The 57671-nt window shown below is 55.4% G+C and carries 48 protein-coding genes, 3 tRNA genes, 1 other RNA gene and 7 pseudogenes (2 of these 59 running past the window's edge); 32 read left to right on the top strand and 27 right to left on the bottom strand.

The window, feature by feature from the left end; all coding sequences use genetic code 11:
- Positions 1–1022, top strand: the 3' portion of a protein-coding gene (gene dnaG, locus CBE74_RS21075) for a DNA primase (RefSeq protein WP_167552598.1). 895 nt of this gene lie to the left of the window's left edge; the window shows 1022 of its 1917 coding nt (coding positions 896–1917); its start codon lies off the left edge, out of view; its stop codon occupies positions 1020–1022.
- A gap of 60 nt (positions 1023–1082) precedes the next feature.
- Here dnaG and CBE74_RS21070 read toward each other — a convergent pair.
- The 3 genes and pseudogenes from CBE74_RS21070 to CBE74_RS21060 form a co-directional block, all read right to left on the bottom strand.
- Positions 1083–1669 (bottom strand): annotated as a pseudogene (locus CBE74_RS21070) (thiamine biosynthesis protein).
- 91 nt (positions 1670–1760) lie between these two features.
- Entirely contained in the window at positions 1761–2003 is a 243-nt protein-coding gene (locus CBE74_RS21065) for a hypothetical protein (protein ID WP_013911960.1), read from the bottom strand.
- A gap of 275 nt (positions 2004–2278) precedes the next feature.
- A tRNA-Asn gene (locus tag CBE74_RS21060) sits at positions 2279–2351 on the bottom strand.
- Positions 2352–2577: 226 nt separating this feature from the next.
- On the opposite strand from CBE74_RS21060, the gene CBE74_RS21055 reads away from it, so the two are divergent.
- From CBE74_RS21055 to CBE74_RS21040, 4 genes and pseudogenes are all read left to right on the top strand, one after another.
- Positions 2578–2651: transfer RNA gene (locus CBE74_RS21055), tRNA-Ile, on the top strand.
- A gap of 168 nt (positions 2652–2819) precedes the next feature.
- Positions 2820–3581: a trimeric intracellular cation channel family protein gene (locus CBE74_RS21050; RefSeq protein ID WP_087454920.1), complete on the top strand. Its 762-nt coding sequence runs from the start codon at positions 2820–2822 to the stop codon at positions 3579–3581.
- A gap of 5 nt (positions 3582–3586) precedes the next feature.
- Positions 3587–4396, top strand: coding sequence for a serine hydrolase domain-containing protein (locus CBE74_RS21045; RefSeq protein ID WP_087454335.1), 810 nt, complete (start codon positions 3587–3589; stop codon positions 4394–4396).
- A 179-nt stretch (positions 4397–4575) separates the two neighbouring features.
- Positions 4576–4937: pseudogene (locus tag CBE74_RS21040) on the top strand (hypothetical protein).
- A 1-nt stretch (position 4938) separates the two neighbouring features.
- On the opposite strand, the gene CBE74_RS21035 reads toward CBE74_RS21040, so the two are convergent.
- Together CBE74_RS21035 and CBE74_RS21030 are read right to left on the bottom strand one after the other, a co-directional pair.
- The gene (locus CBE74_RS21035; protein ID WP_087454333.1) at positions 4939–5760 is read right to left on the bottom strand and encodes an HAD-IIA family hydrolase; all 822 of its coding nucleotides are present in this window, start codon (positions 5758–5760) and stop codon (positions 4939–4941) included.
- On the bottom strand, positions 5757–6065 hold the full coding sequence (locus tag CBE74_RS21030) for an acyl carrier protein (RefSeq protein ID WP_087454332.1): 309 nt from the start codon (positions 6063–6065) through the stop codon (positions 5757–5759). Before CBE74_RS21030 ends, CBE74_RS21035 begins: the two co-directional genes overlap by 4 nt.
- 71 nt (positions 6066–6136) lie before the next feature.
- Between CBE74_RS21030 and CBE74_RS21025 the strand changes: the two genes are divergently transcribed.
- Complete coding sequence (locus CBE74_RS21025; protein ID WP_087454331.1) at positions 6137–7102, top strand: alpha/beta fold hydrolase; 966 nt, start codon at positions 6137–6139, stop codon at positions 7100–7102.
- A gap of 103 nt (positions 7103–7205) precedes the next feature.
- Here CBE74_RS21025 and aceE read toward each other — a convergent pair whose 3' ends face one another.
- Positions 7206–9941, bottom strand: a complete 2736-nt coding sequence (gene aceE, locus CBE74_RS21020) for a pyruvate dehydrogenase (acetyl-transferring), homodimeric type (RefSeq protein ID WP_087454330.1) — start codon at positions 9939–9941, stop codon at positions 7206–7208.
- 172 nt (positions 9942–10113) lie between these two features.
- Here aceE and CBE74_RS21015 point away from each other — a divergent pair, with 172 nt between their 5' ends.
- The 3 genes from CBE74_RS21015 (at position 10114) to cbiB (ending at position 11779) form a co-directional block, all read left to right on the top strand.
- A complete protein-coding gene (locus CBE74_RS21015) occupies positions 10114–10551 on the top strand; it encodes a DUF3052 domain-containing protein (RefSeq protein ID WP_087454329.1) in 438 nt (145 codons plus the stop codon).
- Positions 10552–10624: 73 nt separating this feature from the next.
- Positions 10625–10697, top strand: a tRNA-Val gene (locus tag CBE74_RS21010).
- Positions 10698–10813: 116 nt separating this feature from the next.
- Complete coding sequence (gene cbiB, locus CBE74_RS21005; RefSeq protein ID WP_087454328.1) at positions 10814–11779, top strand: adenosylcobinamide-phosphate synthase CbiB; 966 nt, start codon at positions 10814–10816, stop codon at positions 11777–11779.
- Positions 11780–11796: 17 nt separating this feature from the next.
- Here the strand turns inward: cbiB and CBE74_RS21000 are convergent, their stop codons facing one another.
- From CBE74_RS21000 to CBE74_RS20990, 3 genes are read right to left on the bottom strand one after another with little or no spacing between them, the layout of a single operon-like run.
- Positions 11797–12744, bottom strand: a complete 948-nt coding sequence (locus tag CBE74_RS21000) for an SURF1 family cytochrome oxidase biogenesis protein (protein WP_087454327.1) — start codon at positions 12742–12744, stop codon at positions 11797–11799.
- A gap of 6 nt (positions 12745–12750) precedes the next feature.
- Complete coding sequence (locus tag CBE74_RS20995; protein WP_225870054.1) at positions 12751–13260, bottom strand: low molecular weight protein-tyrosine-phosphatase; 510 nt, start codon at positions 13258–13260, stop codon at positions 12751–12753.
- On the bottom strand, positions 13241–13891 hold the full coding sequence (locus CBE74_RS20990) for an HAD-IA family hydrolase (protein WP_087454326.1): 651 nt from the start codon (positions 13889–13891) through the stop codon (positions 13241–13243). Before CBE74_RS20990 ends, CBE74_RS20995 begins: the two co-directional genes overlap by 20 nt.
- 30 nt (positions 13892–13921) lie before the next feature.
- Between CBE74_RS20990 and cobC the strand changes: the two genes are divergently transcribed.
- The 6 genes from cobC (at position 13922) to CBE74_RS20960 (ending at position 20210) form a co-directional block, all read left to right on the top strand.
- A complete protein-coding gene (cobC, locus tag CBE74_RS20985) occupies positions 13922–15064 on the top strand; it encodes an Rv2231c family histidinol phosphate aminotransferase CobC (protein ID WP_087454325.1) in 1143 nt (380 codons plus the stop codon).
- Entirely contained in the window at positions 15061–16227 is a 1167-nt protein-coding gene (locus CBE74_RS20980; RefSeq protein WP_087454324.1) for a Nif3-like dinuclear metal center hexameric protein, read from the top strand. Before cobC ends, CBE74_RS20980 begins: the two co-directional genes overlap by 4 nt.
- A 155-nt stretch (positions 16228–16382) precedes the next feature.
- On the top strand, positions 16383–17099 hold the full coding sequence (locus CBE74_RS20975) for a zinc ribbon domain-containing protein (RefSeq protein WP_087454323.1): 717 nt from the start codon (positions 16383–16385) through the stop codon (positions 17097–17099).
- Complete coding sequence (locus CBE74_RS20970; RefSeq protein ID WP_087454322.1) at positions 17099–18256, top strand: bifunctional RNase H/acid phosphatase; 1158 nt, start codon at positions 17099–17101, stop codon at positions 18254–18256. The genes CBE74_RS20975 and CBE74_RS20970 overlap by 1 nt, the downstream gene beginning before the upstream one ends.
- 78 nt (positions 18257–18334) lie before the next feature.
- An RNA gene (rnpB, locus tag CBE74_RS20965) (RNase P RNA component class A) lies at positions 18335–18746 on the top strand.
- 78 nt (positions 18747–18824) lie between these two features.
- Positions 18825–20210: an RNB domain-containing ribonuclease gene (locus CBE74_RS20960; protein WP_087454321.1), complete on the top strand. Its 1386-nt coding sequence runs from the start codon at positions 18825–18827 to the stop codon at positions 20208–20210.
- 6 nt (positions 20211–20216) lie between these two features.
- Here CBE74_RS20960 and CBE74_RS20955 read toward each other — a convergent pair whose 3' ends face one another.
- The gene (locus tag CBE74_RS20955; protein WP_134315968.1) at positions 20217–21503 is read right to left on the bottom strand and encodes a galactokinase family protein; all 1287 of its coding nucleotides are present in this window, start codon (positions 21501–21503) and stop codon (positions 20217–20219) included.
- A 222-nt stretch (positions 21504–21725) separates the two neighbouring features.
- Here CBE74_RS20955 and CBE74_RS20950 point away from each other — a divergent pair, with 222 nt between their 5' ends.
- Positions 21726–21911: a hypothetical protein gene (locus tag CBE74_RS20950; protein ID WP_087454319.1), complete on the top strand. Its 186-nt coding sequence runs from the start codon at positions 21726–21728 to the stop codon at positions 21909–21911.
- 66 nt (positions 21912–21977) lie between these two features.
- Here the strand turns inward: CBE74_RS20950 and CBE74_RS20945 are convergent.
- The 3 genes and pseudogenes from CBE74_RS20945 to CBE74_RS20935 form a co-directional block, all read right to left on the bottom strand.
- Positions 21978–23633 (bottom strand): annotated as a pseudogene (locus tag CBE74_RS20945) (CYTH and CHAD domain-containing protein).
- 84 nt (positions 23634–23717) lie between these two features.
- Positions 23718–24008: a hypothetical protein gene (locus tag CBE74_RS20940; RefSeq protein ID WP_225870055.1), complete on the bottom strand. Its 291-nt coding sequence runs from the start codon at positions 24006–24008 to the stop codon at positions 23718–23720.
- 119 nt (positions 24009–24127) lie between these two features.
- Positions 24128–24661 carry a hypothetical protein gene (locus CBE74_RS20935; RefSeq protein WP_225871120.1) on the bottom strand — a complete coding sequence of 178 codons (534 nt, stop codon included), beginning with the start codon at positions 24659–24661 and terminating at the stop codon, positions 24128–24130.
- A gap of 168 nt (positions 24662–24829) precedes the next feature.
- Here CBE74_RS20935 and CBE74_RS20930 point away from each other — a divergent pair, with 168 nt between their 5' ends.
- From CBE74_RS20930 to CBE74_RS20915, 4 genes are all read left to right on the top strand, one after another.
- On the top strand, positions 24830–26170 hold the full coding sequence (locus tag CBE74_RS20930) for a glutamine synthetase family protein (protein WP_087454318.1): 1341 nt from the start codon (positions 24830–24832) through the stop codon (positions 26168–26170).
- Positions 26171–26289: 119 nt separating this feature from the next.
- On the top strand, positions 26290–29439 hold the full coding sequence (locus CBE74_RS20925) for a bifunctional [glutamine synthetase] adenylyltransferase/[glutamine synthetase]-adenylyl-L-tyrosine phosphorylase (RefSeq protein WP_087454317.1): 3150 nt from the start codon (positions 26290–26292) through the stop codon (positions 29437–29439).
- A gap of 150 nt (positions 29440–29589) precedes the next feature.
- On the top strand, positions 29590–30228 hold the full coding sequence (locus CBE74_RS20920; protein WP_087454316.1) for a biliverdin-producing heme oxygenase: 639 nt from the start codon (positions 29590–29592) through the stop codon (positions 30226–30228).
- Positions 30229–30321: 93 nt separating this feature from the next.
- A complete protein-coding gene (locus tag CBE74_RS20915) occupies positions 30322–30582 on the top strand; it encodes a hypothetical protein (protein ID WP_087454315.1) in 261 nt (86 codons plus the stop codon).
- On the opposite strand, the gene CBE74_RS20910 is transcribed toward CBE74_RS20915, so the two are convergent.
- Genes CBE74_RS20910 through CBE74_RS20895 form a run of 4 tightly spaced genes read right to left on the bottom strand, consistent with a single transcriptional unit; the run spans position 30579 to position 32679 of the window.
- Positions 30579–31211 (bottom strand): MFS transporter, encoded by a 633-nt coding sequence (locus tag CBE74_RS20910; protein WP_232251707.1) that lies wholly within the window; start codon positions 31209–31211, stop codon positions 30579–30581. The genes CBE74_RS20915 and CBE74_RS20910 overlap by 4 nt on opposite strands.
- Positions 31208–31687 (bottom strand): MFS transporter, encoded by a 480-nt coding sequence (locus CBE74_RS20905; RefSeq protein WP_225870058.1) that lies wholly within the window; start codon positions 31685–31687, stop codon positions 31208–31210. The genes CBE74_RS20910 and CBE74_RS20905 overlap by 4 nt, the downstream gene beginning before the upstream one ends.
- On the bottom strand, positions 31657–31890 hold the full coding sequence (locus CBE74_RS20900; RefSeq protein WP_225870059.1) for a hypothetical protein: 234 nt from the start codon (positions 31888–31890) through the stop codon (positions 31657–31659). Before CBE74_RS20900 ends, CBE74_RS20905 begins: the two co-directional genes overlap by 31 nt.
- Before the next feature lie 9 nt (positions 31891–31899).
- Positions 31900–32679, bottom strand: a complete 780-nt coding sequence (locus CBE74_RS20895) for a sortase family protein (RefSeq protein ID WP_087454314.1) — start codon at positions 32677–32679, stop codon at positions 31900–31902.
- Positions 32680–32910: 231 nt separating this feature from the next.
- On the opposite strand from CBE74_RS20895, the gene thrC reads away from it, so the two are divergent.
- From thrC to CBE74_RS20865, 6 genes are all read left to right on the top strand, one after another.
- Complete coding sequence (gene thrC / locus CBE74_RS20890; protein ID WP_087454313.1) at positions 32911–34359, top strand: threonine synthase; 1449 nt, start codon at positions 32911–32913, stop codon at positions 34357–34359.
- 229 nt (positions 34360–34588) lie between these two features.
- On the top strand, positions 34589–34729 hold the full coding sequence (locus CBE74_RS20885; protein WP_166740990.1) for a hypothetical protein: 141 nt from the start codon (positions 34589–34591) through the stop codon (positions 34727–34729).
- Between the two features lie 45 nt (positions 34730–34774).
- Positions 34775–35311, top strand: coding sequence for an NUDIX hydrolase (locus CBE74_RS20880; protein ID WP_013911929.1), 537 nt, complete (start codon positions 34775–34777; stop codon positions 35309–35311).
- Positions 35312–35759: 448 nt separating this feature from the next.
- The gene (locus CBE74_RS20875) at positions 35760–37130 is read left to right on the top strand and encodes a Na+/H+ antiporter family protein (protein ID WP_087454312.1); all 1371 of its coding nucleotides are present in this window, start codon (positions 35760–35762) and stop codon (positions 37128–37130) included.
- 375 nt (positions 37131–37505) lie between these two features.
- Positions 37506–37715, top strand: a complete 210-nt coding sequence (locus CBE74_RS20870; protein ID WP_087454311.1) for a CsbD family protein — start codon at positions 37506–37508, stop codon at positions 37713–37715.
- Between the two features lie 356 nt (positions 37716–38071).
- Positions 38072–39505 (top strand): GuaB1 family IMP dehydrogenase-related protein, encoded by a 1434-nt coding sequence (locus tag CBE74_RS20865; protein ID WP_013911926.1) that lies wholly within the window; start codon positions 38072–38074, stop codon positions 39503–39505.
- Positions 39506–39579: 74 nt separating this feature from the next.
- On the opposite strand, the gene CBE74_RS20860 is transcribed toward CBE74_RS20865, so the two are convergent.
- Entirely contained in the window at positions 39580–40602 is a 1023-nt protein-coding gene (locus CBE74_RS20860; protein WP_087454918.1) for a PTS sugar transporter subunit IIC, read from the bottom strand.
- Between the two features lie 395 nt (positions 40603–40997).
- On the bottom strand, positions 40998–42434 hold the full coding sequence (glnA, locus tag CBE74_RS20855; protein ID WP_087454310.1) for a type I glutamate--ammonia ligase: 1437 nt from the start codon (positions 42432–42434) through the stop codon (positions 40998–41000).
- A 204-nt stretch (positions 42435–42638) separates the two neighbouring features.
- Here glnA and CBE74_RS20850 point away from each other — a divergent pair, with 204 nt between their 5' ends.
- Positions 42639–43112, top strand: a complete 474-nt coding sequence (locus CBE74_RS20850; RefSeq protein ID WP_046096131.1) for an RDD family protein — start codon at positions 42639–42641, stop codon at positions 43110–43112.
- A 74-nt stretch (positions 43113–43186) separates the two neighbouring features.
- Here CBE74_RS20850 and CBE74_RS20845 read toward each other — a convergent pair whose 3' ends face one another.
- Positions 43187–43957 carry a DUF4191 domain-containing protein gene (locus CBE74_RS20845; RefSeq protein WP_054468374.1) on the bottom strand — a complete coding sequence of 257 codons (771 nt, stop codon included), beginning with the start codon at positions 43955–43957 and terminating at the stop codon, positions 43187–43189.
- Between the two features lie 182 nt (positions 43958–44139).
- Positions 44140–45075 (bottom strand): siderophore-interacting protein, encoded by a 936-nt coding sequence (locus tag CBE74_RS20840; RefSeq protein WP_087454309.1) that lies wholly within the window; start codon positions 45073–45075, stop codon positions 44140–44142.
- Positions 45076–45250: 175 nt separating this feature from the next.
- Here CBE74_RS20840 and CBE74_RS20835 point away from each other — a divergent pair.
- The 4 pseudogenes from CBE74_RS20835 (at position 45251) to CBE74_RS20820 (ending at position 49217) form a co-directional block, all read left to right on the top strand.
- Positions 45251–46238 (top strand): annotated as a pseudogene (locus CBE74_RS20835) (ABC transporter substrate-binding protein).
- Positions 46238–47268, top strand: a pseudogene (locus CBE74_RS20830) (FecCD family ABC transporter permease). Before CBE74_RS20835 ends, CBE74_RS20830 begins: the two co-directional pseudogenes overlap by 1 nt.
- Positions 47229–48343 (top strand): annotated as a pseudogene (locus CBE74_RS20825) (FecCD family ABC transporter permease). The pseudogenes CBE74_RS20830 and CBE74_RS20825 overlap by 40 nt, the downstream one beginning before the upstream one ends.
- A pseudogene (locus CBE74_RS20820) lies at positions 48301–49217 on the top strand (ABC transporter ATP-binding protein). The pseudogenes CBE74_RS20825 and CBE74_RS20820 overlap by 43 nt, the downstream one beginning before the upstream one ends.
- 184 nt (positions 49218–49401) lie before the next feature.
- On the opposite strand, the gene lipA reads toward CBE74_RS20820, so the two are convergent.
- Together lipA and lipB are read right to left on the bottom strand one after the other, a co-directional pair.
- Entirely contained in the window at positions 49402–50448 is a 1047-nt protein-coding gene (gene lipA, locus CBE74_RS20815) for a lipoyl synthase (protein ID WP_087454308.1), read from the bottom strand.
- 97 nt (positions 50449–50545) lie between these two features.
- Positions 50546–51316: a lipoyl(octanoyl) transferase LipB gene (gene lipB, locus CBE74_RS20810; RefSeq protein ID WP_087454307.1), complete on the bottom strand. Its 771-nt coding sequence runs from the start codon at positions 51314–51316 to the stop codon at positions 50546–50548.
- Between the two features lie 96 nt (positions 51317–51412).
- On the opposite strand from lipB, the gene CBE74_RS20805 reads away from it, so the two are divergent.
- Complete coding sequence (locus CBE74_RS20805; protein ID WP_087454306.1) at positions 51413–51874, top strand: VOC family protein; 462 nt, start codon at positions 51413–51415, stop codon at positions 51872–51874.
- An 85-nt stretch (positions 51875–51959) separates the two neighbouring features.
- On the opposite strand, the gene gcvH is transcribed toward CBE74_RS20805, so the two are convergent.
- The 4 genes from gcvH to sucB all read right to left on the bottom strand — a co-directional run.
- Positions 51960–52346 (bottom strand): glycine cleavage system protein GcvH, encoded by a 387-nt coding sequence (gcvH, locus tag CBE74_RS20800; RefSeq protein WP_014526035.1) that lies wholly within the window; start codon positions 52344–52346, stop codon positions 51960–51962.
- 64 nt (positions 52347–52410) lie between these two features.
- Positions 52411–53544 (bottom strand): glycine cleavage system aminomethyltransferase GcvT, encoded by a 1134-nt coding sequence (gene gcvT / locus CBE74_RS20795; RefSeq protein ID WP_087454305.1) that lies wholly within the window; start codon positions 53542–53544, stop codon positions 52411–52413.
- A 46-nt stretch (positions 53545–53590) separates the two neighbouring features.
- Positions 53591–56503, bottom strand: coding sequence for an aminomethyl-transferring glycine dehydrogenase (gene gcvP / locus CBE74_RS20790; RefSeq protein ID WP_225871122.1), 2913 nt, complete (start codon positions 56501–56503; stop codon positions 53591–53593).
- Positions 56504–56897: 394 nt separating this feature from the next.
- Positions 56898–57671, bottom strand: partial view of a 2-oxoglutarate dehydrogenase, E2 component, dihydrolipoamide succinyltransferase gene (sucB, locus tag CBE74_RS20785; protein ID WP_087454304.1) — the end only. Its footprint extends 879 nt past the window's final position; 774 of the gene's 1653 nt are visible here — the last part of the coding sequence; its start codon lies beyond the right edge, outside the window; the stop codon is at positions 56898–56900.

Here is a 57671-nt window from a genome sequence, read left to right as displayed (position 1 = left end):
AAATCTTGCGGCGCTACATGCTTGACGACTCCTACTTTGCTGGCTCCCTCATCTACACCTTTGACGGCGATGAAGCCGGGCAGAAGGCCGCTATGAGGGCGTTTGAGGGCGATCAGAAGTTCACGGGTCAGTCCTATGTGGCGGTGGCCCCTGATGGCATGGACCCGTGCGATCTGCGCCTGAGCAAAGGTGATGCTGCCGTCCGTGACCTGGTTGCGCAGCGAGTCCCCATGTTCGAGTTCATTATTCGGACGCTCATCGCCGGATACTCCCTCGACTCCGTTGAAGGGCGGCTCCAAGCCTTAAGGCGCGCAGTGCCTATTGTCGCGGACATTAAAGACCAGGCGCTCAAAACCGAATATGCTCGCTTGCTCTCTGGTTGGGTAGGTTGGCCCGACCCCAACGAGGTTATCCAGCAGGTGCGTGTTGCAGAACGTCGCCCAAGGAATGCCCCGAAGCCAAAGCGTGCCACCCGATTTGATGCGAACAACGATCTGGCTGCGGGTGTAGCCACCACACTCATGGTGCTGCCAGACCGTAAAGACCCGCGGCTATGGCCACAGCGAGAAGCCTTGAAACTGGCACTTCAGTATCCGCAGGTGGCCGGTCAGCACTTTGACGACCTCCCAGATGATGCGTTTAGCAATGAGGCGTATGCGGCGCTCAATTCCGCTATTGCTCAAGCCGGTGGATGTGCGCACACAGATGAGGGGCCAGCGTGGCTTGCTGCGGTATCCGATCGCGTTCATGACCTCGTAGGGAAATCGCTGGTGTCGGAGCTGGCCGTGGAACCGGTTCACATAGAAACCGAAGAAGAAGTGGAAAACGGTTTACTCACGCACATAGACAAGACTCTTTCCAGGCTGCAAGAGCAACGCGTAGGAAACCAGATCGCCTTGCTGAAAGGGAAGCTCCAGCGGATGCGCCCCAGCGACGATGAGGTGGCGTATAACTCGATGTTCGCTGAACTGGTGGCTTTAGAACAGTCGCGTCGCGAGTTGCTCAGACGGGTCTTCCAATAAAAGAAAAACCACGACGTAAGCGCTTAACGACGCCTCTGTCGTGGTTTTTACCAGGAGGATTTAGGAAGCAAACGTGACGGGAACCTCGGCCACGTCGCGGAATCCCTCAGTGTGGTCGCCAAAGACCTTCAACACGCATTTATCTGTCTTGCAATCTACGCCTTGGCCAGTAGAAGCTGCGTGGAGAGTCACGGTGGCTGTTCCGTCTGCATTCAGCGGGGTCGTGCCCATTCCGCCGGATTTAATCCATGCCTGTGCGGTTGTATCGGAGTGCTGTCCGGTGCACAGTGGGGCAGGGGCGCCGTGAGGGGTGGCTGTGCTGCAGATGGCGGCATAATAGCCGGATTGCGGATTAAGTCCACTGACATTGAGGGTGATCTCTTGTCCCTCGACGAGGCTCTGGGTAGCAGAAGCCACGATAGTGGCTTCCTTGTCGGAGCCGGTAGCTTGAGCAGACGTAGATGCTGCAGCGCTTTCCGTGGAGGGATCGTGAGCGTGCGACTTCGGGGCAGCCGCTGACGTTGCCGTGTCGACTTTCTTCGCTGAATCGTTCTCGTTTGGTGGCGAGGCGAGCAGGCGGCAAGAGCAGTGCCAAGCACCAAGACGCCGGCTGCTGCGGTGAGGGAACGTCGGAAGTTGCGAGTCATAGGGCTTTTAACCTTTCGGTTTCGATTATGAGCGGGCTTCAAGTACCGCAGTCTATATCAAGGATAGGCTAAACTTCTATGAGTGAGGTGGTTAGTCGCGATCCGGCTCCAGGACGGTTGATCCGTCTGCTTGCTTTAAGTTCTTTACTTCCTTCATACGAGGTTGCGGGTCTAGCTTATTTGCGATGGCCTTGCGGGTTACCTCCACGGCTTTTTGGGTCACGGGCGAGGAAACTGCCGCTTGGTAACCCTTTTTGATTTGCTCATAACGCCTACGACCGGCTTTTGTGCCAAAGACGTATCCGGCAGCAGCGCCAACCACAAATTGGATCATTGATTTTCTTCCTACTCACTTCGTCTTAGTGCGAACACTGATCACCTGTAATGCTTGGTGTCCACCCTACCTAAGAACTCTGAGAGTAAACGCCAACTATCTCCGTGGGGAACGCTGGGGATGGGAAGATGTCGTTTTTGAGAACGCTAGAAATGACGACCTGGGGTTTTGCTGGGCATGCCGGGCCTAGCGTTCTCAAAAACGACAATGAGGTGAGACTGACGGCAAAAAGCCGGATGGAGTAGCTTCTTAGCTACTCCATCCGGCTTATCTTGCTCCTCCAACTGGACTCGAACCAGTAACCCTTCGATTAACAGTCGAATGCTCTGCCAATTGAGCTATGGAGGATTATCTATCCTCAAGGTCTCCCTTGCGACATGAAAAGACTATATAGGGGTTTAAAGATTGGGACAAATCGCCAGGTAGATGCCCGTTAGGGGAGGTGCTAAAAGTCTTAAATAGACGTCGATGGTGTGCCAGAGTTTTGTGGGTGCTGATTGGGGCGGGGGCCGATTCGACTTTTCTATGCATCATCCGCTTATAATGGTCGCGGCCAAGAAAGACGCGGCCGGTTGGGGCTATAGCTCAGTCGGTTAGAGCTACGGACTCATAATCCGTTGGTCCGGGGTTCGAGCCCCCGTGGCCCCACAAAATTGCAGGTCAGATATTGATTTATTCAATGTCTGACCTGTTTTTGTTATGCCCATGTTTAAGGCCCATGTGTCCAAAGCGCAGATGAGGTGAGCTGGCGCCAAAGCAGTTTTCATTAGTGTTTGCCTGCCTGCTTCGCTTTTCTTACTGATGCTTGCGCTCGTTATGATTGTCCGAGTGAATACGGTTGACCCCCACATCTTGACGATGTACGCCACGTTTGACCTGATCGGTGTCGTGCTCAACGGGATTATCGGCGGCACGATTGCTCGCCAGCGCGACTATGATGCTGTTGGTTTTGTCTTTCTAGCGCTATTTTCTGCCCTCGGCGGCGGCATGCTTCGCGACGTCCTCATGCAGCGGGGAACAGCCGCAGCCATCGCGGACTCGCGTTATCTGCTATTGGCCATCGCAGGGGCGCTGCTGGCTTTAGTGATTAATTTCAAGGGGCAGGCTTGGGAAATTTTCAAGGCTAATGGTGATGCAATCGTCCTAGGGGTGTGGTCGGTTACTGGTGCGGTCAAGGCTCTTAATTTTGATATGCCGCTTAGCAGTGCGGTTTTCATGGGTGTTCTGACGGCTGTGGGTGGCGGAATGATTAGGGACATCTGTACGGGGCAGGTGCCGGGGATTTTCGGTGGTGGCCCGCTGTATGCGGTGCCGGCTTTGGTGGCGTCGATAAGCATGGTGACCTTTAGCAACTTTGGTTTTTATGCGTTGGGGATGGTGGTTTCTCCGATCTTGGGCGCCGGTCTGGCAATCGTGGCGTATTGGCGCGGATGGGTTTTGTTCCGAAATTCTGAGTGGGCACCGGTTAATATGACTGCTGCCCAGGTGGCTGCTCTGGTGCGGCGTAGCGAGCGCCGTGGGTTTATTCGCGGCCGAGGCTCAAAGCAAAAAATCGAGGGCGACTTCGACTTAGGATAGGGCGTATGGAACTAGAACAGCTGGTAGCCACATGGCCGATGGATAACGTTGCGAGTGCGGCGATTTCGGGGGATCGCCTGGTTACAGCAGGGGACTGCGATCGCATGTTTGAGCTGGCCAGCGTGACAAAGCTGCTGGCTGCCTATGGGTTCCTTATCGCTGTGGAAGAGGGGGTCTTTGACCTGGATCAAGAGCTGGGACCCGAGGGGGCGACGGTGCGCCATATGCTGGCGCATGCGTCCGGTGTGGGTTTTAAGGCTGGTGATCCGGTGAAGCCGGTGGGGAGCCGTCGTATCTATTCGTCTTATGGTTTTGAGCTTTTGGCTCAGGCTGTGGAAGAGGAAGCCGGAATGTCGTTCGCGGGCTACCTCGACGAAGTCGTTTTTCAGCCCTTAGGTATGCACTCAACGCAGCTGTGGGGGTCTGCCGGGCACGAGGGGAGGTCGTCGGTATCAGACCTCGTCTCTTTTGCCCGTGAGCTTCTTAATCCCCGATTGCTGGCCCCCGAGACCCTTTCCGAGGCCTTTAGTGTTCAATTCCCGGAGCTCAATGGCATTGTTCCGGGGTATGGCATGTATAAACCGTGTCCGTGGGGGCTGGGGTTTGAGATTAAAGGAACGAAGGACCCGCATTGGACGGGGGGTCAGATGCCGGCGACTACGGTGGGGCACTTTGGTCAGTCGGGGACGTATCTGTGGCTGGTTCCTGGATCCGGTGTGGCGATGATCGCATTAACGGATCGTCCCTTTGGTCCGTGGGCTAAAGAGTCCTGGGCACAGGCTAACGATGCCGTGTGGCGCATGGTTCAACCTTAACTTTATGTTGAACAAATGGGGCTGTGTGCTGGGGGATAAACCAGTTATTGAGAGTTGAGCATGGGGCGTGTGATGCATAAAAATCGCGGTATCGAGCAGCATCACACGGGGTCGTTGGGGAAGGCGAAACCCGTCTTACGCTGATACGCATATCGGCGTTGAGTTGTGAAACGGTGCTCATGCAAGAACAGGTTTTTGCGGTTCTCCGCGTGGAAGGAATGCCAAAAAAATGGCGGCTGACCGTGGAATCTGCGATGGTAGAAAATATTGCGACGGAACCGCTTGATGCGTTACCCGGCGTGGACGAGCTCAACGCGGCTTGGTGCACGACCTGGCGGCGCAACGCGTTGCGTCCGCGTGCGGTCGACTGCAGGGAGGTACTCAACGGCACGGCTGAAGAATTTGAGAAACTTCGTGACACCCTGGTGCAGCTATCCACGGACGAGGGCTTCTATGCCGATGTCGAGATTTTTATGCCAACGGGGCACGAAGCTTTGCGACGCACCCCCGGACACCAGTACGGGCCGGGGAATACGTTTAAATCAGTCCTCTGCGCTAGGGACGTAATATCCGTCGCCGAAGGGGTCAAGGAATGACTCGGTTAGATCTGCAATCGAGTCTATGACCTTGGTGGGGCGGAACGGATACTTAGAGATCTCTGCATCGTCGGAGATGCCTGTGCGGACGAGGACTGTGCGCATGCCTGCCTCAAGTCCACAGCGCACGTCTGTGTCCATCCTGTCGCCGATCATCACTGTGTTCTCGGAGTGAGCACCGATGTTATTCAACGCAGAACGCATCATGACGGGGTTCGGTTTCCCCACGAAGTAAGGCTCCTTGCCCGTTGCAGCCGTAATCAGCTGCGCCACCGCGCCGGTAGCCGGCAAAATTCCTTGAGGTGCGGGGCCCGTGACATCTGGATTAGTGCAGATGAATCGCGCGCCCTCCAAAATCAGATTGATTGCGGTGGTGATGGCCTCAAAAGAATAGGTTCGGGTTTCTCCCAAAACAACAAAATCTGGATGTGAATTGGTCAGTATCCAGCCATTATCGTGCAGCTCAGTGGTCAAACCGGATTCACCCACAACATAGGCAGTTCTTTCCTTGTCATGTCCGCCAGCCTGACTGCTCAGGAACGTGGCAGTTGCCTTGGCAGAAGTCCAGATGCGCTCAGGCGGGATCGTAAGCCCGATATGGCGCAGCCGTGCGGAAAGATCCCGAGGAGTGTGGATCGAATTATTGGTGAGGACCATGAAATTAATATCGTTGTCCATGAGGTTGTTAAGAAAACGATCAGCCCCGGGGATGATCTCGCCTTCCCTGATGAGGACTCCATCCATGTCCGTGAGGTAGGAAATGGTCATTTCTGCTGCTCTCCTTTGCGTTCCGCATAATCGATGAGATCTTGTACCGTTTCAAGCGCAAAAATCGCAGTATCCGTCGTACGGAACCCACAGTGTTCCTCTACCCGAATAGTAAGTTCGATGCGGTCGAGAGATGTTATTCCAAGGGAATCAAGGCGAGCGGAAGGAACTGCGTTTTCTTTTTCTACCCCTAAGAGAGCGAGTACCGCGATGACTTTTTCCCTGGTCGAAGCATCCGCACTCGGTTGAGAAGAATCGGAGGTGCTGTCTTGCAGCTTGAGAAGCTGGTCTTGAAGCGAGGACACAGGTAGAACTCCTTGAGATGAGGGAGGGGCTAAGAACAATTCCGACTTTACGCAGGCGTAGGCTCAAACGCATGCGACTGCCTCGATTGACGCGCAAGGGCCGGCGTCGACAAGCTCTTGCCCGCGCAAAGAAACACAGCACAGCACATGACAGGTTTTATAGCGAGTCCCGCACAACCGGCAGAATCCGTTATTACCTGGACGGGCCTGAGGATGCTGACGTTACCGTCGTCTTTATCCATGGCTTTACGTTGGCGGCTTCAGCGTGGCACCTACAAGTAGCCCACGTTGCGCATGAAGCCCGCTGCGTTCTCATGGATTTACGCGGACACGGGAACACAGGGGAGTATTCCGTAGAAGACTGCACTCTCGACGGCGCTGCCGATGACGTAGCGCGCGTTTTAGAAGCGGTGAAGCCCAATGGCCCCCTCGTCATAGTTGGACACTCCCTCGGCGGAATGGTGGCAATTAATTTCTTACGTCGATACCCCGAATTCCGGGCGCGTACTGCCGGGCTCGTTTTGGTAGCCACCGCAGTGGACTCCTTTGCCAGCCAAGGCGTTCCTCAGGTCCTAGCCCTACCCGTAGCAGAGAAAATCCGTAACGCAGCGGAAGCATCCCCAGCAGAGACCGCCACACTCAGAGAAGCTATAGCTGCTTTGGTAGCTCCCACCCTGGCAGTCACTGTCTTCCAGACTCCCATGCCTCCCAGCGTCATTGATTTCCACGCTCAGCTGATTAATGAAACCCCTCTTTCCACCTATGTGGGATTCCTCGACGATTTGCAAGAACACGAGGAAGCCGAAGACGCGAAACTTCTCAACGGAATAGAGGGCGTAGTGATCGTGGGAGAAAAAGATTCGGTCACCCCGCTCAGCCAGGCGCAAAGGATTGTCAGCCTGTGGCCAGATGCCGGCTTACAAGTCGCGCCTCATGCCGGGCATATGATCATTTTGGAACAGCCTGCGATAGTGAATAAGGCGATTGATCAGATGATCGAGCATGCTCACTCCGTGGGGAAATTGCCCACAGCCTGATCCTAACGCTCTCGTTTGAGAAACACCTTTGAACAACACCGAAGGCCGGTGCCCATGCACATACTGTGCGGGGCACCGGCCTTAGCGCGATGAGGACGTGTGATTACGCCTTAGTCGGGTCGGTGAGGTGGAAACGCTGTGCGGCCTCAGCAGCAACAGAACGATCAACCTTGCCCTCGTGCACGAGCGCGTTGAGGGTAGCCACAACAACAGACTCTGCGTCGATGTTGAAGAAACGACGGGCAGCAGGACGGGTATCGGAGAAACCGAAACCGTCTGCACCCAACGTGGTGTAGTGGCCTGGGACAAAGCGGCGGATCTGCTCCTGGAGGTCCGTAGCAAAGTCGGAGACTGCTACGTAAGGGCCGTTGCCCTTCTTCAGCTGGGTTGTTGCGAAGGCCTCGCCTGGATCCGTTTCTGGGTGGCGCAGAGCCTGGCGGTTCTTCTCCTGGCCTTCTCGTGCCAGCTCAACCCATGAGGTGACGGAGAAGATATTCGCACCAATGTTGAACTCATCGCGCAGAATATCCCGAGCACGGAGCGCCTGCTGCATTCCGATGCCGGAAGCAAGCAAGGAAACCTCGTGCTCGCCACCCTGAGCCTTCTCGTACAGGTAGATGCCCTTGTGGAGGCCCTCTACATCGAGATCCTCAGGCTCGGCAGGCTGAGAGATAGGCTCGTTGTAGATGGTCAGGTAGTACATGATGTTCTCGCCGCGGCCTGGGCCGTACATGCGGTCGATGCCCTCGCGCAGCAGGTGCGCGATCTCGTAAGAGAATGCCGGATCATAGGAGACCACGCTGGGGTTGGTCGACGCGATGATCTGGGAATGACCATCCATGTGCTGGAGGCCCTCACCGGTGAGCGTGGTGCGGCCAGCGGTAGCGCCGAGGATAAATCCGCGGGCCATCTGGTCGCCGGCAGCCCAGAAAGAATCGCCAGTGCGCTGGAAACCGAACATCGAGTAGAAGATGTACAGCGGGATCATGACCTGGCCATGGGTGGCATAAGAGGTCGCCGCTGCGATAAACGCTGCGGTAGAACCGGCCTCGTTGATGCCTTCGTGCAGGATCTGTCCGTCTGCTGCCTCGCGGTAGGAGAGCATGAGATCGTGGTCAACCGGCACGTAGTTCTGATCATGTGGGTTGTAGATCTTCATGGTGGGGAACCACGAGTCCATACCAAAGGTGCGGGCCTCGTCAGGGATAATCGGGACGATGCGTTTTCCTAGCTCAGGATCACGCATGAGCTCCTTGAAGGCACGAACCACAGCCATAGTGGTGGCCACCTGCTGCTTGCCAGAACCCTTACGCAGGCTGCGAAGCTTGTCGAGCGGTGGGACCTCCACGGGGGTGTAGGACTCACGACGCTCAGGGACAAAGCCTCCAAGTTTCTTGCGCTGTTCAAGCATGTACTTGATTTCCGGAGCATCCTCACCGGGGTGGTAGTACGGCGGGAGGTACGGATCCTTTTCCAGCTGCTCGTCGGTGATCGGAACGCCCTGCTTATCGCGGAACTTCTTCAGATCGTCGAGGGTGAGCTTCTTCATCTGGTGGGTCGCGTTGCGGCCCTCGAAGTTGTGTCCAAGACCGTAGCCCTTAATCGTGTGGGCCAGGATGACCGTTGGGCGATCCTTGGTCTCCAGCGCGCGCTTATAAGCAGCGTAAATCTTGCGGTAATCGTGGCCGCCGCGGCGGAGGTTCCAGATTTCCTCATCTGTCCAGTCTTCGACAAGCTTGGCGGTGCGAGGATCGCGGTTGAAGAAGTGCTCGCGGACGTATGCGCCGTCGTTAGCCTTGAAGGTCTGGAAATCGCCGTCGGAGGTGGTGTTCATCAGATCGACGAGAGCACCCTCTTTGTCAGCTTCGAAAAGCTGGTCCCATTCGCGAGCCCAGACAACCTTGATCACTGACCAGCCAGCGCCGCGGAAGAAGGACTCGAGCTCCTGGATGATCTTGGTGTTGCCGCGGACGGGGCCGTCGAGACGCTGCAAGTTGCAGTTGATAACAAACGTGAGGTTATCCAGGTTGTTCAGCGCAGCCATTTGGATGAGGCCACGAGACTCCGGCTCGTCCATCTCGCCGTCGCCGAGGAATGCCCAGACGTGTTGTTCAGAAGTGTCTTTGATGCCGCGGTTATGCAAGTAGCGGTTGAAGCGCGCTTGGTAGATGGCATCCATAGGGCCGAGGCCCATCGACACGGTGGGGAACTCCCAGAAGTCTTCCATCCCGTGTGGGTGGGGGTAGGAAGGTAGTCCCCCCTGTGGGCGGGAAACTTCTTGGCGGAAGCCATCGAGGTCGTCTTCGGTGAGGCGTCCTTCCATGAATGCGCGGGCGTAGATACCCGGTGACGCATGTCCCTGGAAGAAGATGTGGTCGCCTCCGCCGGGGTGATCTTTACCACGGAAGAAGTGGTTCATGCCCACTTCGTAGAGTGGTGCAGCGCCAGCGTAGGTGGAAATGTGTCCACCTACTCCGATCCCTGGGCGCTGTGCGCGGTGCACCATGATCGCAGCGTTCCATCGAATCCAACGACGGTAGCGCTTCTCGATTTCCTCATCACCCGGGAACTCTGACTCCATGGTGGTAGGAATCGTGTTGACGTAATCAGTCGAGGTCATTGGGGGTAATGGCACGCGACGAGCAGATGCTCGCTCAAGCAAACGGAGCATTAGGAAGCGGGCACGCTCAAGGCTGGATCCTTCCAGCATCCCGTCGAGGGACTCGAGCCACTCGCGGGTTTCCTCGGGATCCGAGTCGTTCAGATAAGAAGCCACGCCATCGCGAATCAACGCGAAGTTAGTGTCCTCAGGACGCTTCCCAATGGTTGTGTCAGGCATTCGCCACCTCCAAGTAGAGAGAAATCCGCCGATGCGCGGGTCATGCATCGACACACGGTTTGATCTACAGGATACGTGTTAGGGGGAATTACTGCTTACCGATCAGGTTTTTCCTGAAAAACCAGCATGAAAAGAAGAGAAAACGGGCGTATGGCTGTAGAGTTTATTGTCGATGAACGCTCAAGATTTCAAGGAGAAGAATTCTGAGGCCGTAGGCGTAAACCACGCTCTCCGCCTTGGTGTCACCGCCGACATGACAGTGCAAGAAGTCGGCTGGGACGAAGATTGCGATAGCTCCATAAGTGAAGCACTAGAAGATATTATCGGCGAGGAGCTTCTCGACGAAGACACGGACGAAGCATGCGACGTTGTCTTGTTGTGGTGGCGCGAAGACGACGGAGACTTAGTCGATGGACTAGTCGACGCCGTTCGACCTCTTGCTGAAAACGGCCGCATTTGGTTGCTCAGTCCGGGGGCCGGTAAATCCGGTGCTCTCGATCCGGGTGAGATTTCCGACTCCGCTCAACTCGCGGGGCTCGTACAAACAAAAGCCGAAAGACTTGGTTCCTGGCAAGGTTCTTGCTTGGTACAAAAGGGCAATAAGCAGTGACTTTGCATTACTAGTACCTCTTCGTGTTAGTATTCTTTCCGATGCCTCAGCAGGTCTGATGTATCGGAAGTATGCGCCTTTAGCTCAGCTGGAAGAGCAGCTGGTTTACACCCAGCAGGTCGGCGGTTCGATCCCGTCAGGGCGCACAAAGACAAGCGGCGGCTCCTTAAAACAAGGAGTCGCCGCTTTTTCATGATCATCGTTGGGGAGCCACTTGGTAGCTCCACTCCTTTTCAACGTAAAAAAGGGAGAGTGCAATAACGTGTCCGAGCTAGTCCCACAGTCCAAGCCGTATCCCAAAAAATCATTGGCACTGGGAGTAATCGCCGGAGTGGCCCTCGACAGGATGTTGGGGGACCCCGGTGGCCGGTGGCACCCTGTGGCGCTTTTTGGTCGGTATGCGCACTACGTGGAAAAGCGGGTGTATCGCCCTAGCAAGAAAGCCGGTGCGGTTTTTGTTGCTGTCACCGTCTTGCCTCCGGTTATCCTTAGCGCTGTGGCGGCGCGACGCATTCCCAGGTTTATGCTTGCTGCTTCTCTTTTGGGTGCGTTGGGTGGAACCACCTTGGAAAAAACCGGAACGCGGATGGCCCGTGCATTAGCCCACGGCGATATCGCCACGGCGCGTGCCCTCGTGCCGTGGCTGTGTTCCCGGGACCCGGAGCAGCTCGATGAACAAGGGATTGTGCGCGCGACAGTGGAATCGCTGGCGGAAAATACATCGGATGCCACTATCGCGCCCTTGGTCTGGTCTGTTTTTGGTGCTCCGGCAGTAGTGGGGCATCGGTGTGTGAACACCCTGGACGCGATGGTGGGCTATAAAAATGAGCGTTATAGCGAGTTTGGGTGGGCTGCAGCAAAGCTTGACGACGTCCTCGCATACGTGCCTGCGCGCGTCACCGCTGTAGCTCATGTGGGTGCCGCAGCAGCCATGGGACGCGGGCGCAGTGCATTGCGTGCTTGGCGTGAAGACGCTCCGCAGCACCCCAGCCCGAACGCTGGGCCGGTAGAAGCCACAGCGGCGGCCGCTATGGGCGTGCAACTCGGAGGGGCTACGCATTACCCTCACGGCGTAGAAATGCGACCGGTGTTGGGGCGTGGGCCGGCCCCTACAACAGAGACGATTACAACTGCCGTCTCATTGTCTCGGTGGACTCAGGCGCTGGTGGCCTTGACTGTGGTGGCTTTCCAACAAAGAGTGTCACGAGCACAGCGAGGCCGTCACTGAACGAGAACAGCGGGCCTCTAGAAGTTATCTCGACGGTGATCGCGCTTCCGTGGGGCAGTAGTCCGGGTACTGCCATATCTGCTGCGCATCGTTGCGGCAACGCGATCTGTCTTTGCTTCCGGCTCCTGAATGGCGGCAGCTGCGTTGACCTCTGTGTCGTTTTCGGTAGTGGTATCTGAGTCAGCCTCCTGCATCTGGGCTTCCTCTTCCTTAGCCCGCCGGCGTTCTTTGATCTCAGCCCAGACAAAGTAGATCACTGCTAGTGGGGCCATGACGCCGAAGGCGATCCACTGGAACCCATAGGAGAGGTGGTTTCCACGATCGAGCTTAGGAATCGGCATGGCATGGACTTCACCGGGTTGGTCGCTTGTTAGTTGGAGATAGTCGACCCCCAAGGTGGCGTCGATAAGCGTGCTGATCTGTTCCGTGCTAATTCCGTTTACCTGCGTGTAGCCGTCTGCGGTGAGTGGCGGTGTGGCAGGGATCCCCTCATTATGGCGTGCATGCCCCACGATGGTCACGACACCTGAGGGGGCCTTATCTAAACGAGGAGGTTTTCCGGCTTCGAGCGGGATGAAGCCTCTGTTGACCAGGAGCGTTTGCCCGTTCTCGGATTGGAAGGGAACCAGCGACTGATAAGCGGGCGAGCCGTCAACAGGGCGCATCCGCAGCAAAACTTCTTTATCAGCGAGATAACGCCCCGTGAGCGTTGCTCGCATCCACTCGTTATCACCTTTGATATTGCCCGCGCTATCAAAGAGATCGGTGATGGGGGAGGGATCGGTGTCAAAAGCCTGCTCGATATGGGTGTTACGGGCAACAATGTCATGATCTTTGTTTAGCTGCCAAGGGGAGAGCACCGTGATGGCAAAGTAAGAAAACGCAATCGCTAAAACTGCGGTGATGACCCAACCTGGTTTGAGAAAAATCCGCCACCCTGACGCTCGCCTTGTAGACCTAGACACGGTTGATCACCTTTTCTCCTGGAGCTCGTGTTTAATCCACTCTAGGAGCTGTGGCATCGCGGACTCAATCTGTATGCGGGCAGTCTCAAAATCTTGAGCATCACCGTAGTAGGGATCCTCTACGTCATACGTGTGCGCAGCCGGATCGAATGTGCGTAGTAACCGGACTTTGTCAGGGGAGAATCCATAACGAAGCAGCGCATTGCGGTGCCCGCTGTCGAGCGCAATAAACAAGTCCGCATCCTCGTGTTTTTCGCCGAGTTGTGCCGCCCGGTGGCTGTCGCCATCGTAGCCGGCACGGCGGAGCTCAGCCAGCGCACGTTTGTCTGCCTTTTGCCCGATATGCCATCCGCCCGTGCCGCACGAGCTTACTGTGACGTATGGTGCTAGTCCTTCGTCTTCTATGACACTACGCAAAATCACATCTCCCATCGGCGAGCGGCAGATATTACCGGTGCAGACAAACACAATGTGGAGGGAAGTACGGGGATTGTACTCAGAAGTCGAAGAAGTCACGGACAATTCCTTTCACATCCGCCATATCAGAAGCATAGAAGTGTGCGCTTTCCCACTCGCTGGGGCAACCATGGCCCCAGCCCACGAGAACCGTGGGTATCCCGTATTCTTGGGCGCCCTCAACGTCGTGGAAGCGATCTCCGATCATGAGGATATCTGAGTTCCCAGTCTCCATGTTCATGGACTGCAACACATGGGCGATGACGTCTGATTTTGTTTTTCTTCCCGCTGCCGCATCAGCGCCACCGATGAAGTCAAAATGGTGAGCCACTCCTAGCTCCGTTAAGACCTCGCGGGCTAGACTCTCCGATTTACTTGTTGCCGTGCAGATGCGAAGACCTTGTGCTTTCCATTCGGGTAGTGCGTCGGCCCAACCGGCAAAAAGCTCGCAATCACGCCAGCCGCCGTCGTCGTAGTGGCGTCGAAAAGCAGCGAGAGCCGCAGACGTTGTGTCCGGATCCAGGTTGAGGGAACGCATAGTCTCATCCATGGGAGGTCCGGGGATGCGATGGAGCCAATCCTCATCGGGAACGGGGTGCCCAATGTGATTCATCGCCTCGATAAAACTTGTTCGGATGCCGGGGTAGGACCGAACGATAGTGCCATCAACGTCAATCAGAAGAGTGCTCATACTTTGTAGTTTCCCACTAAACTCGGATCAGTGTTACACCGTTCTCCCCACGCCTTAGCTACGGCTGCCACCAACCAGACGCCAAGCACTCCTACCGTCCCACCATTGTCGCGACTGCACGGCGATATTGATGCCCGAGGAGCGCGACTGGATTTTGCGGTCAACGTTGCAGATCCGACGCCACCGGAGTGGCTTGTGGCAGATCTGGCCGCTGAGCTCTCTCATCTTGCCGGATACCCCCACGCTGAGCAGGATGCGTCTGCGCGACAACAGATCGCTCAATACCACGGAATTTCACCCGATCACGTGCTCATCCTGTGTGGCGCTTCTGAGGGCTTTGCCATGCTTCCTCAGCTTAAACCCACTAAAGCGGCGCTTATTCACCCGAGCTTCAGCGAGCCAGACCTTGTGCTTTTCGACGCCGGCGTGGAACTCCAGCGCATCATTCTCCCCGAGCCTTTCATATTGGACGGCGCCCTTTCCCTGGGGTCAGTGGAAGAAACGGAACCAGACATGGTGGTCATCGGCAACCCCACCAACCCCACGGGAGTGCTCCACAGCGTTGATCAGCTCTGTGGGCTTCGGTCTCCTGGTCGCCACCTTGTTGTGGACGAGGCATTCATGGACATCGTGGGGGAAACCGAATCGATGATAGGGCCAGGAAAAGCGGGAGATCCACACTCCGGGTTTGATGACGTGATAGTCCTGAGGAGCCTGACCAAGACATGGTCGATCGCAGGCTTGCGGGTGGGATACCTGGTGGCGAGCCCCACCGTGATTCGCACGCTCACTCACGGAAGAGCTCACTGGCCGGTGGGAAGCCTGGCGTTTCGGGCTATCCAATCCATCATGACTACGGGCGTTGGTCAGCTGGAGGCCTTGAGAAGCGCTGTAGCCCGGCATCGAGAAGACATGGTGGAACAGCTAGACCACGCTGGTTTTAGCCTGGTAGCCCCGTCAGTGGCTCCTTTTATCCTTGTCCAGCCGCCAGCTGAGATGCGTGGGGATGCCGAACACGTGCGTAGGGAGCTGTTGAGCTTGGGCATCGCTGTGAGGCGCTGCGACACTTTCCCTGGCCTAGACTCAACCTATTGGCGCTTAGCAGTTCGCCCTGGCGAATACGTTGGTGAGCTGTTAGAAAAGCTACAGCAGATTGGAGTAGACCCGAAGTGACTCAGAATACCCGGACCACAGTCGCAGATGTACGTTCCGTCATGGAGGATGCTTATCCGCCGTACCTTGCGGAAAAATGGGATGCAGTGGGTCTCATCTGCGGCGATCCTCAGCAAGAGGTACGCACAATTGTCTTAGCACTTGACTGCACCCAAGAAGTTGCGGAAGCCGCGGTTCAAGCAGGAGCCGACATGCTTATCGTGCATCACCCATTGTTGTTGCGCGGCGTGACCTCTGTGGCTGCGGATACTCCCAAGGGCAAGGTCATACACACCCTGATCCGTGGGGGAGTCGCGCTCTTTGCTGCCCACACCAACGCGGATTCCGCGCGCCCTGGAGTCAACGACAAGCTTGCTGAACTCGTTGGCATCGTGCCAGGGCGCCCCGTGCAACCCAAACCACAAGGAATAGACAAGTGGGGAGTGCAGGTGCCCGCGGAAGCAGTGGAAGCCGTCAAGCGTTCGCTTTTCGACGCCGGCGCGGGGCAGATCGGTAAGTATTCGGAATGCAGTTTCGACATCACGGGAACAGGCCAATTCCTGCCTGACAACGATGCCACTCCACACACAGGAGTTCCTGGGGACCTTCACACAGGCCCCGAGATAAGGGTCGAATTCGTCGCACCGCGCGCTATGCGCAGCGCGATTATGACGGCGCTGCGCGCCACCCATCCTTATGAGGAACCAGCTTTTGACGTGGTGAGCATGGAAGACACACAGGATCTTTCTCGTGCCTACGGACTCGGCCGGATAGGAACGCTGCCAGAACCTATGCGTTTTGCCGATTTTGTCCAACAAGTCGCTAACGCACTCCCAGAAACAAGCTGGGGCGTGCGTGCTGCGGGAGACCCCGAAGCACTAGTACAGACGATTGCCGTGTCATCTGGCTCAGGGGACTCCTTCCTGGACGCCGTGGCACGGCTAGGCGTTGACGTGTACGTGACATCTGATCTGCGCCATCACCCAGCCGACGAGTCGCGCCGGGCACACGGACCATTCCTGGTGGACACAGCGCATTGGGCTAGCGAATATCCGTGGACGGAACAGGCCTCGGAGATTCTGGCACGTGCGTTGCCAGACGTGACGGTGGATATTGTGCCTATCAGAACTGATCCGTGGACGCTGTCGGCGCATCCGCAGTCGGTTGGGGAAAAGTCGTTATAAGGTGGGCGTCGAGAAGCCTAAGGCGATGGTCGTGGCTGTTTCTTCCTTTGCCCTGAAAAGGCTATGATTAGGGGCTTGCTTGCGCTCGTCGCCGACCGGCACGCAGCCTGTGATAACTCGACAAAGACTACAGAAACCTGAAGGTAAGGACTCTCATGAAGCTTGATCGCACACTACAACCGCTGCTGCTGGAGTTGTCCACCATCACCCGCGCGGCATCCACGAGTGTGGCGCCAAAGGTCAGCGAAGAACAAGAAGAACTTGATCGTCTGATGAGTGAGCAGTCTCGTAACCGCGAGGCCGCAGCTGCCGCGCATATGGCCGTCGATGATATGGAACTAGAGATTCGTCGTATCCAGGAAGACGAGCGCAAACTGCGCCGCCGTGAGCAAGACGGTAAACGTCAGCTCACCGCAGAGACGGACATTGAGAGGCGGCGTGACATTAAACACGACATATATTCCGCCAAGTCTCGCATCGCAGACCTTATGAGCGAGCTGCAAGAAGCCCATAACGAGATCCACGCCTTGCGCAACAACCTTGAGGTTAATCAAGCGCGAGTCGTGGACACAGACACCAAAATCGAGGCAGCCCGCAGGGCCCTGGAAGCTCTTCCCGTAGACACCACCGCAGCAACTCAAGAGGAAAGAATCACCCAGTTGCGGGACCTGCTGCCAGAGGACATCATCGTGGAGTTTGATTCGCAGCGCGACATCAACGACGTAGGAGTGGCTGCTTTTAACGGGCGCAGCTGTGGCGGCTGCTTTATTATCCTTCCGCCCGCCGATATTTCTATGATCCGCAATACCCCCATGAATATTCTTCCCCAGTGCCCTGACTGCGGCAGCTATCTTGTGAGGCAGGCAAGCTGATGAAGGTCATCATCGAAGCAGACGGAGGCTCTCGCGGAAATCCAGGCGTTGCCGGATCCGGGATCGTGCTTTTCGACGCCACCCATACCACCATTCTGCGTCGCCTGGCCTACATCGTGGGCACTGCGACAAATAATGTTGCGGAATACCACGCGCTCTTAAACGGGTTGACCGCCGCGCGCGAGCTGGGCGCAACAGAAGTGGACGTCCTGATGGACTCCAAACTTGTGGTGGAACAGATGTCGGGACGCTGGAAAATCAAACACCCTGACATGAAAGAGCTTGCCCGCACATGCAGGGATATTGCCTCCGGATTTGCTTCGATCACGTACACGTGGATTCCGCGTAAACAGAATGCGCGAGCAGACGAATTGGCCAATAAAGCCATGGATGCCTTAGCTCAAGGAGCTCAGCCGGGGTTCCTAGACCTAGGCGGCGATTCCCCCTCTGCGACAAGTCACACCGAGCCGACAGCGAAAAAAGATGATTGCGCTGGAGACCAGCACGCTACTGCACCAAAAACATGGAATGGTGCGACCACAGACGCCACCCGATTCCTTCTGTTGCGTCACGGGCAAACCCCGATGTCTGCGGCACGCCAGTACAGCGGGCTCAGCAACCCGAGTCTTTCCGAGCTGGGGCGCTATCAAGCAGAGCGCGCCGCGCAGTACCTCGCCTCCCGTGGAGGAATTGACGTGATTGTGTCGTCTCCGCTCAAACGTTGCCAAGAAACGGCGACGGCAGCTGCGCGAGCACTCGGGATGAACGATATCCGGACCGTAGATGATCTGAAAGAGATGGACTTTGGGCAATGGGACGGCCTGACGTTTAGCCAAGCCCATGACTCAGACCCCGAGTTACACCAGCAATGGCTTGCAGATCCCAAGATTGCTCCTCCCGGCGGAGAAGCGCTTGTGCAGGCTCATCGGCGGATAAAACGGGTCAGAGAAGAGCTGCAGCGCGAATACGGGGAGGCCACCATCCTCGTGGTGAGCCATGTGACCCCCATCAAATCCATCCTGCGTCAGGCGCTGGAGGCCCCCGCCGGGATGTTCCATCGGATGCATCTTGATCTAGCGTCGTTATCCATTGCCGAGTTTTACTCGGATGGTCCCACGTGCGTTCGACTGGTCAACGACACGTCGTATCTGCGCTAGATCTTTGTGAGAACCGCTAGCGCTATTCCTGCAGAATTAGCAGCTTGGGGCGCATAGTAGTAGAGTCACAACAGCGAATGAGCCGACTGGGCGATCGCGACTACAGGTACCGCCGCTTTCATAGCGTGCGGCCTGAGGTCGAGGAAAGTCCGGACTCCACAGAGCACGGTGATTGTTAACAACAACCCAGGGTGACCTGCGGGCAAGTGCAACAGAAAGTAGACCGCCCAGATTTTTCTGGGTAAGGGTGAAACGGTGCGGTAAGAGCGCACCAGCAGGCTAGGTGACTAGTCTGGCTGGGTAAACCCCACTGGGAGCAAGGCATTAGTGCGTACCTTCGGGTATGTCTGCGCGGATGTTTGAGGGCTGCTCGCCTGAGTCCGCGGGTAGCTGCTTGAGGCGGCCAGCGATGGTGCGTCCAGATGGATGATCGCCGCCCCTTTGCTTAAAAAAAGGGGTACAGAATCCGGCTTATAGGTTGGCTCATTCGCCCTATTTTTCTGCGCACAAAACCCCGTTGAAGAATTGGACAGGCAGAGTTCCCCAGAATATGCCATGATCGGAAAGCATGAAGCTCTACGCTGCCTTCCGTGATTTTGGTGCGATCGCAGATGAATATGGTGTGACCACGCGTTTTCCTCAAGAAGTAGAAAACCAGGCGCATCAGCTTATCGACGCCCTCCCGGACCGCCGAATAGATCGGCGCGATATTGAGCTATTAACGATTGACCCGGCTGGCTCACAAGACCTCGATCAAGCGGTATGCATTGAGAAAACCCCCGAGGGGTTTCGCATCTTTTATGCCATCGCCGATGTTGCCGCTTTTTTGAATTATGGCGGGGGCGACCTTGTATCACAGGAGTCTTTACTCAGAGGACAAACGATCTACCTCCCGGACGAGCCAGCACGGCTGCACCCGGCCGCGCTTTCTGAGGGGGCAGCGAGCCTTTTACCTGCTGTGGAGAGACCAGCTGTGCTGTGGACTATCGATATTGATTCCGTGGGGGAAGTGACCGATTTCAGGCTGGATAGAGCATTGGTGCGCAGCCGAGCTCGGTTTGATTATGAGCGCGTCCAACAGGACTACACAGATGGCTCGCTGCATCCCTCACTTCTTTACTTATTTGAGGTCGGGCGTGTGCGTCGGCACAGCAAGCTGCGGTCAACCGCAATAAATCTGCGTATGCCCAGCCAAAGCGTAGAAAAAGAACCAGATGGGGAGATCCACCTGGTGATCGAACCTCGTTATGAATCTATGGATGCTAACTCAGAGATTTCTCTGCTTGCTGGAATGTGCGCCGGAAACCTTATGGCTCAGCACGGGGTGGGCGTGCTGCGCACTCTTGCACCCGCTAGCAAAAGTGCGTTGGAAGCCTTCACTCAAGAAGCCATAGCGTTGGGCTTTCCAGCAGACGTAGATCTTGACAGCATTTCTCTGGACGAACCACGGTCGATGGTGTTGATGCGAGCAGCGCAGAAGTTACTGAGAGGTGCCGAGTACCGAGTCTTAGGGGAAGAGGAGGCAGAAGTTCACGCAGGCGTGGGCGGTTATTATTCGCATGTCACCGCGCCATTGCGTCGCCTCATAGACCGCTATGCCACAGAAATATGCCTGTCTCTGTATCACGAGCAGCCGATTCCCTCATGGGTTAGCGACACTCTTCCGGGGGCCGTAGCTGCGATGAAGCACAGTAGTGTGACAGCGAGCGCAGTGGATAAGGCATGCCTTGATCTCACAGAGGCCACAGTGCTTGCTCCTTGGGTCGGGCATAATTTTAAAGCTGTGGTCCTGAGCAATAACACAGCTAGCGCGAGCTCTAGGATCTTTGTAGAAGATCCACCGGTTATTGCGGAGTGCTTGGGACTACCCGCCATTGGAGAACAAACCACTGTGACGTTGGTTAGTACAGACGTGGAGAAACGCGAGATACGCTTCGCCTGGCCTGCGGATTAAGACGTGTTAAGACCCTGAGGTGGCCACGTGGCCGTCGAGAAGCTCTACAACGGTAAGGCCGTCTGCCGAGGCATCAGCGGCAAAGTTTTCCACGCGAGAACGCTCCACCAACACAACAACTGCATCTGATAAACCGGCTGCGGCACTGCGGGCGCTGAAAGCGCCTCGGACCATGCACAGCTGGGCTAGCGCAGAGTCTGCTCCCGTGACGCCATAGAGCTTTTCTGTATTCGCCTGCGAATTACACAGCAGGGGAAACATGTCGGCATGCCTCCGTGAACGAACCGCCTGCGTCAGTTCTAAGGCCGCCGAGGTTTCCGTGGTCAAAAATTCTAGCCACTGGGTTGCCTCCTCGATATGGGGGACATCATCCGGCCCCTTAATCTCATGCACAGCGCGCAACCAGTCGATGACCCTGCTTTCCGCATCCGGGAGCATCCTTAAGCTCTCTGCAGCGAAGGCTTTGGTGGCCTCCGCGATGAACTTTTCTCGGCGCAGCACTTCCTGGGCCCGATCTGAATGCGTGGGGGGAGCGATAACCAGTGCGACAGTGCGGGTGGGGTCGCCAATCGGATGCGCAGCCTGCGTGATTGATCCATCGGCATAGTCGATAATGTTGAGCTGTCCCGTGGCTCCCCGTAAGGCAGTAGTAAAACGCGCACGCAATACTGGGTGGTCACCCATGGCTATAGCCGCTTGGAAGCAGACCTCAGCAAACTTTGCTCGCACAGGGGCAGAATCAATCTCCTCATAATCACCGGCGAGAGACAACGCAGCAGCGACCAGCATCGACTCGTTTTCTCCTAAACCGGCATGCGGCGGAATCTGGTTGATGACAGTGACGTCGAATCCGCGTGAATCTCGACTAAGCATTTGGCGATGAACCATGGTGTAGACCAAAACAGCAAGTCGTGAGGCTTCAGTGTTTTCCGGCGCACCCGAAACATCGTGCGCAGGTCCATCTGTGGAACTAAGAGAAGACTGCCAGTGCGTCACAGCATCGAGTGAGACCGTGGTTGGGGGCAACTCCGATAGCTCGCCGGTGTGGGTGAGCTGGTAGGAGGTCACGTTTATTTGATCATCCCCCCGTGGGGAAACTGAAACGGCGGTGCGCAGGTCTGACAAGCTTGTTAAGACCACACCACCCGCATGGTCTGTGTGGTCTCCTATCAACGACCACGTTGCCGGTGCTGATGCCGCAGAAATCAGATCAGATTCGCATCCGACACGACGAGAATGCAGCTGTAGTGCATGATCGACAACGCTGACCTCGGGGTGGGGCCACACTGGCATACGAAGCTCCTCTACATAAAACGATCGACGGCGCGGTGATTCGCGCGACGCTTCATTTACTTTAGTGGTTTTGCAAAGACGAGGAGGCTACTACGGTGACGCTCATAATCGCGTGGCAGATCTTTGCTCCCATGGACATCTTCACTGAGTTGGTGGCATTCTTGCAGTAGGGGCCTTGCTCTAAGAAGTTTGGCTCGAAAGCCTGATACAAGGAGTTTTAGCATGCACCATGAAGATGAAAAGTGGTTCTACAACCAAGCTACTGGGCAAGTGGAGCAGGGGAAAGCCTCAAGTTTTGAAAACAGGATGGGACCCTATGATACGAGGGAAGAAGCAGAACACGCCCTCGACAAAGTAAAAGAGCGCAATGAGGCAGCAGACGCTGCCGATGAAGAGTGGGAGGACTAATCCTGTGCGCTTAGTGGACAAAGAGACGGCCTATAGGGGCCGACTCTTTGTCTCTATAGTCAGCGATTAGGAACGCTTCCGTGCCTTCTCAGCTGCCTTCTTCTGGAACTTTTCTACGTTTTTAGAGAACTTTCGGTATGCCTTGGTCACCTTGTAGAAAGCCTCGGGATAGTCTTCGAGGGCTCTCACACCGTTCTGGTGCTCTTGCTGGTACAAGACTCCGTATCCAAAGGCGGAGTGTCCCTTACGCTCTGCGCGTAGTGCCTTTTCATATAAGCGATCGCGAGACGTGACGGCATCTTGGAAATCGCCCAGCACTGTCTGGAGATGTTTACACGCGGCATACAATTTATCGGTCTTTAAAGACGTGGAATCGCCGATAGCCTCAGCCGAGTAGCGGAGTTTCTTTGCTGCTTTGCGGGCATCGTGAAAATTTGCTTCTCGACGTTCCAGCGGGATCGTTACATCCTGATGTTCTTGGCGTGCTTTCCGGTCCTGCGTGTATAAACGCTGCATAGTTTTTTCTAGGTGGCGGAAAAGTACGGCTTCAGAATGCGCGTCGTGCGGAGCCGGTTGTTCAGAGCCCTTAGTTCCGCTCCCAGTCTCACTGAGAATCGGAGGCTCGGCTAAGAGCGAATCTAGTGAATCTAAAAAGGCAAGATGGCGCTGGTTGTTCAGCGTAGAAACAACTCTGCGGTGTGCCAAGGAATAATCGCGGTGTATATCTTTGAGCAAGAATTCCGATGTTGCAGGATCTAACAGACCATCACTGTTCTGGTTGAGAAGATTCTCAAACCTAGCTGCTAGCACCTCGGCGTCTCTGGCTGTACCAAGGATGTGTGCAAAGACCTTGAGGTCTTTTTCAATCTGTGTGTAGTGTTCTCCGCCGAGAAGCCCATCAAATGTCTGCATATGGCTGCGCAGTTCACGGGTGGCTACTCGCATTTGATGAATCGAATCGGGTGCGTCTTGCCTGGCTAGCGGGTCTAAAGCTACGAGTTTGTCGCGGTTGCGCTTTAACGCAGCTACCAGTGCGTATTCAGGAGACTGCGGGTCGAGTTGTGCTACCTGTGGGGGAAGCGGCACATTATTGGCAGATTCCCCCAAAGCCTGCGCAATCTTAGAAGACGATTGCGCAGAGTGTGCTCCTTGCTCAACCAATACGGCTTCAGCAGACTCGATAATCTCTGCCCCTAGACCTTGATCTTGGGCATAAGCGGTTATCTCTATTTCCCATTCCCGCCACTGCGACTCGGTTCCACCGGGCAGATATGACCAGGCGCGGACATGGTCGTCGCAAAATTCTGCGAGACATTCCCCTTCGGCGTTTGCGAGCAGGGATTAGTGGCGTTTGTTATCGATTCTGGCGATGGGAGCGAGGGGCTGATTCCGGATAATAGAACGGACAAAAGCGAGTAGCTCTTCAGGAACGATTGGCGTCTCAGAGGAATCATTGCCGAGCGGCGCATGAGTTTCTACTCGTCCTTCAGGCGTGGAGATTTTGAGATGCCACCCGGAGTCTTTGCCTCCTGTTCTGCGTCTTAAAGCGATTTTTGCGCGGGACAGTCTGAGGTCTGGAGTATCAAAATACAGTGCGGACAACGAGTGAACTGTTGATTCAGCAACCTTAGACACACGGGTGATATCTACGAGCTGCGGGGCAGGTTGATCGTCTGCGACTGAAAATTTTCTTTCTACCTCAAGCTGTTGCGTTATTCCCATGCTTTGAGTTCTACCAGTTCTTATACAAGCGTGTCAGTATATTTTGAGAGAAAGTGCATCGGTATGAGACCCAGTGCGAAGAGATCACGTGTCTTGTAGACCAGTCGTGCACGTGAGACCGTCGCACCACATGAGGGCGTCGGCAAGGCATACAATTTCTGCTGCCGTATGTCCGTCTGTGGTGCCGGACGAATCACGCGCGATGGTCCTATGCGGGTGAGCTAACACGTAAAAGTCTTCCAAGGCTTTGGGAAAAGTTGGATCATGGCTAAGCCAATTCCATATAGATAGCCGACACCGTAGTTGGTCGAAGGCCAAGGGGAGAGAAATTCTCTGATGGATTCCTAGCGCAAAAGCAGTATGAAAGCTTTTCATATAGGTTTGATTGCTGGTTGAGGGCTCGAAACGGCTCAACAACCGGCGGCTTTTGTCGCAGAGCACGGTGAATGCACGCACCGTGCGGAAAATATTAGACGCTGTTCCAAAGACGGAAACTATTCCTTGCGGGTGTATAAGAGCGCAGCAGCAACCATAACTGAGCGTAAGTACTTGCAACAACGTAAAACTATCGGACACCTGCGGACGAGGAAGCAGAAGTCGATGTATTGCGGGAGCTTCTTCTTGGGTGAGTTCTTGGTGCATGCTAGGTGCGCGGAAAAAAAGATAGGTGGTGCAGTCTCTTTGTTTGGACATTCATAGAGCTGATTGCTGGTGTAGCGCAGTAACGGCAACTCTGCTGTGTAAGGGAGAACCTCTAAAGTGTTGCGGATGCTGCGGAGCGTGCTCGGAAGGCTTTCAGCTGCCGTGAGAACTTGGCGGAGACTGTATTTTAGCCACGCGTTGTAGATAGGGAATGGTGCTGATGCGGCAATGGTGTTCAACCCGGCGGTGCACCGAGAAATAGCGGGGAGCAGTTGTGTGAAATTCGGGCAGATGAGTTCCATATCTTCTGGCGTGTAGCCTTTTGCTGCCGCATCCGTCATGAGTGCAGTGACGTCTTGGTCTAAAACAAAATTTTTCTGTGGCATGGTAAGGCCCATCTTTTTAAATCGAACGTATTGGCGATTTTATTGGATCATGGAGCTGTGACACGCTTACCCCTGGTGCCTCCCCCAAAGGGCTGATGTGGACATGCTTCGGCCTTTCGGGGGAGAGCTTTTCCCCCGATGTTGAAGGCAGAAAGTATCGTGAGAACCATGAACTCACAGCAAGAATTTGTACTACGCACAATCGAAGAGCGAGATATTAAATTTGTGCGTCTTTGGTTTACGGATATCTTGGGATACCTGAAATCAGTTGCGGTGGCACCTGCAGAGCTCGAAGGGGCTTTTGAAGAAGGCATTGGCTTTGATGGCTCTGCTATTGAAGGATTTTCTCGTGTGTCGGAGGCAGATACAATCGCTATGCCGGATCCTTCTACATTCCAGTTATTACCTTTTGACGGCGACGATACAGACTCCTGCACGGCCCGGATGTTCTGCGATATTTTAAATCCTGATGGAAATCCTTCTTATTCGGACCCTCGGCAGGTTCTAAGAAAACAGCTTCAGCGTGCTTCTGATGAAGGCTTCACCTGTATGGTGTCACCCGAGATTGAGTTTTATCTGGTTCAGAGCCTTCGGACGGACGGGCTTCCTCCTATCCCCACAGACAACGGCAGCTATTTTGATCAAGCTAGCCAAAACGATGCACCCCTGTTCAGACGGCAGGCCATGTTGGCTTTGGAATCTATGGGGATACCCGTGGAATTTTCGCATCATGAGACTGGCCCTGGTCAGCAAGAAATAGACCTACGGCATGCTGATGCCCTAACCATGGCAGATTCCATTATGACGTTTAGATATGTGATGAAGCGGGTTGCGATACAAAACAACATCGGTGCGACCTTTATGCCAAAGCCTTTTAGAGACCATGCGGGATCTGCCATGCATACCCATATGTCGCTTTTTGAAGGCGACATCAATGCCTTCCATGACCCGGATGATGAATACGGTTTGTCTCGTACGGCTAAACAATTTATTGCGGGTATTTTGCGCCACGCTAATGAGATTTCCGCCATTACAAATCAATGGACTAACTCGTATAAACGAATTCTCTTTGGCAATGAGGCACCTACTGCCGCAACGTGGGGAGCTTCCAACCGCTCGGCACTGGTGAGGGTTCCCACATATCGCTTAGCTAAGGCGGATTCTCGCAGGGTAGAGGTGCGTTCCCCGGATTCTGCATGCAATCCCTATCTAGCATTAGCGGTCTTGATCGGGGCAGGGCTGAAAGGCATCACGGAAGGCTATGAGATACCGGACGCAGCGGAAGAGGATATCGCGCGTTTGACTCGTCGGGAGCGGTTGGCCATGGGATATGCGGACTTGCCGACGAGTTTGGATCAAGCTTTGAGGGAGATGGAACACTCGGAGCTAGTGGCGGATGTACTAGGCGAGCATGTGTTTGAGTATTTCTTGCGCAATAAGTGGCGCGAATGGCACGACTATCAGCAACAGATTACGGCGTGGGAACTGCGTACCAACCTAGAAAACTAATCACTGTTGAAACTCTCACGTGGCTTTTAATGCATAGTTAGCGTATGGCTAGGATATAGCTGGGCTTAGCCACGGGAGAAAAGCGATTGTGCTGTACACCAAGGAAGAAGAAAAGAGCAATGACTACTCCTGCTGCGCGGAATGTGGTGCCGTCGTTAAGCTCTCTGGGGCTTAATGGTAGAAATGCCAAGGCTGATCTTGAATCCTTAGGCTGGCTGCAGCCTGATTCCGTGGAGTTGCTGTGGTCATTGGCTGGCGCAGCAGACCCTGACTTAGCCCTCAACACATTAATGCGGATAGTGGATTCGATGGGGGAGTATGCCCGGGCCGATTTTTTGCTTGAGTTGCGTCAGAATGTGGTGTTGAGAGTTCGACTTTTCTCCTTGATAGGGGCGTCTTCGACTCTCGGGGACCACCTTGTGGCCTGTGAGGACCAATGGCGTGCGTTGCAGTGGGGGTTTCCTACGCGTCAAGAGATGATGAAGGGGATGCTATCTGCTGTTGCTGCACAGCCAGCGGTGTTTAGCCCGGAATCGCAAGATCCGGGGAATCACAATGATGCTTCTGACCATGAGTTTTCTTTTGACGTAGACCTCTCAGAACCTGATACTGCGGAGGAATCGTTGGAAACCCCCGGTACCTACGTCGCGGGAACCTCTGGAGTGGAGGCAGAAAAAGAGCTGAAGAAAGCTTACCGAACCTTCCTCCTCAGAATCGCTGCGAGCGATGTGGCAGGTAGCTACCCCAAAGACTCTCGGCGACTAGGGCAACCTGAAGTGCCGTTTACAGTTGTCACACAGGCGCTAGCGGATTTGGCGGATGCCGGGCTTACCGCAGCCCTTGCGGTGGCAGCCCGCAACGTTTACGGAGAAGAGCCGGTAGATACTCGCCTCGCGGTTGTAGCAATGGGAAAGTGCGGGGCTCAAGAGCTTAATTACATTTCAGATGTCGACGTTATTTTTGTGGCGGAGCCAGTAACACCGCGGGCGCAGCGACTAGCTGGGGAGTTTATTCGGATCGGGTGTTCTACCTTTTTTGAGGTAGACGCTGCGCTGCGCCCTGAGGGAAAGCACGGGGCGCTGGTTAGGACTCTTGATTCGCACGTCACGTATTACAAACGGTGGGCGCACACCTGGGAGTTTCAGGCATTGCTCAAGCATCGGCCGATGACCGGATATATTCCTTTGGCCACGCGCTATAGCCGCACGCTGTCACCGATGGTGTGGGCTGCTGCTAGTCAGCGGGAATCCTTTGTTACTGACGTGCAAAGTATGCGTCGGCGCGTGCTAGAGAATGTTCCAGAAAAGCTCAAAAATCGAGAGCTAAAGCTCGGTCCAGGTGGCCTGCGCGACGTGGAGTTCGCAGTCCAATTGCTGCAACTTGTGCATGGTAGATCAGACGAGTCCCTGCGAGTTTTATCCACTATCCAAGCTTTAAAAGCTCTTATTGAGGGCGGATATGTTGGGCGAGAGGATGGTGCGGAACTCATCGAGTCCTATGCATTTTTGCGGTTGTTGGAACACCGATTGCAGCTGCAAAAACTCAAAAGAACGCACACTATGCCGGATCCTCATAAGGAGAAGGTTCTGCGCTGGCTAGCGCGTTCCTCAGGGTTTAGAAGCACGCATGATGCGGGCGAGACCCAGATTATGATGCAGCAACTAAAGAAAGTTCGTCTGCAGATTTCTAGCTTGCATCGGAAATTATTTTATCGTCCTCTTCTTAACTCTGTGGCCAATATTTCCGTTGGGGCGCTTAAGCTAACGCCAGAGGCCGCTAAGCTGCAGCTGGCGGCTTTGGGCTATAAGTTCCCCGATAGAGCATTTGACCATTTGAATGCCCTTGCCGCGAAGGCGGGGAGAAAAGCAAAGATTCAAGCGATGCTGCTGCCCACGCATATGGAGTGGCTAGCGCAGACTGCTGATCCTGATGCCGGACTTCTGAACTATCGGAAACTCTCGGACGCCGCCAATGATCGCGCCTGGTTCTTGAGAATGCTGCGCGACGAGGGAATTGTGGGTCAGCGGTTGATGAAGATTCTCGGTAATTCTCCCTATACCGCCGATCTCATCATTTCTGCTCCTGACTTGGTAAAACAGCTCGCTGATGGAGCGAGCGGTCCAAAATTATTGGATACAACCGCCGGCCGATTAGCGCGGTCTTTGGTGGCGGCATCGGTGCGACAGGAAAACCCGGAAAAGGCAATCGCAGTGGCCCGTTCGCTTCGGCGCGCAGAACTTGCACGAATTGCTAGCGCTGACCTGTTGGGGATGCTGGAAGTGAAAGAAGTTTGCCACAGCTTATCGTCGGTGTGGGACGCTGTTTTAGAAGCTGCGCTGCGTGCTGAGATAGCGGCCAGCATGACTGAGCTAGAGAGTACGACGCCACCGGCCAAGATTGCTGTTATCGGTATGGGACGTCTCGGAGGGGCGGAGCTGGGGTATGGCTCAGATGCGGATGTGCTGTTTGTCTGCGACCCAGCCGAGGGCGAAGACGAAAATGAAGCCGTGCGGTGGGCGATCACTGTGTGCGATCGCATGCGCGCGAGACTAGCCAAGCCCAGTGGCGATCCGCCGCTGGAAGTAGACCTAGGTTTGCGCCCTGAGGGACGTTCTGGGGCTGTTGTTCGTACTTTGGATTCCTATGCTCGATATTACGAGCAGTGGGGGGAGGTCTGGGAGATACAGGCTTTGTTGCGTGCCGAGTGGGTCGCAGGCGATGAGGAACTTGGAAAGCGATTCCTGCAGATGATCGAGAGGATTCGGTATCCGCAAATAGGTACTTCGGACAAGGTGATGCGAGAGGTTCGCCGGATGAAAGCGCGGGTGGATGAAGAACGTCTGCCACGGGGGGCGGACCGCAACACGCATACCAAATTGGGTCGTGGTGCGCTCACAGATATTGAATGGACTGTGCAGTTGTTGACGCTTATGCATGCGCATCAGTGCGAGGATCTGCATACCCCTTCAACGCTGCTTGCTTTAGATGCCTTGGAAAGGCATGCGATTATCTCGCCTAAGAAGGTGGAGATATTACGTGCTGCGTGGTTAGCCGCAACACAGGCGCGGAATGCGATTGTGCTTGTGCGCGGTAAGCGTGTTGATCAATTGCCACAGCCTGGTCCTCAATTGGCGGCAATCGCGGGCGCTGCGGGATGGGATCCCAGCGATAACCAGGAGTTTCTAGACCATTATCTCAAGGTAACTCGTCGCGCTCGTGCTGTGGTCGATGAGGTTTTTTGGGGAGAAATAAGCCCTGGGTATAACTAGCGTGTCGGCTTACGCTTCCCCATGGGGCAGCGGCGGTTGGCTACGAGGGTGAGCGGAGAATCAACCAGACGGTTGATGTAAGGCGAGCCTTTCCTAAATAATCTGGTTTTTCTAGTTATCAAAAAGAGTATTAGGGAAAGGTTACTTATAATGACAACCGCAACTAAGGGGCTGGCTGCCGAGCTCAAGGAATCGACCGCTAAGGCGCACGCCGAGGCAGAGCATTCCTCTTTTATGAGTGACTTAATTGAGGGACGCCTGGACGCTGGGGCGTTCATCCGACTGCAAGAGCAGGCATGGCTTTTCTATAGCGCTCTGGAAGAAGCCACCGATGTGGTGCGAGCGCAAGGATTTGCCACCGAGCTACTAGATCCGAAACTTAATCGCTCAGATATCCTGGCCGAGGATATTGATAATTTCCACGGGAACGATCAATGGCGGAATAACATTATTGCGCTGCCTGCTGTTCGTGACTATGTCGCGCGGCTTAATCAGATCCGCGATGAAGCTCATGGCCCCGCCCTTGTTGCACACCACTATGTGCGTTACCTAGGGGATCTTTCTGGTGGACAGGTCATCGCGCGGATGATGAGTCGGCATTATGGAGTAGAGGAGAAATCGCTCAAGTTCTATTCCTTTGAGGGGATCGACAAGCTCAAAGTGTACAAAGATAACTATCGTCAACATCTTGATGACCTACTTCTGTCTGCCGATGAAGTCGATCAGATGCTTGAAGAGGCCAGCGCTGCTTTTAGCTATAACCAACGAGTTTTTGCAGAGCTTGCCTAGAAAAATCGGGGTTTTCCCCGATGCATGGAGCAACGACGGCTCGATATGGTGGAAAAGGCAACTACAAATAACAAGTAATGAAGGAGCGTTGCCATGTCTATTGTTGTGAGCCTTGATCTTGATGGTGCCACGGTTGGCGACCTGCAAACTTTTGTCCGTGCACTTGAATCGACGGGGACGAAAACCCGCACAGCTATCACAGTGGAAGGCACCGTGCTTAAAGTTCATGCGGATACCCAGCCAGGCCCTGTGAACACTACCCGGGAAACGCCGTACGCAGATGCGAAGCAATTTGGGGATCAAGCGTTGAATTCGCTTATCGACGCCCTCGTCTCTCGTCGCGGTAGCCACTAAACGTTTCGTAGATCCCGCACACGCTCGTTGTACCTGCGCGTGCGGGATACGCATAGGCAGAGCATCACCATGCCAAAAGCCCATGTTCCTAGCACCGCTAGCCAAGCGAAACGGAAATCGCTCCAGGTGTAGGTGCCTACGTTGTGGACGTCGAGAAGCAGCCCCAAGAGCTGGGCTGAGATCATCGTGGCAGTAAAACCTCCCATGTTGGCCAGGCCAGTCGCAGTGCTGACCACAGCGAGAGGCGCTTCTTCTCGGACAGTGTCAAAGCCATAATTAGCGGCCGGCATGATGAGTACCATTGCTAATACTAAAAATGCGATGGCTCGAAACCCGCGCGGTTCGGCGGAAGAGAAGAACCATATGTGGATTACCGCAATGATGAGCGCGGTGCCAAGAGCTGCGGCGTCGCGACGCCTACCTAATCCCGCAGAAATCACTCCGTGTAGGGGACCTGCGCTGATGGAACCCACAGTGGCGAGCGTAAGGACAAGCGCCACGTGCGAGCTATCTAGCTCCATGCCTAGCGTCATGAGCGGAACGCCCCAAAGCAAAAGGAACACATTCAGGGGCGCCATATTAACCCAATGAATAAAAACCGCCTGCCATGCGATGGGATTCCTGATCACGGTAGAAAGCAGAAACGAAAGGCTGGGACGCGGGCCATAGTGGAGTGGCGGCGACGCTTCTTCGTGGGGGAATAACCGACCTGGTGCGGATCGTCGGCTATCACCAGTGACGCTGCTAACGCGATGATGATGCCGACCGCACCAAGGGTCACAAAGGCTGTCTCCCAGCCGTGGGCATTGAGCAGCGCTAGGAAGGGGACTGCTGATACAAACTGCCCGACTTGCCCCAGTGCGCCGCTCAACTGCGCAAATAAGGGTGCTCTGCGCAGCGGGAACCACGCAGGTATAAGCCGCATGACGGAGAGAAAACCAGTGGCGTCACCAGCGCCGATAAGAACACGTGCGCCGACAGCGAGGGGGAGTGAGGTGCTTAGCGCCAAAACTACTTGGCCGGTTGCCATCAGCAACGCGCCGGCGAGCAGCGCCTTTCTGGGGCCATAACGGTCTATGAGCAGGCCCATCGGAATCTGTGCCATCCTACCTGCACGGAGGTGAATAAAGCCAATTGACTGGCGTCGATATTGAACCGGTCGATCGCCGCAACGCCGGCCACGCCAAAAGAAGTCCGGCCAGTAATCGCGATGATATAGACCAAGCATGCGCATGACCAGACGAGAACTGCCCGACGGAAGCCAGTCGGCTCGGCGCTACCAAAACGAGAGGATGGGGATGCGTTCACGGAAAAACATTAGGCAAGGTGCCCGGTTGCGATTACGTTGTAGTTGAGGTCAACGGCGCCGTCTACAGAACAGGCGATGAGTACGATACGGCCGGGGATGGAGGCGTCGACAAGCTCGGTGTCATCGATGGCATCGTACTTGTCCACGAGATAAGCATTATCAATCACCCACCGGCGCGAGTTTCCCTCTGCATCCGTCATCGTGACGACGTCGCCGTTGAGCACATCTGTTTGATAGCGCGTGACCATATCGCCGGATTCACCGCGAACAGCGGTGGGGCGGTTGAAGTCCACGTGCTGAGTGACTATCTCGGAGATGGGGTTGAACACGAGTCGCTGCTGGCCCCACGCATGGCCTAAGACATAGGTTGTGCCGTGCTCTGCGGTGGCAGGTGATTGGCCCCAGCCATCGACCCAGCGCACCATCGTTGCTTGAGGGCCGGCAGGATTGAGCGGCAACTCGTAGGGCATCGAATCATAGGTGGCACCGGTGATGCTGGCTGTGCCTGTCATGGTGAAAGAACCTACACGCGTGGGAGGGGGAGGGGGACCAGCGTTAACGTTTGACTCAGGTTCTGGTGAGTGTGATGTGGTGCTTTCATGCGACTCTGGGTTTTCCGTGGACTCCGACTGGCTCGTCGCCGATTTAGAACTAGACGCATTATGTGTGGAATCGGAGTCGCGGAGGCTTGTCGTTAACTTCCAAGCCGCCAGCATTGCCACCAGAGCCACCGCCAAGCACAGCGAGAAGACAATGAGGAAGCGTTTTTTCAAGTCTCTAGGTTCCACGGAAGTCCTATCGGGTGGGTCTGTGTGCAGTAGCAGATTCTATTATCCACCACTGTTTGCGCAATCGATCTGTGCGGGGAGCGCCGGGCTGGCAAGAAAAGAGGGGGAGCATATGTCTAGCGAGCCCTCGAACCATGCAACATAAACATCGATGCAATTGGTGGGGGTAGCGATAGAAAATGTCTATCCGTTTTCTTCAGCGCTGGGGCCGTCGACGCTAGTGTAGTAGCCGTGCACTACATTTCGACAAGAGACACCTCCCAGACCCCCGTAGCGTTTACTGACATCCTCTTGGGCGGTCTTGCCCCAGACGGCGGTTTGTATCTTCCTGAGTATTTTCCGCGTCTCGACGCTGACACCTTAGACACCTGGCGCGGTATTCTCGCCCAGCAAGGTTATGCAGCACTAGCCGCGGAAGTACTTAAGCTCTTTGTCGACGACATCCCGGCAGCGGATCTAGAAGCCATTACTGCGCGCGCTTATACAACGCCCAAATTTTCCGACGAGGAAATCGTCCCAGTGACCAAGCTTGAGGATGGCATTTACATAGGCCACCTATCTGAGGGACCGACCGCTGCGTTCAAGGATATGGCCATGCAGCTTCTGGGCGAGCTTTTTGAATATGAGCTACGCCGGCGGAAAGAAACCTTAAACATCCTGGGTGCTACCTCTGGCGACACCGGTTCTTCTGCCGAATACGCCATGCGTGGCCGTGCAGGAATCCGCGTGTTCATGCTCACCCCTAAAGACCGCATGACGCCGTTCCAGCAGGCCCAGATGTTTGGGCTGGACGATCCCAACATCTTTAATATCGCGTTAGACGGCGTTTTTGATGATTGCCAAGATGTGGTCAAAGCTGTGTCTTCCGACGCGGAATTTAAAGCGAACAACCACATTGGTGCAGTGAATTCAATTAACTGGGCCCGTTTGATGGCGCAAGTGGTGTACTACATCTCCTCGTGGCTCAAAGTAACGGAGAGCAACGATCAAAAAGTTAGTTTCTGCGTTCCCACCGGAAACTTTGGCGATAGCTGTGCGGGACATATTGCTAAACAAATGGGTTTGCCGATCGACAGGCTCATCGTTGCCACCAATGAAAACGATGTCCTTGATGAGTTCTTTAAAACCGGCGAGTACCGCGTGCGTTCTGCAGCTGAGACTCATGAGACCTCCTCGCCCTCAATGGATATTTCTAGAGCATCCAATTTTGAGCGTTTTATTTTTGACCTGCTAGGAAGAGATGCCGAACGCTGCGCAGAACTCTTTGGGGAACAGGTAAAAGCCGGCGGTTTCTCCCTTGCCAACGACGACTCATTTGAGCACGCTGCCACGCATTATGGTTTTGCGTCGGGTAGTTCTACCCATGCAGACCGTATAGCAACCATCGCTGATTGCTATACGCGCCGGGGTCTGATGCTGGATCCACACACCGCTGATGGCGTGAAAGTCGCGCGCGAGTGGGCCAGCCAGATTGAAAGCCCCATTGTGTGCTTGGAGACCGCTTTACCAGTGAAATTCACGGATACCATCGTTGAAGCAGTAGGACGCGGTCCTGAGGTTCCGGAGCGCTTTACTGGAATTTTGGATGCGCAACGCCATGTCACAGATCTACCTAATGATGTTGCTGCAGTGAAGGACTTTATCCTGGAGAGTATTGCTCGGGATTCTGAAGAGGCCTAAGTAGCCCCATGTTGAAAACCACCGGTTGTGCGCCTAAAGCTTGTGCGTAAACCGGTGGTTTTGCGTTGTTGGGCCCGTTGCGTGCACGTTGTATGCAAAGAAGCGGGGTCCTTCTAACTTGCTTGTTACTCAGCTTGGCAAACAAACACAGCTGGGTTGCGCCGAAAAACGTGTCGGACACTAGACTTTTATTAAAAGATTGCTACGTATCCTGAATAGAGAGAGCACTATGGCACAAGAACAATTTGCAGGTCCAGAGTATTTTACCGAGTTTGACCCCAAGGCTTTTGCCGAGAAACTTAAAAAAGAAGCTGCTGAGAAAGCTGCACGTGAGGCAGCACAAAGCTCGGAAGAACCATCTGCGGATTAGCCCGCAGAGGATACAACCGTAGCTTTAGATATAAGGACCTTTAGCATGCCAACACCCAATTTTATCCTTAAGATCAGAGACAAGATCGGCCATGACCCATTGTTTTTACCTGGGGTCACAGCCATCGTGATTAAGGATGTTCCTGAAGGCGCGCCTATTACGGCAGTACCGGAAGTACTGCTGGTTAAAAGGAGCGATAACGGGGAATGGACGCCCGTGACAGGCATCGTGGATCCCGGTGAACAACCGCACGCAGCAGCTGTGCGGGAGGTGAAAGAAGAAACGTGTGTTGACGTGACCGTAGACGCTCTGCTCGGCGTGGGTGCCGTGGGGCCTGTAGAGCATGCGAACGGCGATATTAGCTACTACATGGACACTGCGATGCGTTGTAGCGTCGTGGGGGATTGCACTCCGCGTGTTGGAGATGATGAAAGCACGGAGGTGCGGTGGTTCTCTGTCATGCAGATGCCGCCGATGAAGCCACGTTTCCGTTTGCTAGTTGGCGACGCAGTCGCACAGCTTAAACATCCAGCCGGATTCCGCCCTCGGATGGGTTATGAAAAACGCGATCGCACGAGATAATCCTGTAGTGTCCGAGGGTTTTACTGAGGAGCACCCGCGCAGGGCTTCATAAACTGTGAATATCTTGTGTAAAAGGGAAGGGGAGCCTATAGCTCCTCTTTTTCTTTTTATTGGGGTTATGCGCCCGGGTGATGCACCCAGAGCGCGTTGTGTGTGGACATAGCGCGGGGTTTTCCCACGTGAGAAGGGAGACCGTTGGGAAAGACCTGCCGCAACCCCTTGTAGCATGCATGGGGGTGAATGCTACAGAGAAGCAGGCGGTGCTTGATGTGCGAGGAGGAAGCGAAAAACCGCACCCAGAAGGCCTGTAGTACAAAAGCAAAACCTCGTAGAACAAAGGTTAAATTATGTGCTTGCTGTGGGTGGAGCTTCAAACGGGGGGCATTATAAGGGTTCTGGAATGGCTCATTATTACTAATAATTTAAACTCTGGCGTAATTTATTCCACATGAATGCTGTCTTGATCGCTGTCGTCGTGATGCTCGCGTTGGCCGTCGCGCGAGTCCATGTCGTTTTAGCGCTTTTTATCGGCGCTTTAGTGGGTGGACTTGTGAGCGGCATCGGGCTTGATTCCACGATGGTGGCGTTTCAAGAGGGGCTTGCAGGTGGAGCGAAAATCGCGCTGAGCTACGCGATGCTGGGCGCCTTCGCCATGGCGGTGGCTAGCTCGGGGCTTCCGAAACTGCTAGCAGATGCGATCATGAAGCGTATCGACGCCGGCTCTGAAGGCGCGAGGACCAAAGCCGTCGCTATGACCAAGTGGCTGATGCTGGCCGGTATCTTGGCTATGGCGATTATGAGTCAGAACCTCATACCTGTGCATATCGCGTTCATCCCGCTTATCGTCCCGCCATTGCTCGGGGTGATGAATAAGTTGAACCTCGACCGCCGTTTGGTGGCGTGTGTGATTACTTTCGGCCTGGTGACCACGTATATGTGGATTCCTTTGGGCTTTGGTTCGATCTTCCTCAATGAGATTCTCTTGGGCAACATTGAAGCGGCAGGTATGAATACGTCGGGGATCAACATCATGAAGGTGATGGGGATTCCGGCACTTGGCATGCTCGTGGGTCTGTTCGTCGCTGTGTTTATTAGCTATCGACGCCCTCGTCATTACGCATCTGTCGCTGTTGCGGAACAATCCGGAAGCGGTGCTGCGCAGCCGGAACACCGGGCAGTTTCCCGCTATAAGGTCGCAGTCTCCATCGTGGCTATCGTGGTCACTTTTGTTGTCCAGATCGTCATGCAATCAGTTGCTACTGACGCAGATCCGCTTCTTATCGGCGCGTTGGCAGGATTGGCTATCTTCATGCTGACCGGAGCGGTGAATTGGCGTGAAGCCGACGACGTATTTAGCCAAGGTATGAAGATGATGGCCATGATCGGTTTCATCATGATCACCGCCCAAGGCTTCGCCTCGGTGATGAAGCAAACAGGGGAAGTGGAAGCTCTCGTTCACACATCCGCTGAGCTATTCGGTGATAACAAAGCAATGGGCGCGCTCGTGATGCTGCTTGTCGGACTTGTAGTGACGATGGGAATCGGATCTTCCTTTTCTACGCTGCCCATCATTGCGACCATTTATGTTCCGCTATGTACTGCTATGGGATTTTCGCCTGCCGCCACCGTGGCGATTATTGGGGCAGCTGGCGCACTCGGAGACGCCGGTTCGCCAGCCTCAGATTCGACCCTTGGGCCAACCTCCGGTTTAAACGCGGATGGGCAGCACGATCACATTCGAGATTCGGTCATCCCGACGTTCCTTCACTATAACCTTCCGCTTATTGCTTCGGGCTGGATTGCTGCGATGGTTCTTTAGTTTAAAAGCGGCAAGGCTAGCGATGAAGCTGAGCCTTTCGTGGCCTCTGCGAAAAACGTCTGATGACGGCTGGGAGCCATCTATCAAGAACCGCTATATGGGGCGGTTTACACCGTTTGGGGGTGTTATGCGGATTTATTTTTGCTATTGGAAACGAAATTTTTTCCACGAAATAGGCCGGTTTTAAAGCTTTAAAAAACGCGCATAAACCCTTGTGAGGGTAAACCTTATGGCGTTTTTCTGAGAATTGGCTTTGTTGCAAAACGATCACGGTCGACGCACGCACGGATAACGATTTTTCCAAAAAGTACGCGAGATCCTTCAAACTGTGCCTACAGTGGAGTCACACTGAAGGCAACGAGAAAGGTTGTATGGATGGGTGATATAGAAAACAAACTGGATCAGCTTGGTGGCAAGGCCAAAGAAGCGATCGGTGAGGCTACCGAAAACGATAGTCTTGCTGACGAGGGTCGTGCAGACCAGACCAAAGCTGATGTCAAGGACGCAGTTTCCAATGCTGGTGAAAAGGTAAAGGACGCTGCAAATAAAGTCTTGGGTTCTTTCCAAAAGGAAGAAGACAAGTAAGTAGTTAGCGTAAGCTAAAAAGCAATGTCAGTGTAGCACTGGTTGCGATCTATTTAATATTTACTTTCTTTTTGAAAGTAAACCCCACAGGCCTTGAGGGATTTGGGCCTGTGGGAACCACTAATATGCCGCTGGATACTGGGCGAGGGGATGCTCACTATCGAGCAGCATATTTTTCAAGTCTTTGTGGCTGCGTTTTTTAAAAATGAGCCATGTGAATATAAAAAAGCGTTGCACATTTTGGCAACGTATGCAGGGAGGTAGTGTTTCATCTGTAACGATTCTTTGTAATGTTGAAAAATGCAGAGGCCAAAGAATCTTCATATAGAACGAGAAAACATGTATGGTAGGTGTACGTGCGATTTCTTAATGATCAAATTCCGCCGTACGAGCTAACGTATCACGATGTTTTCATGGTCCCTTCGGTATCGTCCGTAGGATCACGGATGTCTGTGGATCTTGCTACGAGCGATGAAACAGGAACCACTATTCCGCTTGTCATTGCGAACATGACCGCTGTTGCTGGTCGACGCATGGCAGAAACTGTTGCGCGACGTGGTGGCGTTGTGATTTTGCCTCAGGACGTTCCGGCAGAGATTGCTGCGGAGACCATTGCGCGGGTGAAAAACGCGCATCCGGTGTTTGAGTCTCCCATTACGGTGAAGCCTCACCATACCGTTGGATACACGCGCAATTTGCTGCATAAGCGTGCACACGGTGCGGCCATCGTGGTCGAAGGCAACCATCCCGTGGGTGTGGTCACTGAAAAAGACATTGCAAAGGTAGATAACTTTGCCCAGGTCGGCACGCTCATGTCGACCAATTTGATGACCCTCCCGGACACCATTACTCCGCAGGAGTCTTTCCGCATGCTCAATGAGCATGGGCGCAGGTTGGCACCTGTGGTCGCGAGTGATGGAACGCTCGTGGGCATTGTGACCAAGCAGTCTGCTTTGCGCGCTACGTTGTACAAACCGGCCCTCGACGCCAATGGAAAACTCCGCGTGGGTGCTGCAATCGGAATCAACGGCGATGTTGCAGGACGTGCACAAAAGCTTATCGACGCCGGCGCGGACGTCCTGGTCGTCGATACTGCGCATGGGCATCAGACTCACACCATGGAAGCCCTGAAGAAAGTTCGCGCGCTCAACCCGCCAGTTCCGGTTGCTGCAGGCAACGTGGTGACTGCCGATGGCGTTCGCGATCTGGTGGCAGCTGGTGCGAATATCATCAAGGTGGGCGTCGGACCTGGTGCTATGTGCACGACGCGTATGCAGACTGGCGTGGGCCGACCACAGTTCAGCGCTGTTTTGGAATGTGCTGCAGAGGCTAAGAAACTCGGCGCTCACGTGTGGGCCGACGGCGGCGTTCGCGATCCTCGCGACGTTGCGTTGGCACTTGCCGCTGGCGCGTCGAACGTAATGATTGGTTCATGGTTCGCCGGTACCTTCGAGTCTCCCGGCGACCTGCACTATGACGTCGATGGCCGTATGTACAAGGAATCCTTTGGTATGGCCTCACGTCGTGCCGTAGTAAACCGCAACTCGGATACTGAGGCGTTTGAAAAAGCTCGCCGCGAGATGTTTGAAGAGGGAATTTCCTCCGCAAAGATTTACCTTGAAGAGGGTAAAGGCGGGGTGGAAGATCTTATCGACCACATCATTTCCGGCGTTCGTTCCTCCTTTACCTACGCAGGTTCAGACAGCATAGCGACCTTCCAGGACCAGGCCGTGGTCGGAGTTCAGTCGGCTGCTGGCTTTGCTGAGGGCATGGCGCGACCGACTCGTTAGATACATACAAAGTTCAATCCCCGTGGGGAGACGCGTTAAGCGTCTCCCCACGGGGATTTTATGCATAAGAGCCGTTATTCAAAGTTCAGCTTGTAGTTCTCGGACGCAACCAATCCGGCTTTCTCGCATACCCAAAACGAGGCGAATGCCAGAATGATGGGTGCAATAACAAAGATCGCAAGGATGATGAGGACGTTGGCCGCCGACCAACCCCATCCCTCAGCATTGAGTGCAGCCAAGGGGCCTACCAGACCGGATATGCCAAAGCCTGCGGAGATCGGGGTGCCGGAGATTCCCAGGGCTCCTCCGGCAGCTCCCAGGACAGCAGCGCTGAGCCCCAGCGGTAAGAAGTTGAGGGGGCGACCCCAGATATTTGCCATGTGGACTTTTGGTGAACCCAGAATCGGCAGGAGAGAAGTGGCTAGTCCGTTGGCCTTCCAGCCGGCGATTGCCAGGCCGAAACCAGCGGCCACCACCCCTAAGTTGGCAGTTCCTGAAGCGACCCCAGACATATAGATTGCCGTAGCGATGCCAACCGTGGAGATGGGGGAGACAATTCCGAGGGCAAAGGCAACGGCCACGATTGCGCCCATAACGATCGGTTGAAGGCCTGTGACCCCATCGATTACGTCGCCAAGCCACACGCTAAAAGCGTTAACTGCGGGGTAAGTGATCACCCAGCCGATGCCACCTGCGATGACGATCACGATTGTAGAGAGCAAGAGGATTGTGTAATTCCCCAGCTTAGGGCCGATGAGTAGGACTACCCCCACCACAAGGGCCGCGGTGAGTCCAGTGTTAATGACAAGTCCCGTGCCTTGGAGGTGGAAACCACCATTGGGGTCCACCGTGGCAACGCCGGATCCCAGTACCGCTGCAATTCCTACGCTCGCCGTCTGGATCGGAGTCAGCTTGAACTGCATGGCTACCAAAACGCCAATGAGGATGGGGAGCATGGAGGAAGACAGCGCCACGAGCGTGAGCAGTGTCTTAAGCGTGGGCCAGTGGGGGACGAGCGCTTTGAGTAACTCGCCAAGGAGGGCTTGGGGGACCAACACCACCACAACGGCGATGGAGATTCCGTTGAGCACCTTCATGGTGAAAGAGCCGAGCGAATTCCACGTAGGTGTGGGGCTCGCAGCCGTTTCCGGATGCTCTATAGACGTACTGATGGCTTCAGGGGTTTCCGAGAGGGAATCCCGGGTTGCTTCTGTGTTTTTAGACATAGAGGGCCTTCGCGATATCTGATAAATAAAAAGTTCGCGTGCCCACTCAGGCTCGCTTACGACGTTCACAGCCGCCACACCGCTCAACGCAGCATGTTGGGCAATGATATCCACAAAACCAGCAAAGTTAATAATATTCGGTACAGAAGGGTGAATATTCTGCATAGTATTTGGTGTTGGGTGGCGGCTGGGGTAAAAGGCCGGTGCATAGGTGAACCCCCGAGAAACGCGGAGAGTGGTGTTTCTCGGGGGTGACGGGGTAATTCCTAGCAGTCGAAGTACATCTCAAACTCCTGCGGCGTCGGGCGCAGGCGGGTAGGAGTGATCTCTTCGTCGTACTTGAGTTTGATGTAGGTGTCGATGAGATCCTCGGTGAACACATCGCAGTCGGTCAGGAACTCATTGTCCTCTTCAAGGGCCTTGAGCGACTCCACCAGTGAGGTGGGGGCCTGCGGGATGCTTGTGGCCTCCTCTGGTGGCAGCTCGTAGAGGTCCTTGTCCACTGGTGCGTGCGGCTCGATGCGGTTCTTGATGCCATCAAGGCCGGCGAGCATCATGGCTGCAAAGCCAAAGTAGGGGTTGCCTGAAGGATCCGGTGCGCGGAACTCAATGCGCTTGGCCTTGGGGTTGGAGCCCGTGATAGGAATACGGATTGCCGCAGAGCGGTTGCGCTGTGAGTACACCAGGTTGATGGGGGCCTCGAAGCCGGGGACCAGGCGGTGGTAGGAGTTCAGCGTGGGGTTGGTAAACGCCAAGACCGCGCCTGCGTGGTGCAGGATGCCGCCGATGTAGTAGCGGGCCATGTCGGAAAGCCCGGCGTAGCCGGATTCGTTGTGGAAGAGGGGCTTGCCGTCTTTCCAGAGAGACTGGTGTGCGTGCATTCCCGAGCCGTTGTCGCCTGCGATGGGCTTGGGCATGAAGGTGGCGGCACGGCCGTTTTGAGCTGCGGTGTTCTTGATGATGTATTTGAAGGTCTGCAGGTCGTCGGCAGCGTGCAGCAGGGTGTTGAACCGATAGTTGATTTCTTGCTGGCCGCCGGTGCCTACCTCGTGGTGGAAACGCTCGATATGGAAACCGGCGTTGATGAGGTTGCGCGTCATCTCATCGCGAATGTCTACGGTCTGATCGTGGGGCGCGACGGGGAAGTAGCCGCCTTTGACGCGGTTCTTGCCACCAAGGTTGCGGGTGCCGTCGAGGTTGTATTCTTTGCCTCGGTTCCACCAGCCCTCGTCGGAGTCGACTTCATAGAAGCCAGCGTTGATGTCTGTGGAGTATCGGACGGAATCGAAGAGGTAGAACTCTGCTTCGGCGCCGAAATTACAGGTGTCGGCGATGCCGGTGGAGGTCAAATACTCTTCTGCCTTGCGGGCAACGTTGCGCGGATCGCGGGAGAATGCCTCGCGGGTAAAAGGATCGTGGACAAAGAACTTAATGTTCAAGGTCTTTGCTTTGCGGAACGGGTCCAAGGTCGCGGTTGCGAGGTCCGGAAGAAGGTTCATGTCGGACTCGTCGATGGTGGTAAAACCGCGGATGGAAGAGCCATCGAAAGCCAGGCCCTCTTCGATAGCGTCTTCATCCAACATTCCCGCAGGAATGGAGAAGTGCTGTTCGATGCCCGGGACGTCGGTAAAGCGAACATCGACGAATTCAACATTTTCGTCTTTGATGAACTTGATAACGTCTTCGGATGTACTGAAGGCCACGTTGACTCCTTGGGGGAACGTTGTTGTGTTTCGTTGTATGATCAGCCTTAATAGCGGAGCCAATCAAAACAAGTTGTGGGTTATGGCACCATAAAAGTCGGTTCCTCTAGGATAGCAGTAGAGAAGCTAATTACCTATCGTTCGACCGATACTCCTTGTCCATGGGTTTCCCACTCCGGCTGTTCAAGAACTACAGTAGTCCACATGGCAAAACCGAAGCGTAGTTGGCTCGACGGGCCGGAGATTCCCTCGCAAATCGACGGCGACACCCCCGCCCGCTGGCCGGGTGAACACCTTGGACTACCACAAAAAGGCCCGGGAGCTTTGGGTAGTGTCCTGCGGCGCTCGTTCGGAGTCCTCATCGACTGGGGCATCTGCTTGGCCAGTGCAACGGTGATTCACATGTTTACCCCTGCGCTCGGCGGTGTGTCCACCGCGACCCTCATCCTCTTTTTCATCCTCGGCGTAATAAGCGTCTGGCTTTTCGCCCGCACTCCTGGGCAAGCAATCCTAGGGATGGGGGTAGCCCGCGTTGACGTGCGAACTGAAAAAGTGGGTTTTGTACGCGCCCTCGTCCGCACAGCGCTTACGTGCTTTATCTTCCCCGCAGTGCTTGTCGACGCCGACGGCCGCGGTATGCACGATCGCGCCACGGGAACCGCAGTAGTTTTTGGATAAATAAAAACTACTAAGCAAAGAAAAGGCTTGGACACTGTTTTAGTGTCCAAGCCTTATTGCGTAAAAAGATCCTCTTATTTGTTGCGATCTGCAGAACGACGAGCGCGACGATTCATTCCCGAGATCTTGCCGCCCTTAGGGATCGGACCTTTGGGAAGTCCTACGTTTGTCTGGATGTTATCCATGGACTCGATGCGGCTAGCGATTTCATACACATCGTTCTTCTTGTATTGGCGATCGAGCTTGAGCAAACTGGACTGCAGTTTTTTCAGTGGCACCTCGCCCTCGCCACTGCCCACAAACATCTCATGAATCGGAACACCAGGTGCTAGACGCGACAGGCGCTGACGCTGCTGATTGATCAGCGGACGCAGATGGTTCTTATTGCCCTCGCCTACAAGCACAATGCCGCAGACGCCGATAACGCGGTGAAGCACATCCATTTGCTTGGTCACGGCAATGCCGGTCTTGGTGCGCCATACAATGCCCACGCCCGAGCGTAGGTTCTCTAGCGCCCAACCTGCGGCGCCGGCCTGTCCCTCAGCCTTTTCGTAGACGCTATTTTGGAGCCTACGGGTGAAAATAAACATAGCAAGGAGCACGCCCAGCAAAAGACCAGTGGGAAGCGTAAACCACTGACCGTTCCACAACATTCCGATGAGGAAGAAAAGCAGGCCGAGGCCAAGGATCGATCCCACCATGATCGGCACCAGGGCTTTGTCCTGCTTGCGCTGGATGTTGAACGCCTGCCAGAGCTGAGACCAGTTCCGGCGGCGCTGGGCGCGCTTCGCCGCGCGCTGCTCCTTCTTCGCGGCCTTGTCGGCCTGCTTCTTCGCATCTGCCATGCGTACCAGCTTAGCGGGCAGCCCTGCACTATCTGCAATCAGACTCCAAGGCTTCCTCTATTACAGAAATATCTTTGGTGGGAATCTGCGGTGGCATACAAGGATGTCACCGCGTGGACGTGCATACTTTAAGTGAATGTAGAGAAAATGCGGAGAAAATATGTGGGCGATGAAATGGGAGTTTAGGGGCGAGGTCGGCCGATATACCAGTAAGGGCACCAGAAAATAGCGTCTGCTTCCAGTCCCCAGTCTTTGACTGCTAACCGTCGGATGTCTTTGCAAAGATTTCCTTCGCCGGAAACCCATACGTAGTCCGGCTTGTCGTGTGATTCTGACTGGAGATACTTCAGAACAGCATCTGCTTGTTCCGCGATTGGCCGGTAGAAAACCTCCACATGTTCGGCATGAGTGCGCAGCCATTCCACCGCGGAAGCCTCCACGTCGGCTTCGCTTTCCACTGTGATAACAAATCGTATGGACTGTAGCTGACCAGGGTGAAGGTCTGTCATGAACTCAGCAATGGCGAGTGCGGACGGAACAGACAAGGCATCTGCCACCACTAGTTGTCGGTCCCATCGTCGATCCCATAATCCCCGGGCGCTGAATATACCCACGGGGTCCCCAGGCCGGGCACACAACGCCCAGCGCAGGCCCGGCCCAACCTTGGTGTGAGTATGTGCGTCGGCGCTGTTAACGCTCTCACCCAGGGACTCCTGGGTGACTCCATGCGTGGCTATGTCGAAAGCCATGGTGCCTCGCTGCGCATCAAGATGGCGCACGGTGTACCAACGCAGTGCAGGGCGTTGGTCTTCATTAATGGCGTTGAGAGTTGAATGCAGGTTTGCGCGCTCCTGACGTGGGAGATTCTCTAACAGGGGAAAGAACTCGGACGTGGTGTTGAGATGCTCCGGTGGCATGACAAGCCCAAAAAACTCATCGGGTCCGGTCATGGTCATCGTCCAATCGTGAAAATCGGGGGAGGTGAGTTCAATGCGGCGCAGGTGTGGGGCAATCTCCGTCACGTCCACCACGCGTGCTTGGACCAAGTGATGGCCAGGTTCAGCTGGGGAATCCCTGAGCTCGTGATCGGCGAAGGCGGTGAGCGGTCTGGTCGTCATTAACACTCCTCAGTGTGAGTGGGGCCGGTGTTCTTGGCAGTTAGGATTTTGTCGGGGGAGTATGAGTAGGCGATGAGGTGCGAAGCTTTGTAAAGCTTACCTAAAATGTTGTAGGTTTGGCTTGCCTGAAAGGTCCATCGTAGATGGACCGTTTGAATCGACTTAAAGGTGCCCCATGACAACTGCACATCCCACACCACTTGCGTCTCGCAGTGTGCGCAACTACCGCGCTGTTGCGGTGACCGCTGCGATCGTCGTTACGCTTGCTCTCCTACTTACCGCGTGTTCCCGCAGTGACGAAGCCGCAAAGCCCGCCGCTGGCGGAGACACTAAAAACACAAGCGTTGCCGCCCTCGGACTAGGAGACGCAGACACGCTCCTTTCCCTGGGGATCACACCTGTTGCTGTCGCTCCGTGGGGAGCTCAGGGTGATGTGGACAAGAGTGGAGTGGTGTAGGGCCATGGTCCAAGGAACTCCTGGGAGACGCCACACCGGAACCCATTTACAACACGGCTCAGGGGTTCACCTCTCAGATCCTGGAAAAGTCACGGCTACCAATCCCGAGCAGATCATCGCCGTGAATCAGGCTGTGGATGCCCAAGCAAAGAAAGCGCTGGCAGCCATAGCGCCCACCACGACCCACTCAGAGCAGTTCACTGACTGGCAGGTGCCATGGGAGGATCAGGTAACCACGATCGCCCATGCCGTAGGAAAAGAAGCTGAGGGCCAAGAGCAGATCAAGAAGACCAAGAAAGCTTTTGAGGATTTCCAGGCACAGCACCCTGACCTCAAAGGCAAGCGGGCCGCTGTGATCATGCCTTATCAGGGCAAGATCGGCATCTACACCTCTGGCGACGGCCGCGGCCAGTTCTTAAAGAGCCTGGGCTTCCATATTCCCGCTGAGATCGAGGGCGACGGCAAGCAGTTCTACCGGGACCTCGCCCCAGAGAAGTACTCCGAGCTCAACAACGTCGATTACCTCTTTGTCCTGGATTACAAGGGTGCAGTGGACGCTCTGAAAAAGGACACCACATTTAACAACCTGGACGTGGTCAAGAGCGGCCGTGCACACTTCCTCCACGAAGACGTAGGCAACGCGATGAGCATGCCAAATCCGGTAACCATCCCGTGGGCTATACAGAAGTTCGCCGAATCGCTCTAATGCGCACGTCGCATAGAGCTTTGACAGTAGGAACGCTTGCACTCGTGATAGGCGCGGCGTTCCTCTCTGTCGTTGTTGGGTCCCGTTCCGTGCCCGTGGGGGACATTCTTGCGGTGCTGAGCCAAGGACCAGGAAGACTCTCGGATACCTCTGCGCTCCCGCTGTCTGCCCACCTCACCGAGGTATACGACGTGGTATGGAATTTGCGCATACCTCGCACGTTGTTGGCGTTGATTGTCGGGGCATCGCTGGCTATGGCTGGTGCCATCGCCCAGTCATGGACGGGTACCCCGTTGGCAGATCCGGGGATTATCGGAATCAACGCCGGAGCCGGCAGCGCTATTGCCATCGGATTGACATTGGGGGTGGGCGCGACCCTGACAGAACGCGGACTCTTAGGCCTAGTGGGCGCGGTGCTCACAGCAAGTGTGGTCATCCTGCTGTCTCGGCAGTCGCGCGACCCGCTCACCTTGGTTCTCGTCGGGATAGGCATCATGCTGGCGCTACAGGCCCTGACCAATCTCTTGTCCCTGTATTCTTCGCGCACTTTAGACGGCGCCAGGAGCTGGGCGGTGGGATCTACTGCGGGACGCGACATGGGCGACGTGACACTAGCGGGCATGGGGCTTCTCGTTGGCGCAGCATGCGCCGCATGGATCGCCCGCCTTTGGGTTTACTCTCCATGGGAGAGGAAAGTGCGGTGAGCTTAGGCCTATCCGTGAGATTCATCCGAGTGATCGCCGCTGCTTCAATCGTGATTCTTGCAGGAAAGGCCACTGCCGCAGTGGGCATGGTGGTATTTGTGGGGTTCGCGGCACCGCACATTGTCCGCCGTTTTACTGGCCCCACACTGACTCGGATGCTTGTGCCCTCCGCACTGATTGGTGCTCTGGGCGTGTTAAGTGCTGATATTCTGGGGCGATTCCTGCTACAACCAGGTGAGTTAGAGATGGCGATTGTCATTGCCGTGGTGGGGGCGCCTTTGATGGTGTGGTCGGTGAACACAACGAGGAGATCGGCAACGTCATGAGTCGTATCGTTGAACATTCTGCTTCCGTTGATCCCATGGCAGCAGCCGATCGCGCAGCTGCCTCTGCTTATCGACGCACCCATCGCGCGGTGCTGGTTACGGTTATCTTGTCCATCCTTGCAACAATGGCTTACTTCCTCCTACTGAGCTACGGCCCCGTTCAGCTCTCCCCACTGGAGGTGTTCGACGTCCTCACAGGCGGAGGCGATCAACGCGCTGTCGCGGTGGTATGGGAACTGCGCTTGCCGGAGGCTGTTGCCAGTGTGCTCATCGGTGCGGCGTTGGGAATGGCCGGGGCGTGGACGCAAACCATGGCTCGCAATCCATTGGCTTCTCCCGACATCCTGGGCGTGTCGGGAGGCGCAGCGGTGTGCGTGGTAGCAGGAACGGTCCTAACCCAGCCTGCTTTTGCCGCTTATATCCCAGGTTTCTGGTGGCGCGCGTTGCTGGCTCTCGTGGGGGCTGTGATCATCGTTGTGCTCCTCTTCCTCCTAGGCGGAGTAGGCACCGGAAACCGCGTGGTCCTTGTTGGCTTGGCGTTGTCGCTGCTATCCCAGTCTTTGGTGCACTACATGGTGGTGAAATCCGACTTGACCCGGGCTGCCGAAGCCCAAATGTGGCTTGCTGGCTCCACAGGGTTTATCAGGTCTGAAGCCCTGCCGCTCTTGCTGTTGGCTCTGCTTCCTTTTGTCGCGTTGGGGCTGTGTGCCAGCGCGATCTTCGCCTCCTTGCTCACGACGACGCGACGTCGCTAAGCCTCGGCGTCCACGTCACACGAATCCGCATGCTGTTACTGATCGCGGCTACTGGCGTGGTGGCCGTTGTGGTCTCCGTGGCTGGTCCCATCGGGTTTATCGCTCTTGTAGCCCCACAAATCGCCCGACTAGCTGCTCGGGCACCGACCCCGCAAGCCATTCCTTCTGCGGCCGCTGGCGTGGCCATGCTGACCTTATGCAACGTCCTGGCTGGACTTCTTCCGTTTACCGCACCCGTTGGCCTCGTCGCAGCAATACTCGGTGGGCCGATCTTGGTGTGGTTGGTGTGGAAGGAATCCCAAAAATTTCGTCGAGATTGACCGAGAAAGTGATCGCTGATATGTCCGCAACTCCTCCTAATCACAAACGCTGGTACACCTCGATCTCCGGACAGACAGACGGGCTGCGCGTGGAGGCCCGAGGCTTGCAGATCGGGTACGCGTCCGGTGAATTTGTCGTCGACGGACTAGACCTCACCGCAGAACCGGGCACAGTAACAACCCTGTTGGTGCCGAATGGCTGCGGTAAATCTACTGTGTTGAAGTCGCTGAGCCGCGTGCTCACCCCACAGGGGGGAACCGTGACAGTCGGCGGACACAATGTGCATCGCCTGCCTCCACGCGAGGTTGCGCGGATGATCGGGATGCTGCCGCAGTCGCCGCTGTGCCCCCAAGGGCTTACCGTTGGTGAACTCGTGGCGCGCGGCCGGCATCCGCACCAACGTCGCTGGATGCGACAATCGGAGAAGGATCGTCAGGCCATCGGCCAGGCTTTAGAGCACACCAACACTGCTGCGTTAGTGGATTGCGACGTGTCCGAGCTCTCAGGCGGCCAGCGCCAGCGGGTCTGGATGGCTATGGTTGTGGCACAAGAAACCCCGGTGGTGCTTCTGGATGAGCCCACCACATACTTAGACCCAGCTCACGCCATCGACATACTGAAGCTGGCCAAAGACCTGGCTTCTCAAGGTAAAACGGTCATCATGGTTCTGCATGACCTCATGTTGGCTGGAACGTATAGCGACCGGCTGGTGCTGCTCAAGTCGGGTGAGATCGTAGGGCAGGGCAGCGCCACAGAAGTGCTTACCCAAGAAAACTTGCTCAATGCTACGGCCTGCGCGCCGAAGTATGGGAAGACCCACGGGGACAAGCACCCGTTATCGTGCCACGCGGAACGATAAACCTGAACGAATAGCGCACTAGCTTATCGACGCCACAGGCTTGCCCACGCCATGGCTTGCCCATGCCACAGGCCGCGCAGATAGACCGGTTCGCGGTTACACCCGCGCACGGTGCCTCATGACGCAGAAAAAGAACTGCTCCCCACTATCGGACTGAAAAATCAGAATCCAGATAGTGGGGAGCAATTCAATTTTTCGTTACCGGGAAGAAACGACCGGCGTCTCCTGCGAGGGGCCGTATTTGTCTAGAAGCGTGGAAGCCTCTTGAGCTGTGGTTCCCGCAGACGTCTGCGCCAGGTGCGCAAGGTTTTCTGGGAGTGTTTCCCCACGGGCGGCAAGAGCTTCGGAATAGAGCTTGCCGGCTCGGTAGGAGGAGCGAACGAGCGGCCCGGACATGATTGCCCCGAACCCTAGCTCACGCGCAAAATCAGCGTGTTCGATGAATTCCTCTGGCTTTACCCAGCGCTCGATGGGATGGTACATCGGGCCAGGTCGCAGGTATTGGGTAATGGTGATGATGTCACAGCCGGCAGAATGCAGGTCTGTGAGGGCCTCTCGAATTTCTTCGACCGTTTCGCCCATGCCAAGAATCAGGTTGGATTTGGTCACTAGACCAAAGTCGTGCGCTTGACGGATGACGTCCAGGGAACGCTCATACCGGAACGCGGGGCGGATACGCTTGAAGATGCGGGGGACAGTCTCCAAGTTATGCGCAAACACTTCGGGGCGAGCCTCAAAGACTTCTTGTAAAAGATCAGGTTTGCCCGAGAAATCTGGGGTGAGATTCTCCACGCCTGTGTGCGGGTTGAGTTCGTGGATCTTGCGGACCACCTCGGCGTAGAGCCAAGCGCCCTCATCCTCTAGGTCATCGCGGGTCACTCCCGTGATGGTGGAGTAGTTCAGCTTCATTTCACGCACAGATTCAGCCACTCGACGCGGCTCATCGCGGTCGAGGGGTTCCGGCTTTGCGGAGTTAATCTGGCAGAAATCACAGCGACGCGAGCAATTGGCGCCACCGATCAGGAAGGTTGCCTCACGAGACTCCCAACACTCATGGATGTTGGGACAACCGGCCTCCTGGCACACGGTGTGCAGGCTGGCCCCGGACACTTTTTTCTTCATGTCCTGGTATTCGGGGCCAGTTTTTACCGCAGTGCGGATCCAACGTGGTTTGCTCTCGATGGGGGTCTGCGAGTTGCGGGCCTCAACTCGGAGCATTCTGCGTCCTTCGGGTGCTGTAGTCACCCTATGCACACTACTCGTGCTGCAGGTGCACGTCGAAAAGCACTCACACAATGGGGGTTAAACAGGGAAAATGGCGCGGGGGTGAGGCGATACATTTTTAATGTGTGTCGTTGTGCACAGTCCTGGGAAGTCCCTTGGTGGGATCTGGCGCAGAAGCAAACGTGTGGTCTGCGACGATCAGCTTTCCAGAGAATGCATCCAGTAGCGCCTGGATAAGCGGTTGCGTTATGGATTCGACTGTGATGTCTTCCCCCAGTTCCTGGGAAAGGGTGGTCACCCCGGCATCGGAGATACCGCAGGGGATGATGTGCTGATAGTACTCAAGGGTGTTAGAGCAATTAAGCGCTAAACCATGCATCGTCACGCCGCGGGTGATCCGGATGCCCAAAGCGGCTATCTTACGGTGATTGGCATCGCACGCGTCGGGGACCCACACTCCGGAGCGTCCGTCGATACGCCCGGCCTGGCTAATGCCGCGTTGGCGTACAACCTGGATGAGAGCCTCCTCGACGCGACGCACATAATCGACGACGTCGATGGGGTCTGCGAGTTTCAAGATCGGGTATATCACCAGCTGGCCAGGGCCATGCCAGGTAATACGACCGCCTCGATCGACATCAATAACAGGCAGCCCGTTGGTGGGGCGATCCTCCGGCTGAGTCCGCTTTCCTGCGGTGTAAACGCTGGGGTGCTCCAGAACTAAAAGTACGTCGCCAACCTCATCGGCCGCGCGTTGCTTGGCCAGAGCAGCTTGGTAGTCCCATGCCTCTTGATAATCCATCACGCCGAGATGGCGGATCTCTACGGGCTGTGTAGATGCACGGATGGATTGGTCGGCGGGGAAGAATGGGTCACGAGGCGCAGTCATGGTACTGAGGATACGCCTGAGGCGCTGCGGCTAGAAAATGCGTGAACTCTTAGCGCATTTGCGTTGACGTTAGGGCAATCGTTCAGGGTAAAAGCCATGAGTATTACACCAGATCGGGATATTTATCCCATGCCAATGTTTGTCACCCTTGCCGTTCAAGATTTTCAACGGAGTGAAGCCTTTTTCCACGCTGCCGGTTTTATTACTCTGGCCACCGTCCCAGGCCCGCAGGGTAACCCGGTGCTTGTCCATTTACGCAGGCTAAGGAACCAAGATGTGTTGTTGGTCGTGCAAGAAAACACGGAACCTATGACACACGGCGTCGCACCTGCAACCGTTCAGGTTTCCTTTTCCGCTCATGGAGAAGACCTTGATGAGCTGGCCTTGCGCTTAGAAGCTGCTGCCAGCGGGTGCGCTGAGGCGGAAAAGCCCCACGATACCTTGTGGTTTAGCAGGGATCTTGCCGTTACAGACCCAGACGGCCACCGGATTATTTTTACCCAACAAAGAGAAGAAGACGTGGCAGCAGCCACGCGTTGGACAGAAACTTTCTCGTAGAACTCGGACAAGACAAGCAGTGCCGCCATGGTGTGGCGCAATCCATGGCGGCACTGCTGTGAGCGTGGAACTTACAAAGAGGTATTTAGACCCCGTTAGCTTCCGCGTATTCGGCGGCGGTGAGAAGCTTTCCGACGGACTCAACTTCTACCTCAAAGAGCCAGCCGTCACCGAAAGGATCGTTATTGATAATGGAGTAATCGTCGTGGACTGCGTCGTTGACGGCGGTTACTGTCCCCGTGACAGGGGAGTACAGGTCGGAGACGCTCTTGGTGGACTCGACCTCGCCACACGTTTCACCGGCCTCTACGGAGTCGCCAACCTGGGGCAGCTCGGCAAAGACGACTTCGCCCAAGCGGTCAGCTGCCACCGAGGTGATGCCCACTTTGACAGTCGTCCCGGCAGCGGAATCAGCAGCTGCATCGATCCATTCGTGGTCTTCGGAATAGGAGAAGTTCTCAGGAAGAGACATAGGTTTGGTTCTACCTTTCTAGAATGCGAAACGACTCGTGTAGATCATTGTGGAGTCTATCGGTTTAGTCTTTCTGGCGGGAGTAAAACGGCAAAGAAACTACCGTGAAGGGATATTTTTTCCCTCTGATATCTGCGGTGAGTTCTGTGCCAACCTCACTGAGGTCTTTTTCCACATACGCCAGCGCGATGGGATGCCCCAGTGTTGGCGAGGGCTGCCCGGAGGTCACGGTTCCTACGACATTTCCGTCGGCGTCGAGAATATCTGCGCCGTGTCGTGCTGCACGACGTTCCGTGGAAGACAGGCCAACGAGCACTTTTGTATGAGTACTAGGAGCACTTAAGGCCTCTTTACCAACAAAGTCGCCTTCTTTTTTCTTACTCACAAGCATGCCTAGCCCCGCATCCATGGGGGTCAGCTCCCGGGAGAGCTCGTTTCCATAAAGCGGCATTCCGGCTTCAAGACGCAGCGAGTCCCTAGACGCAAGTCCGCATGGTACAAGCGAGTAGCGCTCATCCTGACCAGCTTGATAAATCGCATCCCACAATGCAGGCGCCTTATCGTTGGAGATATAGAGCTCGAATCCGTCTTCGCCTGTGTATCCGGTCCGGGCCAGGAGCACAGAAAAGCCAGCTATAACAGCGTTGCCGCATGCGTAGTAGCGCATGGTGGAAATTAGACGTGCGGTATCTGCATCCGCGTCTGCGTCGACAAGCGAAAGAAGCAGCGCCTGAGCATTGGGCCCCTGAACTGCGATGAGGGCTGTTTCTGCCGACTCATCCGTGACGGTGACCTGGAATCCCGCAGCCCGTGCGTGGAGCTCTTCCGCCACTACAGCTGCGTTTCCAGCATTGGGAACAACCAAAAATTCATCGTCAGCCAAGCGATACGTAATGAGGTCATCAATGATGCCGCCATCCTCGGAAACAATCATTGAGTATTTCGCTTTATTAACGGCGATGGCAGAAAGCTGGGAGATCAGTGCGTAATCAAGGAAATCCCCAGATTGTGGGCCACTCACCCGAATCTCTCCCATGTGGGACAGATCAAAGAGCCCACATGCTTTACGCACTGCATGGTGTTCTTCAAGCTCGGAACCATACTTCAGCGGCATATCCCAATCGCCAAAGGGCGTAAAAGCAGCCCCTAAGTCCTGGTGACGGCTATGCAGGGGTGAGGTACGGAGTTCGGAAGCCATATGCGTTAGGTCCTTTCATCGAAAAATATGTGAGCAAGCTACTGGCTTACGTGGCGCGAACACGAAAAGTCGACATCACGCCACGTAAACGTGAAGCGAGTCTAGTCCTCGCGAAATTAAAAGCCTCAGGTAGCGGGCAGGAACATGCGAAGTTCCTATCGCCATAAGCCTCATCGAGACGACGAACGGATGGGAAATACTTGTTGACTCGCAGCGAGGCCACCGGATAGGCAGCCTGAGTACGGCTAAACAAGTAGTCCCAGTTATCTCTAGCGATGGAGTAAGAGGTGAACGGTGCATGATGCAGCACGGATTCTTCATACTCGATAGCGCCGTCAGCAATTTGCTGAATCTCTGCGCGAATAGCAAGCAACGCCTCAATAAAGCGGTCGAGCTCGCCCTTGTCTTCAGACTCAGTGGGTTCCACCATCAACGTTCCCGCGACGGGGAAGGACAACGTGGGCGCGTGGAAGCCATAATCCATCAAGCGCTTAGCCACGTCTGCAGCCGTGACCCCTGTGTGATCAGTAATCGGGCGCAGATCAAGGATGCACTCATGAGCCACCAAGTCATTGTCACCGGTGTAAAGGATAGGGAACGCATCCTGTAACGACCTCGCCAGGTAGTTTGCCCCAAGAATCGCCGAGGCAGTGGCCTCACGCAGCCCTGTGCCGCCCATCATCGCAATATAAGACCACGAAATCGGGAGCACGCCGGCCGATCCATACTGCGCGGAAACCATGGGAACCCCTGTGCGGGTAGGACACGGAATTGCAGCGTCTGACTCCAGCGGATCCGTGGGCAAGAAAGGCACAAGGTGCTCTGCTACGGCCACTGGGCCGACACCCGGGCCGCCGCCCCCGTGGGGAATCGTGAAGGTCTTGTGCAAGTTGAGGTGGCTAACGTCACCTCCGAACTTTCCTGGCTGAGCTACGCCGGCTAGCGCATTGAGATTTGCTCCATCGATGTAGACCTGACCACCTGCTGCGTGAACCTTCTCGCACACGGCAGTCACTGTGTCTTCAAAAACACCATGTGTGGATGGATAAGTGATCATGATGCCGGCCACGTGTCCCTCATGCTTGGCGAGCTTTGCATCGAGATCATCGACATCAATGGACCCATCCGTGGCCGTAGCCACAACAGCTACCCGAAGATTAGCCAGAGTCGCCGACGCCGCGTTTGTCCCATGGGCCGACTGCGGAATCAGAATGATATCGCGTTGATTATCGCCACGAGATTGGTGGTAGCGACGAATCGCCAACAAACCAGCCAGCTCTCCCTGGGATCCGGCATTGGGCTGAACCGACACCCGGGCATAGCCGGTGATATCCGCAAGCCATCCCTCAAGCTCATCAATCAATGCTCGCCAGCCTCGGGTCTGAGAATCTGGGGCAAAGGGGTGAATATTTGCAAACTCCGGCCACGTGATGGGCTCCATGCCCGTGGTCGGGTTGAGCTTCATTGTGCATGAGCCCAGCGGAATCATCGAGCGATCGAGAGCAAGATCCTTGTCCGACAAAGCGCGAAGATAACGCAGCATCTGCGGCTCCGAATGCACAGAACTAAAGATCGGATGAGTAATAGGCTCGTCGCTGCGTACTGCCCATTCTGGGAAGTCGCTATAGGCCTCCTCTGTAACGCTCGCACCAAAAGCAGCGGTGAGCTTGTCGACGTCTTCCGCAGTCGCCGACTCACCAAAAGCAACGCTCACCAGATCGGCTCCGATGGGGCGCACCAAGTAGCCAGATTCCGCCAGCGCATCGGTAATCTCTTGAGCCCGCCCCGGAACACGAACCGTGACAGTATCAAAGAAGTCTTTATGCACGACCTCTAACGCAGGCTCGTTTTCTAACGCCGCAGCAAATGTGGAGGCATGGCCATGGACACGGCGAGCGATGGCCTTGAGCCCCTCAGGGCCATGCCAGACTGCGTACATCGACGCACACACAGCTAGCAGGGCCTGAGCGGTACAAATGTTACTGGTGGCGCGCTCCCGGCGGATATGCTGCTCCCTGGTCTGCAAGGCCAACCTATAAGCCGGATGCCCCTCAGCGTCCACAGAGACACCGACAATTCGACCCGGCAGCTGCCGCTTGAACTTGTCAGATACCGCCATAAAAGCGGCGTGTGGGCCACCAAAGAACAACGGGACACCAAAACGCTGGGAAGAACCCACAGCGATATCTGCATCCATCGCGCCGGGGGACTCCAGGAGAGTGAGAGCGAGGAGATCCGTGGACACAGCGGCCAGTCCACCACGCGCATGAATATCAGCGATGATGGGGCGAATATCAGCGATATCGCCTTCCGTACCCGGATACGCGATGACCACGCCTACCAGACTGTCTCCGACTAGCCCCGACGTGACATCGGCGATTTCAACCTCCACGTCGATGGCACGTGCGCGCTCGGCTGCAACAGAGAGCACCTGGGGATGCAGGCGGGCGTCGAGAAGCACTCTGTGGCCCTTCTTATTGGTGCGCGCCATTAATCCAACGGCCTCGGCAACTGCGGTGGCCTCGTCGAGCAGCGACGCATTGGCTACAGGAAGCCCCGTGAGCTCACTGACCAAAGTTTGGAAGTTAAGCAGTGCCTCCAGACGGCCCTGTGAAATCTCGGGCTGATAAGGGGTATAAGCGGTGTACCACGCGGGGTTTTCTACGACATTTCGCCGGATCACTGATGGCGTGAGGGTGTCATAAAAACCCTGTCCAAAGAATGATTTGAGAACCACATTCTGATCTGCGTACTTGCGCAGCTTGGCCAGGGCTTCTTCCTCCGACAGTGGGTGCGTGGGTTCAGGAAGATCGTGGGACCTAATCCCGGCGGGAACTGCCGCGTCTAACAGCTCCTCGAGGGAGGCGTATCCGACGCGTTTGAGCATCGCCGCCCTCTCAGTTTCGTTGGGGCCGACGTGTCGGCTCACGTAGCTTGCAGAGGGCGAGGATATCGTCATAGTCTTCAACTTCTCCTTGGGTGAAGGATGGCTAGTGATGTTCGCCATTATATGGATGAAACAGTGGCTTTGGATACGCATTGAGAAAGAGAATGCATAAAAACTCTGTGAAATTAATCGGCCGCTAGCCGTGAGGTGGGAGAATCAAAGTCGAAGGCATTAACCATGGATCTCGCTACCAGTCCGCTCTGATTGTCGTTTTTGAGAACGCTAGGCCTTATGCGTCCAGAAAACTGCAGGTTGTCATTTCTAGCGTTCTCAAAAACGAGAATTGTGCTCGCAGGGATCAAAGAAAGGCGGCAGCCCGACTCTCTTCTTCCAGGGGAGTCGGGCTGCCGCCTGAACACCAACGGAACCGCTAGTCGCGGAACCGCAGGTGCTTTAGAACGTTGTCCTAGAGGTTGAGGTCGTCCTGGAACTTAGCCTTTTCCAAACGATCCTTAATCGTTGCGGTGAAGCGACCTGCATCAGCACCGTCTACGATCTGGTGGTCATAAGAGAACGGGATGTAGCACATCTGGCGAATCGCGATGGCGTCCGAACCGTTTTCAGTGATCACTACGGGGCGCTTCTGGATTGCAGCAGTGCCCAAGATACCGACCTGTGGCGGAACCAAGATCGGGGTGTCAGCCAAAGCGCCCTCGGAGCCAATGTTGGTCACGGTGAAGGTTGCACCGGAGAGGTCATTTGGCTTCAGCTTATTGTTGCGGGCACGATCAGCCAGATCAGCAATAGCCTGAGCGATCTCTGGCAGCGTAAGCTCCTGAGCCTTGTGAATCACAGGAGTAAGCAGGCCGCGCTCGGTATCCACTGCGATCGCCACATTGACGTCGGAGTGGTAGGTGATCTCCTTGGTTGCAGCGTTGTAGGACGCATTCACGTTCGGGTGTAGGACCAGAGCCTCAACCACTGCCTTAACAAAGAACGGCAGGTAGGTCAGGTTAGCACCATACTTTTCGATGAACGCCGGCTTACTTTCCTTGCGCAGCGTTGCAACGTTGGTCATATCGACCTCTTGAAGGTGAGTGAGCTGTGCAGAAATCTGCAGTGCCTCAACCATCTTCTTGGCCGTAATCTCGCGGATGCGGTTGACCTTCTTGGTGGTACCAATGAGCTCTGCCTTTGCAGAATCAACGCTCTTGGTAGACCAGTTAGCGCGAGGATCCTT

This window comes from Corynebacterium silvaticum (assembly GCF_002162115.2).
In the GTDB taxonomy this organism is placed as follows: Bacteria; Actinomycetota; Actinomycetes; order Mycobacteriales; family Mycobacteriaceae; genus Corynebacterium; species Corynebacterium silvaticum.
This window is presented reverse-complemented; position numbering and strand designations above follow the sequence as displayed.

Coding starts and splice junctions, on each gene's coding strand:
- CBE74_RS21025 (WP_087454331.1), top strand. CDS start 6,137: ATGCGACTGCCTCGATTGACGCGCAAGGGCCGGCGTCGACAAGCTCTT.
- gcvP (WP_225871122.1), bottom strand. CDS start 56,503: ATGACGATATCCTCGCCCTCTGCAAGCTACGTGAGCCGACACGTCGGC.
- CBE74_RS20860 (WP_087454918.1), bottom strand. CDS start 40,602: ATGAAGGTGCTCAACGGAATCTCCATCGCCGTTGTGGTGGTGTTGGTC.
- CBE74_RS20875 (WP_087454312.1), top strand. CDS start 35,760: ATGAATGCTGTCTTGATCGCTGTCGTCGTGATGCTCGCGTTGGCCGTC.
- CBE74_RS20850 (WP_046096131.1), top strand. CDS start 42,639: ATGGCAAAACCGAAGCGTAGTTGGCTCGACGGGCCGGAGATTCCCTCG.
- CBE74_RS20990 (WP_087454326.1), bottom strand. CDS start 13,891: ATGAGCACTCTTCTGATTGACGTTGATGGCACTATCGTTCGGTCCTAC.
- CBE74_RS20940 (WP_225870055.1), bottom strand. CDS start 24,008: ATGAAAAGCTTTCATACTGCTTTTGCGCTAGGAATCCATCAGAGAATT.
- gcvH (WP_014526035.1), bottom strand. CDS start 52,346: ATGTCTCTTCCTGAGAACTTCTCCTATTCCGAAGACCACGAATGGATC.
- CBE74_RS20920 (WP_087454316.1), top strand. CDS start 29,590: ATGACAACCGCAACTAAGGGGCTGGCTGCCGAGCTCAAGGAATCGACC.
- CBE74_RS21045 (WP_087454335.1), top strand. CDS start 3,587: ATGGAACTAGAACAGCTGGTAGCCACATGGCCGATGGATAACGTTGCG.
- CBE74_RS20930 (WP_087454318.1), top strand. CDS start 24,830: ATGAACTCACAGCAAGAATTTGTACTACGCACAATCGAAGAGCGAGAT.
- CBE74_RS20975 (WP_087454323.1), top strand. CDS start 16,383: ATGAAGCTTGATCGCACACTACAACCGCTGCTGCTGGAGTTGTCCACC.
- CBE74_RS20885 (WP_166740990.1), top strand. CDS start 34,589: ATGGCACAAGAACAATTTGCAGGTCCAGAGTATTTTACCGAGTTTGAC.
- lipB (WP_087454307.1), bottom strand. CDS start 51,316: ATGACTGCGCCTCGTGACCCATTCTTCCCCGCCGACCAATCCATCCGT.
- CBE74_RS21050 (WP_087454920.1), top strand. CDS start 2,820: ATGATTGTCCGAGTGAATACGGTTGACCCCCACATCTTGACGATGTAC.
- CBE74_RS20805 (WP_087454306.1), top strand. CDS start 51,413: ATGAGTATTACACCAGATCGGGATATTTATCCCATGCCAATGTTTGTC.
- CBE74_RS20935 (WP_225871120.1), bottom strand. CDS start 24,661: ATGCCACAGAAAAATTTTGTTTTAGACCAAGACGTCACTGCACTCATG.
- CBE74_RS21015 (WP_087454329.1), top strand. CDS start 10,114: ATGAACGCTCAAGATTTCAAGGAGAAGAATTCTGAGGCCGTAGGCGTA.
- CBE74_RS20840 (WP_087454309.1), bottom strand. CDS start 45,075: ATGACGACCAGACCGCTCACCGCCTTCGCCGATCACGAGCTCAGGGAT.
- CBE74_RS20955 (WP_134315968.1), bottom strand. CDS start 21,503: ATGCCAGTGTGGCCCCACCCCGAGGTCAGCGTTGTCGATCATGCACTA.
- gcvT (WP_087454305.1), bottom strand. CDS start 53,544: ATGGCTTCCGAACTCCGTACCTCACCCCTGCATAGCCGTCACCAGGAC.
- CBE74_RS21065 (WP_013911960.1), bottom strand. CDS start 2,003: ATGATCCAATTTGTGGTTGGCGCTGCTGCCGGATACGTCTTTGGCACA.
- CBE74_RS20970 (WP_087454322.1), top strand. CDS start 17,099: ATGAAGGTCATCATCGAAGCAGACGGAGGCTCTCGCGGAAATCCAGGC.
- aceE (WP_087454330.1), bottom strand. CDS start 9,941: ATGCCTGACACAACCATTGGGAAGCGTCCTGAGGACACTAACTTCGCG.
- CBE74_RS20880 (WP_013911929.1), top strand. CDS start 34,775: ATGCCAACACCCAATTTTATCCTTAAGATCAGAGACAAGATCGGCCAT.
- CBE74_RS20905 (WP_225870058.1), bottom strand. CDS start 31,687: ATGGCACAGATTCCGATGGGCCTGCTCATAGACCGTTATGGCCCCAGA.
- CBE74_RS20915 (WP_087454315.1), top strand. CDS start 30,322: ATGTCTATTGTTGTGAGCCTTGATCTTGATGGTGCCACGGTTGGCGAC.
- CBE74_RS20925 (WP_087454317.1), top strand. CDS start 26,290: ATGACTACTCCTGCTGCGCGGAATGTGGTGCCGTCGTTAAGCTCTCTG.
- CBE74_RS20960 (WP_087454321.1), top strand. CDS start 18,825: ATGAAGCTCTACGCTGCCTTCCGTGATTTTGGTGCGATCGCAGATGAA.
- CBE74_RS20950 (WP_087454319.1), top strand. CDS start 21,726: ATGCACCATGAAGATGAAAAGTGGTTCTACAACCAAGCTACTGGGCAA.
- CBE74_RS20870 (WP_087454311.1), top strand. CDS start 37,506: ATGGGTGATATAGAAAACAAACTGGATCAGCTTGGTGGCAAGGCCAAA.
- CBE74_RS20845 (WP_054468374.1), bottom strand. CDS start 43,957: ATGGCAGATGCGAAGAAGCAGGCCGACAAGGCCGCGAAGAAGGAGCAG.
- CBE74_RS21035 (WP_087454333.1), bottom strand. CDS start 5,760: ATGACCATTTCCTACCTCACGGACATGGATGGAGTCCTCATCAGGGAA.